The organism is Candidatus Krumholzibacteriia bacterium (assembly GCA_035649275.1).
Classification (GTDB): Bacteria; Krumholzibacteriota; Krumholzibacteriia.
In genome coordinates this window covers 1-53,859 of sequence record DASRJW010000073.1, presented here as the reverse complement: position 1 = coordinate 53,859, position 53,859 = coordinate 1, and the positions used below count along the sequence as shown (strand labels likewise).

Genomic DNA, 53,859 nt, shown 5'->3' with positions numbered 1-53,859 from the left:
TTCCCGCAGCTGCTCCTTGAAGGCGTCCACCTTCACCCGCATGGTCGAATCCTCGGGGACATTGCTGTCGAGACCGTGCATCTCGTGGGTCCAGCGCAGCACCTTGCCCTTGTCGCTCACGATCAGGCTCAAGGCGCCGATGTACTTGCCCCGTTCGCCGGCGGAGCACACCAGCGTGTGGCCGATCTCCTCGTTGCCCACTTCGACGGGCTTCGAGTTCACCATCGGATCGGCACCGGTGACGATGACGTCGATGCCCTTGACCTCGTCCGCCAGCTTCTGGCTGAGCCGCGCCCCCATGTGGCCGAAGACCACGATCACGTCGGCCTTCTTGCGCACCTTGGGCAGGAGGATATTCAGGGTGGATTCCACGTCGGCGATGGCGAAATCGTCGGTTTCCGGGTTCGCCGTGGCCAGGCTGGCGTTCTCCGCCACGAAGCCGAGGAAGCCCACCCGCACCCCCTGGTACTCCCGCACCACCGAGGGCTCGAAGAGCAGCTTGCCCGTGGACTTCTTCAGGATGTTGCTGGAGAGGAGGGCGAAGCCGGCCTTCTTCGCCGTTTCCTGCAGCGTCTGCACGCCGTAGAGCAGATCCGAAGGACCGACGTTGACCACGGCGTAGCCCAGGTCGCCCATCATGCGGGCGACGAAGAGGCTCTGGAACTTCTGCGACTCGCTCTGCCCCTCGGCCCAGCCACCGCCCTCGACGACGCAGACGTTCGCGTGACCCTTACGGTATTTGTCGATGACCATTGCTCGCCGAGCAAGGCCGCCTTTGCGTCCCGACTTTCACCCACACTCCTCGATCTCGCTCTTCGTGTCGCTGTGGTACAGAAGGACGATCTCGGTTTCCGGAGCCCGGGACTTGCCATAGAGCTTCGCCACGAAGCCCAGGGCACACGCCAGGACGAGCAACGCCAGGGAAACCCGTCGAGTCACGACTTCACCCCTTTCGGTAGCAGAGGACACTGGACGAGGCGCCGAGGAAGTGTCGGCCGCTCCCGCCGGGCCGCCCACTCACGCCGCGGTGCGGAACCGATGCGACCTCATCACCCCACACGGCGTGAAGCAGGGAACGTACCGGCGCCGCAAAGCATAGCGGAGCCCCGCAAGCCCGCTCAACCGGGCTCGTAGGGATTGCCAACACCGCGGCGCCGAGCCGGTTCCCGACTCCGCCCTCTGAGCCGGGGGCCGCTCGACTCCGGGCACCGTGTCGCTCGGCCGCTCAGCGCCCCCGGAGCGTCGCTGGGACCGGGAACTCGGCGGCACCTCGGGATCGTGCCAGCGCCCCTGGAGCCTTGAGCTGGAGCTCCGGCTCCGAGGCCGGCGTCACCGCCGGCTGGTCCTGCGCACCGTAGAGAAGCGGCCGCACCTGGGTGTTGGCACCGCGAGGAAAGCGCCAGTAGCGCCAGGGAAGGGCGAGGAGCCGGCGCAACGCCAGGCCGCGCAGGTACTCCGGGATGTCCTGGAGGAAATCGCGGCGGTCGAGACGCAGGCGGTGGACGATCTCGCGGTAGTCCCGCGGCCGATCGCTCTCGGTGTCGACCCGGAGCGATTCGGCGAGCTGGCGCCAGCGCGCCTTGCGCCAGCCCTGGCGCAAGGGCAGCAGGAAGACGCCGCGCACCAGCGGCCAGTGACCGACGAAATCCGTGTCCACCTCGACCACCCAGGCGGCGCCCCGGCCGGGGGTGCGGCGCGCCTCCTCCAGGCCGCGGCGATGCTGCGCCGGCACCGCCGGCGCCACCAGGCGCTCGTAGGGGTTCCAGAGCTCGCGGAAGTGGAAATCGTCCACGATCCACTCGATCATGCCGGCCCCGTCGCCCTCGGCGCGCACCCAGACCTCGACGCGCTCCCAGTCGCTCTCCCAGAACTTGTGCACCTCCGCCCGTGTCTGGGTGACGAAGCGCCACACCCAGTAGGTGCGCCCCTGCAACCAGTAGGGTTCCTGCCCGGGGACATAGGGGAAGAGCGGGCTCTTCGCATCGTTGACGTAGAGATAGAGCGTCGGCGCCATGCCGCGGGGGACGAGGAAGGAATCCACCACGAAGTAACCGACCGCGAGTCCGGCGAGAATGCCGGGCAGCGAGTTCCAGTGCAGGCCGGGCGGGCTGAGCAGCGCCGTCACCCAGACCACGATGAACACCGGCAACGGCGCCAAGAGAGCCGTCCACCAGTCGCGGAAGATGGCGTAGAGCAGCACCGCGAGGAGGGGGAAGTTGCCGAAGAGCAGCAGCTTCCCCAGCCACGCTTCCAGCCCGGGACGTTGCGCCAGGAAGCGCGAGAAGAAAGCGACCCCGATGGCGAGGAGTGCGGCGATCAGGATCTTGTACGCCGGGTAGACGACACTGAACACCACCTCGGGCTGCATCGGATCGACCAAGCCGTCCGCCAGACGTTCACCGCGCCAGCCCACCCGCACCGTCCCCTCGGGCTCGTGGGCGAGCTGCAGGCGGTAGGGCCCCAGGAGCTCGGCGGCGGTTTCCTCGCCGGCCAGCGGCACGTGCAGTCGCGAGGCCACGCGTTGGATCATCCGGTAGGGCACCATGACCGGGCCAGCGAGCAACATGAGCAGGTAGTAGGCGAAGCCGGGCAAGCGCGTGGTCGGGCGGTTGAGGCAGCTGCGGAAGACGTCGAGATCCGCCAGGCCGCGCTGTTGCACCTCCTCGCTCACGATGCCGGGCATGCCGAGCACGGAAGCCCAGTAGTCCGTGTACAGGTGGACGTCGATCACGCCGGTTCCTTCCGCCTGCAGCGCTGCCGCCGACGCTAGTACCCGAAGCTCCGCTGCCCGGACTCCAGGAAGAGCTCGTCCTGGTGCCGGAGGACGTAGATGCGGAAATAGTAGCGCCACTCGTCGTCGAAGGCATTGAAGATACGCGAGAAGCTGGCGCGCCAGCAGTGCAGGTCCCGCTCCACGTCCAACGAGGGGTTGATCCAGCGCCGGGCCTCGGTGTCGAAGTTGGCGCGCCAGCGCACCGTCCACTTGGGGGTGGGCTTGAGCGCCGCTCCCACTGCGACGTTGCGGGTGGTGTTCCGACCGGCGACGCGGTTGAACGAGTAGGAGAAGCCCAGCTCCCAGGTGAGGCGCTCCCCCGCCTCCTGCTCCCCGACCCGCGTCAGCGTCTCCAGGCCGTCGGTCGGCTTCGGCGAGAAGCCCCAGTTCTCCGTCGGCTGCACCGAATCCGCCGGCGCCGTGAGCGGCCCTTCCTCCCGGGCGATGCGGTTCAGCCGCTCCTTCTCCTCTGCCGGCGGGCCGCCGAAGCTGCCGGCGAGGCGCAAGCTGAAGGGGACGGAAGTGCTCACGATCTTGCGCTGGTAGGGGTCGATGACCTGGGAGACCGTGAGCCGGAGCGGGCCGTGGCGGTTGAGGGTGAGCAGGCTGTTGACGTTGTTCCAGCGCCGCACGAGGTCGGGGTTGTAGCTCGTGCTGAGCGACCAATCGAGGAGACCGTCGATCCGCTTCTCCTTGTCGCCGTCGGCGACCTTGGCGTCCAGCGCGTTGCGCAGCGAGAGTCCCAGGCCCTGCCGCGCCGCCTGACCGGAAAGCGCCGCCGCGTAGGAGTAGGTCGCCGTCGGCTCGATCGTGTGCCGCAAGGCCCGGATGCCGCCGAAGCCGGGCCGGAAGATGCCGTAGAGCCGCGTCGACGCCCCCAGGTTGGTGCTCAAGCTCTGCTGGAAGCGGTCGGCAAGCGCCCGCGGCGTGCGGTCGTCGTCGGTGTAGGTCACGCCGTAGGTGAGCGAAGGGTTGAGGGTGAGGAACCACAGGCTGCTCTGCCGGGTGAGGCCGAGGCCGCTCGAGGCGGTGGTGCGCGTCAGCGACTGGGTGCTGAAGATCGTGCGCACCGAGTCCACCCCGGTGGTGTCGGTGACCACCTCGCCCGTCGCGGCATCCACGAAGCGCAGCACCCGGATGTCGTCGACCGTGCGCGTCACATTCAGGTTGGGGGCGAACTGCAGGTCGCTCATGAACCGCTGCCAACCCGACCCTTCCCCCCGCGGCCGCGGCGCCAAGCGGATGCTGCGGAAGCGGAGCTGGAGGCTCGGCAGGGTCTGACTGAGGATGGAGGCGCCCGCGAGGGTGTTGTCGGGATCGAGGACTTGACGGCGCTGCAGGCTGACGGTGCTGCTGGCCAAGCCGCCGCGGCGGTTGAAGGTGAGGCTCGAGGTCAGCTGCCGCTGCCGGGCGCGGTCGTAGTCGACGAACTCGTTGGTGGCGCGCACCGCGCGGTCGTTGCTGGCGTAGTCGAGCGTGCCGTTCAGCGACATGCGATCGTTGAGCGTCTGCCGGTGGCTGCCGCGCATGGTGATGAAGCTCAGGTCCGAATCGATGTCGTCGGAGCGGCGGTACTCCAGGTTACCATCCAGGCGGTAGCGGAGCTTGTAGCGCAGGTTGGCGCCGAGCTGGATGTTCCGTGACTGCCGCTCCGTGTCCAGCACGCTCCCCACGGTGCTGCGGTTCACCCGGTCGCGCTCGTTGTAGGCGCTGGTGAAGAGCATGTCCCAGTAGCTGCTGGCGGCCCAGTAGTAATCCAGGCCGCGAATGTAGCGGCTCGAGGTGCCGAGGCCGATCTCGACCCTGGGCATCAGGAACCCGCTCTTGCGTCCAGGATCGATGGAGTTGAAGAAAAACGGCAGGTAGAACACCGGGATTTCCCCCAGGTAGAGAAGCACCGGCCGGCCCACCGCCTTGTCGCGCAGGTAGATCTTCATTTCCTTGCTGCGGAAATCGTAGTGCGGGTGGTCCAGCTCGCAGCTGGTGTAGCGCGCCTTCGCCACCTGCAGGTTGCCGTCGGGCATGCGCACCAACCTCTCGCCCCGGTAGTAGCCCTGGTCGTACTCGGTGGCACCTTCCTCCACGAAAGCGCGGCGCCTCTCCATGTCGTAGCCCATGCGGCTGCCATAGACGCGCTCGCTGCCTTCCAGGAGCAACGGTTCCTGCCGGGCCGTGAGCATCTCCGTGTCGGCATCGAAGGTGATGTCCCCGGCCTGCAGGGTGCGGCCCTGGTACTGCACCTCCGCCATGCCCTCCAGGTGCAGGTCGTTGAACGGCGTCAGGTAGAGGATGCGCTCGCCGCTGTACTGCACCACCTCCGCCGCTTGACGGAAGTCGAAGGCGGTGGTGTCGCCGCGGGCGACGCCGAACACCGTGTCCACCCGGGCGACGCGGCTCTGGCCCAGGGAATCCAGGTCGCCCTCGTAGAAGCGATAGACGCCGGAGGCGTTGCCGATGAACAGCACCTCCTGGATGTCGCCGCCGGAAAAGAGCATGACGATGGAATCGGACTGCGCCTCGTTGAGGGCCAGGCGGTTGCGCTCGGTCTCCACCGGCACGTAGGTGCTGGAGCCGTGCCCGGAGACGACGGCGCGCTGCAGCTGGCCGTTCTCGAAGTCGATGACCGCCGAGTCCCCCGCCACCTGGTTGTTGTCGGGCACGAAACGGGTGTCGGTCCGTACCTGCACCAGGAGCGCCCGCTGCCGGACGCGCACTTGCTCGACCTCCTTGCCACCGTAGTGGATGTCGATCTCCTGCCCCGAGATGCGGCTGTCCCCGCGCCGCACCGACGGGCGGCCGCGCAGCTCGAAGAGGTTGCGATCGGGACGGAGGCGCGCCGAATCGGCGAGAGCCAGGGTGCTGTCCCGCCGGATGCGCACGTTGCCCCACACCCGGCCGGTGCGCGCCGACAGGTTGTAGCGCACCGAATCCGCATCGACGAAGGTTTCCTTGCCGTCGTCGTCTCGCAGCACCAGCACCGGCTCGCGGTCCAGCCAGGCTTCCCCGGAAATCCGGTCGTAGTAACCGTGCGGGCCGCGGGCCTCGGAATTCTGCTGCCGATCGACGAGCACCACGTGCCCGAAAGCTTCGCCGAAACCTCGCCCCTCGAAGTAGCGCACGCTGTCGGCGCGGACCTGGGTTTTCTCGTCCTGGAAATCCACCTTGCCCCACAGCCACAGCAAGCGTGGGTCCCGGTAATAGCGCACGCGCTGGGCGCGGATGATGCCGAGCGAATCCTCGATCGTGACCTTGCCGCGGAGCTCGGCGTAGTTGCCCCGCTGGACGAACTCGCCCTCGTCGCCCTGCATGAAGACGCCGCGGTCGCGGATCTTCACGTCCTGGTGGAAAAAGACGTGGAAGTCCGTCGACGTGCCGTGACGCTCGGCGCGCTGGCTCTCCACGCGCACCCCTTTGTAGAGGAGGATCACGCTGTCGATGAAGGTCACCACGTTGCGCTTCGTCTCGTACTGCATGAGCGCGCCGGTCAAGTTGAAGCTGTCGGGCGGCGCGGGCGCCGCCCTCGCGGCGGGAAACGGTGCGGCCAGGAGGGCGAGAATGAGGAGCCGCGCCAGGGACGCGGGCAGGGCGGCGCGCGCTCCGAGGGAGCAGCCGGCGCGGCGCGGACAGAACGACACGGGAAGCCGCTCCTGGGGCGAGGAGGGTCTGGGAAGCGAACGGGCCAGGGCGGCAACGATGCCTTCGGCAGCAAACATACGCCGGCGCCGCCTCCCCGCCAATCTCCCGCCCCGCTTCGGCTCTACGGCGTGGCGCCCGCCGCCCCTCCGGCCCGCTCGACCGCGAGCAGCGTGGCGCCCACCAGGCCAGCGTCGTCTCCGAGCGCCGCCGGCACGATCTCCGTCCGCGCCGCCAGGCTCATCGCCCGGGCCCGCACCACCCGGCGCGCCGGCTCGAAGAGCCTCTCGCCAGCCTTCGCCACCCCGCCGCCGATCACCACGCGTTCCGGATCGAAGATGTTCACCAGGCTCACCAGACCCTGGCCGAGCAGCGTCCCCACCTCGGTCCAGACTTCCGCTGCCAGCTCGTCTCCCCCTGCCGCTGCCTCGGAGATCGAGCGTGGCGTGATTGCCGCCGCCGGCAACTCACGCAGGCGGCTCGGCCGCTCGCTGGCCGCGAGCTTCTCCCGCGCCCGGGTGGCGATGTACTCGGCGCCGATGTGCCGCTCCAGGCAGCCGACGTTGGGACAGCTGCACTGGGGTCCGTGCAGGTCGAGTGTCGTGTGGCCGAGCTCCGCGGCGGCGCCGTGGGCACCTCTGTACAGCCGGCCGTCGAGGATGAGACCACCGCCGACGCCGGTGCCGAGAGCGAGGCACAGCATGTGCCGTGTCCCCCGTCCGGCGCCCAGGCGCCACTCGCCATAGGCCATGGCGTTGACGTCGTTTTCCAGCTGCACCGGGGCCCCGAACGCCGCGCCGATGCGCTCGGCGAGAGGGAAACGCTCCCAGCCGCGCAGATTCGGCGAGTCCAGCACCAGGTTGTGCTCGTGATCCACCAGGCCTGCCGAATCGACGCCGATGGCGCCGAGGTCCTCTGCACCGTGACCGTGCTCCTGGGCCAGAGCCTGCAGCGTTTCGATGATGCGCCGGCAGCCCTGCTCGGGGCCGGCCTCGGCATGCGTCGGAATCTGCCGGGCAGCGATGACCGTGCCGTCGCTCCACAAGAGCGCCACTTTGAGGTTCGTCCCCCCGACATCCACGCCCGCGGTGCGGAAACGCAGGGGCACGGCTTCCTCCTGGGCTGGAAATCGATCCCGCCGGCACCGACGCTAGGCCGGGGCGGTCGATGCGGACTGTGGCGCGGCGACGAGGTCGCGTGCAGGCACACCCCGCTCCGCTGCCAGGTGTGGCAGCACCTCGCCGGCGAGATAGTGGCTGCCGAGAACGAGGACAGGCGCTCCGGCTTCGCGGGCTCGGTCGAGCGCCGTGACCGCATTCGCCTCGATCTCCACCTCGAGGTCCGGGGCGCTGGCCCGCAGCTCCGCGGCCGCCTCTTGCGGCTCCCAGGCCCGCGCCACCGCCGGTGCCGTGACCCAGACGCGCCGGGCGAAGCCGCGGAGGAACTCGCTGGCACCGCCGAGGTGCTTGTCGCGCAGCATGCCGAGCACGACAGAGGGACGCGCCGACCCCAGCACCGCTCGCGCCACTTCCAGCGTCGAGCGCAGTGCTTCGGGATTGTGGGCCACATCGAGGATGAGAAGCGGCGACCCCTTCCATTGCGGTAGCAGCTGGAAGCGTCCGGGCAGGAAGGCTGAGGCAGTGGCCCGCGGCACGTCGATCCGTCCGGCGCCGCGCCGCTCCACGAGCTCCGTCGCCGCCAGGACGGCGAGCGCCGCGTTGCGCCCATAGTGCGCCCCGAGGAAGTGGGTCCACAGGCGTTCACCGCCCGGGACCGCGAGAGAGAACTGCATGCCGCCGCCGAGCTCGAGTCCGTGCACCTGCACCAGCTGCGGCGGCAGGAGATGGAACGGGGCGCCTTGGCGAGCGCAGTGTTCCCGCGCCAGGAGCACCAGATCGCGGCGCTCGAGCGCGGCGTAGAGCGGCACGCCGGGGCGGGCGATGCCGAGCTTCTCGCTGCAGATGGCGCGCAACCCGCGTCCGAGGATCGCTTCGTGGTCGTGGCCAATGCTGGTGACGATGGAGACTTGCGCCGGGAGCGCGTTCGTCGCATCCAGCCGCCCGCCGAGACCGACCTCGTACACCGCCGCATCCACGCCGGCGTCGGCGAAGATCCAGGCGGCCAGCGCGGTCATGGCCTCGAAGAACGAGGCCCCAGAGCGCTCGATGTGCGGCCGCGCCTCGCGCACCCGCGCTGCGAAGGCGCTGGCCTCGATGGGCACGCCGTCAATGCACACTCGCTCTTCCACCGAGAGCACGTGGGGTGAGGTGAAGCGCCCCACGCGCCACCCCGCCGATTGCAGCATGGCGGCGGCGTAGGCGGTGGTGGAACCCTTGCCGTTCGTCCCCGCCACGTGCACCACCGGCACCTGCCGCTCCGGAGAGCCGAGGGACTGCAGCAGCCGTCGCGTCGTCTCCAGGCCGAGACGGGTCTCGCCACGCTGCAGATCGTAGAGGAAGCGGATCTCGGGAGTGAAAGCCTGGGCTGGGCTAGGCAGGTCCATGCCGGCCGATCTGACGCGGCGTAGTTTCGGGAAGTTCGACCACCGCCGTCGGCGACGGCGCGACCTCGGGCGTCGGCAACGGTGCCGCGCTCGGCGTGCCGGCGTCCACGGTGGCATCCACCGGTTCCTTGCCTGCCGCCGCCTCGCGAGCGGAGGCGCAGAGGAAGCCGAGCACCCGGTCCAGCATCGAGCGCAGATCCTTGCGGTGCACGATGAGATCGACGAAGCCGCATTCCTGGACGAACTCCGCCGTCTGGAACCCCGGCGGTAGCTCCTGGTTGATGGTCTCCCGGATGACCCGCGGCCCGGCGAAGCCGATCTGCGCCTTCGGTTCGGCGAGGATCACGTCCCCCAAGGCGGCGAAGCTGGCCGAGACGCCCCCGGTCGTCGGGTTGCTCATGATCGAGACGTAGGGGACCCGGGCCTCGTGCAGCTTGGCGAGCACCGCGCTCGTCTTGGCCATCTGCATCAGGGACAGCACCGACTCGTGCATCCGCGCCCCGCCGGAGCGCGACAAGATAATGTAGGGCGAGCGGCGCGACAGGGCTTCCAGTCCGGCGCGAGCGATCTTTTCCCCCACCACCGAGCCCATGCTGCCGCCGAGGAAGGCGAAGTCGAACACCCCGAGCACGACGTCGCGGCCGTGCAAGCGCGCCCGCCCGGTGAGCACCGCCTCGGTGAGGTTGGTGCGCAGCATGGTCTTCTTGAGCTTGAGCCGGTACTTCTCTTTGGCGTCGCGGAAATCGAGCGGATCGAGGGACGTGATCGACCGGTACGTCTCGACGAAGGATTCGGGATCGGTGAGGACCTCGACGTACTGGCGCGCGCTGAGCGGGAAATGGTAGCTGCAGCTGTTGCAGACCCAGAGGTTCTTCTCCAGCTCGACGCGGTAAATGATCTCGGAGCACCCGGGGCACTTCATCCACATGCCCTCGGGCAGGTCTCGCTTCTCCGCCGTACGCTGGATCTTCACGCCCTGCTTGGCGCGATGCAGCCAAGACATCCTGGCTCCCTCCTGGTGGCCCGCCGCCGGGATTATAGGCGCGGGCCCGCGCCCCTCAATGATTTCCGCCGGGCGAGCTCCATGCCGGCCCGTGTATGGACCCACTGGAAACTATGCAACATCTTGGGATCATGGATATTGAGCTGTTTCTAATGCCCTGTCTGGAAAACCCTTCAGGGCTTCCCCGAGGCGGGTTTTTTTCGGCTCTGGCGGCCCACGGCCGACGCCGAGCGCCTCCGCCACGCGTGCGAAGACGTCAGCCCCCGGGCAGCGGCTCGAGTTCCTTCAACATCACCAGCGCGTCTTCGCCGTTGTCGGCGTAGTAGGCCCTGCGGATCGCTACCTGGCGGAAACCGAGTCCTTCGTAGAGTCGGATGGCGGCTTCGTTGCGGAAGCGCACCTCGAGAGTGGCCGTGCTCGCCCCCCGACGGCTCGCCCGGGCGCACACCTCTTCCATCATGCGCCGGCCGATGCCGCGCCGGCGCCAGCGCCCATGCACCGCCAGGTTGACGACGTGCACCTCATCGGCCACGTACCAGCAGAGGACGTAGCCGACGACCTCGCCGTCCCGCACCGCGACCAGGGATTCCGACACGTCCCATTGCAAGCGCAGTTCCTGCAGGAACATTTCCCGGGTCCACGGCGCAGCGAAGGTGCGCTCGATGGCGAGCACCTGCTCCAGGTGCTCGGCTCCCATCGCCTGCAGGCTGACTTCCATGCGGCCTCGACGGTTCTTTGGACGCGTACGACTTCTTTCGGACTCAACGCACCCGCGGCCCGAGGTCCGGATGGCGCAGGTAGAAAGGCGCGAGCCGTGCGAGCTCCACCGCGGTGCAGCCGCCGCGCGCGGCGAGGTCGAAGGCGGCCTGCGCCCGCGACTCCGGTGCCAAGTCGGCGCGTACGACCCAGGCCCCATCGTTCGCCGCCAGGAGCGCCGCCCCGGAGCCGGCGCAGGCCTGCACCGCCGTTCCCCCGCTCGGGCGCAGGAGCTCCCGCGCCAGCACGGGCGGGGCGCAAAAAGGCGGGACGAGGGCTCGCGGCATCTTCCCGCTCACATCATAAAGTCCGGCGTACACCTCGCCGCGGCGGGCATCGTGGCAAACAGCGAGGCTCCCGGCCTCGCCGCAGTACGCCGCCGCCTCCAGCATCAGGCTGTCGCAGACGAGGGGCCGCCAGCCCCGCGCGGCGGCGAGCCCCTGCGCGGTGGCGATGCCCACCCGCACGCCGGTGAAGCTGCCGGGCCCGGTGCACACCAGCACGCCCTGCAGGGCGGCCGGCGACAACTGCAGCTGACCGAGCACCTCCGCCACCGCGGCGAGCAGCGTCCGGCCCCGACCGCGCCGCGGTCCCGCCAAGGCTACCGCCAGGCGTTCGCCGCTCTGCAGCGCCACCAGCCCGGGCACTTCGCTCGCGTCGAGGTACAGTAGGTTGTCCGGCTGCTTCACCCTGTCGCCTCCGGCAGGTCCACGACGAGCCGCCGGCTGCCATCGGGCTGGAGCGAGATCTCCACCCGGATCGCCGCCGGGACCGGCACGCGATCGCCCCACTCCACCAGGCTCACCGTGCGCGGATCGTCGGCGGCGAGGAAACCGATGCCGTCCAGCTCCGCCGGGTGCACCACCCGGTAGAGGTCGTAGTGCACCAGCGGCAGGCGGCCCTCGTAGTGCACCGCCAAGGTGAAGGTGGGCGACAGCACGGTCGCCTGCACGCCGAGGGCCCGGGCCACGCCTTGGGCGAACTGCGTCTTCCCCACTCCGAGGTCGCCGCAGAGCAGCACCACCTCGCCGCCTTGCAGCGAGGCACCGAGACGCTCCCCCAGGGCGCGGGTCTCCTCGACGGAGTGACTCGTCCAGGCCTGTTGCACGGGTCCTACCGGCGGGGCAGCAAGTGGGCCACGGGCAGGATGACCTCTTCCAGCGAGATGCCACCGTGTTGGAAGCTGCCCTGGAATTGCTTCTCGTACTTGCGGAACTTGGTCGGGTAGACGAAGTAGAAGTTTTCCTTGGCGATGATGTAGTTCTCCGTGCTCCGCAGCTTGGGCAGCATGTAGTGCTCGGGCTCCTCCATGCGGAAGGCGCCCTTGTCGTCGCTACCCAGGTTCTCGCCGTACTTGTAACGCACGTTGGTGGAGGTGTCCCGGTTGCCCGTGGCGAGGGTGGGACGCATGCCTTGCACCGCGCCGTGGTCGGTGCTGACGAAAACCTCGATGCCCGCGGCGCTCATCTGCTTCAGCAGGTCGAAGAGCGACGAATGCTCGAACCAGCTCTGCGCCAGGCTGCGGAAAGCGGCCTCGTCCGGCGCGATCTCCTGCAGGATGGTGGATTCGCTGCGCCCGTGCGCCAGCACATCGATGAAGTTGAAGACCAGGGCGAAGAGACCGACGTCGGCCTTGCGCTGGACGGCGCGCTGGATCTCCCCGGCTTCCTCGGCGTTGTACACCTTGGCATAACGCACTTTGACCCCGGCAGGAGCGCCGAGACGCTGCAGCTGCAGTTCCAGCAGCTCGCGTTCGAAGCGGTTCAGGCTGTGCTCGCCGCGCTGGCTGTCCCAGTACTGCGGATGGCGGCGGTAGATCTCCAGGGGGAAGAGACCGGAGAAGAGGGCGTTGCGCGAGTAAGGCGTCGCCGAAGGCAGGATGCTGTAGTAGTGCTTGCGGTCGATGCGGAAGTACGGCGCCAGCAACGGTTCCATGGTGATCCACTGATCCAGGCGCATGCAGTCGACGACGATGAACGCCGCCCGCCTCCCTGCCTTCACCGTGGGGAAGACGTGGTTGCGGAAGACGTCGGGGGAGAGCTCGGGGCCCTGGCGTTGCTGCACCCAGCTCTTGTAGTGGCGGGTGACGAAGCGACAGAACTCGTAGTTCGCCGCCCGCTTCTGGTCTTCGTGGGTCTGGGAGAGACCGGTCTCGCGGTAGCGGTCGAGCTGCATGTCCCAATCGATCATGCGCAGGTAGGTGTCGATCCACTCCTGGTGGTCGAGCCGGTCGAAGCGGGACGGATCGAGCTCGCGGTACTGCGAGACGTAGTCCTTCGCCACCTGGGTGCCAGCGATCTTGTGGTGTTCCAGCAAGCGGCGGATGGCGGCCAGGATCTGATTCGGGTTCACCGGCTTGAGGAGGTAGTCGTCGGCGCGGCGGCCGATGGCTTGGTCCATGATCTCTTGCTCGTCGTTGCGGGTGATCATCACCACCGGGAGCTTGCCGTCGATCTGCCGGATCTCCTGCAGCGTCTGCAGCCCGTCCTTCCCGGGCATCATGGCGTCGAGCAGCACCAGGTCGAAGGTCCGTCCCCGCACCAGGTCGACGGCGTCGCCGCCGTTCGCCACCGGCGTGACCTCGTACCCCCGCTGCTCCAAGAAGGTGAGATGGGGTTTCAGCATCTCGATCTCGTCGTCCACCCAGAGGATGTGTCGCTTCTCCGTCATCCAAGCTCCTTGGTGCGGCTTGGCCCCCAGTGTATCCGACCCGGCGCCTCGGCTCACTCGCCGATCCAGTAGCGGCCGACGCCGAGGAAGCGCAGCTCGTGATCCAGGAAGACGAACTGCCCTTGATGGGACGTGCGCGCCGCCCGGCACACCCAGAGTCCCGAGGCGGCTTGCACCGCCGCCGCATCGGCCGGCGGCAGCTCCAGCATGTCGTGCAGGAAGGGCCCGCGCTTCAGGCTCTCGAGGTCGCGGCTCCACAAGCAGTCCAGGTCGTGTTCGCTCCACCGGCTGCCGCTCCGCCGCGCCAGCTCCGCCGCCGCCTGGCGCCGCGCCCTCCGCGCCGCCTCCACGCGGCGGCCGAAGTTCGTTCCTCCACTGTCCACCGCGCCGTGGCAGTGGAGGCGGAGCAGGGCGAACGCCGCGGCGCCGGGCTCGGCCTTCGCCGGCAACCGCCAACGCGAGGCCGCGGCCCGCTCGCGGAGCCGGAAGAGCACCTCGTGCTCGCTGTCTGTTCCTTCCCAGAGGATGAGGCGGATGTCGTCACGGCGGACGCTGCCGTCGGCTTGCAGAGGGAGCTCGAAGGCGGCACGGGCGCAGGGGGCGCCGGGGCTCGCGAGGTCTGCCGGCGCCACGGACAAGAGCCGCGGCGATTCCGGCGCGGCGCAGCCGCCGAGCGCCGCGGACCCGAGCGCTTCGACGAGCAGCAGGGCGCCGAGGGCCCGGAAAACGCCCGGGTTCAAGGCCGCGCCAGCTCGGGCCGCGCCGGCACCGCTGGCAGCCGCACCGCGAAGCAGATACCTCGGCGATCCGGGTTGTCTTCCACCCAGATGCGGCCCCCGTGGTACTCGACGACGATGCGGCGCACGAGAGTGAGCCCGAGCCCCCAGCCGCGCTGCTTCGTCGTGAAGCCCGGCTGCCAGATGCGCTGGCGCATGGCGGTGGGGATGCCGCGGCCGCTGTCGGCGATGCGCACCTCGACGCGCTCCGACCCGGCGGTGCGGGCACCCACTTGGATACGGCCCCTCCCTTCCAGAGAGTCCAGCGCGTTCTTCAGCAGGTTTTCGAACACCCATTCCACCAGCTCGCGGTTGCCGAGCACCGGCGGCAGGGGCTCGAGGGCGGTCTCGATCTGCACCGCCCCGCCCAGGTGGGGGGCACGGCGCTTGATGTACTGCACCGAATCCTGCAGCACCGCCGCCAGATCCAGAGGCACCAGGTCGGGCGCCGCACCGATCTTGCTGAAGCGCGCGCTCACCTTCGCCAGCCGTCCCAGGTCGCGTTCCATTTCGGCGTAGGTCGCTTGCTGTCGCTCGAGCGCCGCGGCCGCCGGTGTGCCGTCCCCCGCCTCCGCTTCGCCGCGCAGGAGTTGCACCCAGCCGAGGAGAGAGGTGAGCGGGGTCCCTAGCTGATGCGCGGTCTCCTTGGCCATGCCCACCCAGATGGAGCGCTGCTCGCCGAGCTTCATGGCGCGGAAGCCCAGGAGGCCGAGGACGACGAACACCGACACCGCCACGACCAGAATGACGGGCATCCAGCGCAGCTGCCGCGACACCTGGGAAACACCGAAGTGCACGTAGCCTTGGACGCTTCCCGCCACCACGATGGGTGTGGGCGGATTGCGGCGGTCGAACTCCCGCACCAGCGCTTCGAGCTGAGCGCGCTTCTGCTGCTGCTCCGGGGTGAGCGAGGGCCGGCCCAGCTCGCCGGGCTCGTCCTCTTCGGGAGGCGGCACGGAGACGCCATGCCAGACCAGTGGCGTGCCGTCCTGCATGGTGATGACGATGGGGAAATCGATCTCCCGCAGCAGGCTGTGCACGAGGTCGAAAGAGCCGGGACGATCCACTTGGAAAGCGGTTTCGCTGATGAAGCCGGAAAACACCCGGGTGAGCAACGCCGTTTGCTGCTCCATGCGTCGCGCCGTGTGCCCGGCGAAGACGATGGCCCCGAAGCCCACCAGCACCAAGCCCACGAGAAAATAGGCGGTGAGCAGCAGGCGTGGGCCCGAGCCGTAGACCTCGGGCAAGCGCAGGAAGTTGACGAATCGCCGCGACACGACCATCCCAGAAGAGCGCCGCGCCGACGGCGCGTCGGGCGGGTGCGCGCGAGTATATCCCGCTACGGCCTCGGGCCCCCCGCGGCCACGCCGCGCTGCCGCGCCTGGAGCGGCCCCGGGGCGGCGCGTTGACCCTCCTCCGGGGGGGGTCTACCATGCCGTGTCGGCCGTCGCGCCCCCCAAGGACCTGCGCCTTGGTTCTTCACCACCGGAGGCAAGCATCCATGTTCGCCGAGATCCTCGGCTTGGTGGAAAAACCAGTGCGCTACATCGGTGGCGAATGGAACCAGGTGGTGAAGCCAGCGCGGCCGGGACTGGCGCGCGTCGGCCTCGCTTTCCCGGACACCTACGAGATCGGCATGTCCCATCTCGGACTGCGCTTGCTCTACGAGTTGCTGAATCGAGCGGAGGATGTGGCGGCGGAGCGGGTCTTCTGCCCGTGGGTGGACATGGAAGCGGCGCTGCGCCGCTTCCGCCAACCCCTGGTAACGCTGGAGACGCGGACGCCACTCCACGCCCTCGACGTCCTCGGTTTCTCCCTGCAATTCGAGATGGAGTACACCAACGTCCTCACCATGCTCGATCTGGGCGGCGTGACGCTGCGCAGCAGCGCGCGCGGCGAGAGCGAGCCGCTGGTCATCGCCGGCGGGCCCTGCGTCTTCTCGCCGGAACCCATGGCGGACTTCATCGACGCCTTCGTCATCGGCGACGGCGAGGAAGCCTTCCCGGCCGTGGTGCAGCGCTGGGTGGAGCTGCGCCGCGCCAACGTGCCTCGCGCCGCAGCGCTGCAGGAGATCGCCGCTCTCCGCGGTGTCTACGTGCCCTGCCTCTATCGCACCGCCCTCGATCCCGAGACCGGGCTCGAGAACGTCGTCGGCCCGCGACCGGGCGTCACCGCACCCTTCCCGGTGCGCCGCGCTCTGGTGGAGAACCTCGAATCCTATCCCTTCCCGGCGGCGACGCTCGTCCCCTACGGCGAGATCGTCCACGACCGCGTGGCGGTCGAGATCGCCCGCGGCTGCACCGAGGGCTGCCGCTTCTGTCAGGCCGGCATCATCTATCGCCCGGTGCGGGAGCGCAGTCCCGCCGACGTCATCCGCTCGGTGAGCCAGGGCCTGCGCGAGACCGGTTACGACGAGGTCTCCCTCACCTCGCTGTCGACGGCGGACTACTCCTGCGTCACCTCCTTGGTGCGCACCCTGATGGACCGTTTCGAACGGGACCGCACCGCGCTCTCCGTCTCCTCCATGCGCGTCTACGGCCTGACGCGCTCCATCGCCGAGCAGCTCGCCCGGGTGCGGCGCACCGGCTTCACCGTCGCCCCCGAGGCGGGTACGCAGCGCTTGCGTGACCTGATCAACAAGGGGGTCACGGACGCCGATATCGAGATGGCGGCGCGCATCGCCTGGGAGGAGGGCTGGAGCCAGCTCAAGATGTACTTCATGATCGGCCTGCCTACGGAAAACGACGACGATGTGCGCGGCATCGCCAGCACCGGAATCCGCGTCTGGGAGCAGGCCCGCGCCATGGGGCATCGGCGCGCTCAGGTCACCGTCAGCGTCTCGGCGCTGGTGCCGAAGCCGCACTCCACCTTCCAGTGGGAGGCCATGGACCCTCCCGAGGAGATCCGCCGCAAGCAGCGCCTGGTGCTGGAGACGCTGCGACCGTTCCGCAACGTCCGCTTCAAGTACCACGGCGTCGAGGAAGGCGTGGTGGAATGCATCCTCTCCCGCGGCGACCGCCGGCTCGGCGCGGTCATCGAAAGCGCTTGGCGCCGCGGCGCTCGCTTCGACAGCTGGTCGGATCACTTCGACTACGGCCTCTGGCTCGATTGCCTGCGCCAGGCCGGCCTGGAACCGCAATGGTTCCTGCGCCGCCTGCCGCTGCATGCGCCTCTGCCTTGGGACCACGTCGACTCGCTGGTGGACAAGAAGTTCCTGGTGCGGGACCGGCACGCCGGGATGAAGGGCAAGTTCCTCCCGGCCTGCGAGAAGCCGTTCATCCCGCGGGATCCGGCGAAGACGGTGAAGCCCCTGGAGAGCGCTGTCCTCGTCTGCTACCAGTGCGGACTCGACTGCGATCTGGAGGCGATCAAGCGCGAGCGTCTCGAGCAACGCGACAGCCTGGCGTTACAGGGGCCGGAGATCGAAGCGGCTTTCCGGGGCGAGCGCGCTCCTGCCGCCGGGAGCGGGCCCGTCCAGCTGCGCTTGGCGCCGCGCGGCGCTACCCAGGCGCCGACGCGGAGCGACGGTCTGGCGACGAACGCCTTCGAGGCGGCGAGCGGCAGCTTGCACGGCGAGCACGGCGGCGCACCGCCGGAGGCTACGGCAGCCCCGGCGATGCCGGGCCGCCGCGAGAGCCCGCGCCCGCCCTCGGTCCCGGCGAGCCGCGATCTCGCCCCGCACTTCGAGCTCGCCGGCAGCGCCACTGCCGCGCCCGAGCCGCGGCGGCGCTACCGCGTCTGGTACGCCAAGAGCGGCGATCTGCGCTGGCTGTCGCACTTGGATCTGGTGCGGGCGCTGCAACGGGGCTTTCGCCGCGCCGACATCCCGATGACCTACAGCCAGGGTTTCCATCCGGCGCCGCTCATGTCCTTCGGCCCGGCGCTCGCGGTCGGCACGGAGGGCGGCGCCGAGGTCTTCGATTTCGAGTCCGGTCAGGAGCTAGTGCCTGAGGACCTGGTCGCCCGGCTCGCCACGGCACTGCCCGGCGAACTACGCGTGCGCGCCGTGCAGCGCCTCGAAGCCGGGGCAGCGCCGCTGTCGCGCTGCATCGACCTGGGCGAGTACCGCGCTTGGATCAACCCAGCGCGGCGGCAGCTGACGCCGGAGCTCTTCCTGGCCCTGGACGCGCTGCCGTTCCACGATGCGGCCTGGCAGGAGGAGCGCCTGCAGGCGTTGCTCGGGCGCGCCAGCTTGGTGGTGACGCGGGCCGACAAGGAAGGCAAGAGCCTCGACATCCGTCCCTTCATCCGTGACCTGCGCTACGCTGCCGACAGGGGCACCGTGGAGATGTGGCTGCGCCTCGGCTCGCAAGGACAAGCGCGCCCCCAGGAAGTGTTGGAAGCCCTGTACGGCGTGCCCGGTGCCTGCTTCCGCCTCCGCCGCGAGCGGATCGGGGCGGAACAGGACATCGCCCCCGGGCTACCGGCGCTGGTGCCGGCCTGAGCGGCGCTCGCGCCCGGACCCACGACCCAAGTCACTGCAGCGCGGAGGAAGCGTGCAGGTCTATCTCGAAACCTACGGCTGCCAGATGAACGAGTACGACTCGGAGCTCGTGCGCACCATCTTGCAGAACGGCAGCTTTCGCATGACGCCGGAGCTGGACGATGCCGACGTCGTCCTGCTCAACACTTGCGCCATCCGCGAGTCGGCGCACCAGCGCATCCATGGACGCCTCGGCCACCTTTACCAGCTGAAGAAGCGCAACCCTCGTCTGATCGTCGGCGTCCTGGGCTGCATGGCCCAGAGCCTGAAGCAGGAACTCCTCGACGCCCATCCGGTGGTGGACCTGATCGCCGGTCCCGATGCCTACAAGAAGCTGCCGCGCCTCATCCACGCGGTCTGCGACAGCGGGCAGAAGGGCCTCGAGATCGACCTCTCGGAGTACGAAACCTACAGCGACATCGTCCCCGAACGAGTGCCGGGGGTGAACGCCTGGATCGCCTGCATGCGCGGCTGCGACAACTTCTGCACCTTCTGCGTCGTTCCCTACACCCGCGGGCGGGAGCGCAGCCGGGACCCGGAGAACATCGTCGCCGAAGCACGCCAGCTCGCCGCCGCCGGTCACAAGCAGGTGACGCTCCTGGGGCAGAACGTCAACTCCTACCGCTTCGAGTCCACCGACTTCGCCGCGCTGCTGCTGCGCGTCGCTGCCCTCCCCGGCATCGAACGGGTGCGCTTCACCTCGCCCCATCCCAAGGATTTCCCCCGCCGGCTGCTGCAGGCCATCGCTTCCCATCCGAAGCTGTGCAAGCACATCCACCTGCCCCTGCAGGCGGGCAACGACGCGGTGCTGGAGCGCATGCGCCGGACCTATACCCGCCAGGAGTTTCTCGCTCTGGTGGACGAAATCCGCGCCACCCTGCCGGAGGTGTGCCTGTCCACCGACGTCATCTGCGGCTTCCCCGGCGAGGATGATGCCGCCTTTGCCGACACCGTCGCGGTCTTGGAGCAAGTCCGCTTCGATTCGGCTTTCATCTTCAAGTACTCCGAGCGGCGCAACACCATCGCGCAGCGGAAGTTCGCCGACGATGTCCTGGAGGCGGTGAAGAGCGAGCGGGTGGTGCAGCTCGTCGCCCTGCAGAAGAGCATCTCCCTGGAGCGGCACCGGCGCGCCATCGGCAGCACCTTGCCGGTGCTCCTGGAGGGCACGAGCCGCAAGTCGAGCGCCGACCTCCTCGGCCGTGACGATGGGAACCGTTGCGTCGTCGTGCCCGGCGCCGGCCTGGCTCCAGGAATGCTCGTCCCCGTCCGTATCCTCGCCGCCTCGGCCCACACCCTCCTCGGACAAGCCCTCACTCCGGCGGGAAGCCGCGTCGGAAGCAGACCCTGACTGGGGTAATTCCACCACGGCGGGGGAAAGGGATCGCGGCAGCGCCGTGGCTTCCGGCGCACTCACTGGCGGCACGCCTGCCTTTCTGCGTCAGGCCTGCGTCATGGCGGCTGGATCCGTCGCCAAACGCTCCCGCCCCGGCAGGATGGTCGGCACCCGCTGGCCGGTACAGCCGATGCCAGGGCCCTGCCGCCCGAAGCGCTCGAACCGTTCAGAAACTGGGAACCACCGCACCCACGTCGGGTGCGGCGGGCGCTCCCTTCGGAGCGCAAGTGTCGCCGCGACCGCGAAATAACGCCGCCGGGCAGAGAGCGCACTTGACGGCCGACCCTCCGGAAGAACAGAATAAGGCGCCCCCTTAGAGATCCGAGACGGGCGCCGCTCAGGTACGCAGGAGTGCCTCTGCAGCGAGCAGGTGGGCCCAGACGACGATGCCGCCACGGAATGGAGGACCTCTCATGAAAAGACAGCTTGCTTTGGTTCTCGTGCCAGCGCTCCTCGCGCTGGTTTCCTTCAACGCCTGGGCCTCGGATGGTGACATCCTGATGGTGTCCCAGGTGGTCGGCACCGGGGGTGGCCATACGGGGGACGAGTGCACGTTCTGGAAGATCGTGTTCAACAACTCCAGCCCCAACGGCAAATCGCCCTGGGGTGTGTGTCAGCCTCCCGTGATCAAGGTCTACGCCGAATTGAAGGGCGCGAGCGCCAGTGGCATCTCGGGTGTCGAGTACGCCGGCACCTACGGACCGACCAACGCTCCGGATCCGGGTTACTTCTTCATCGAAGTCCCCGCTCCGGCGACGACGGTCCTGGGCAACGCCTTCTTCCCGCCGGATCCGGCCCCGCGCGGCCAGAACATGGTGTGGGATACGTGCCAGACCGGTGGCAGCGCGGGTCGCGTGCTGCTCGCCACTCTCATCGTGATTCCCACCACTCCGTGCGGCGCTGAAGCCCTGCCGGGAGAGATCCACTTGGCGGGGGGGCGGCACAACGATCCCTCGAACCCGTTGTTCCGCTGCCCGCTGTTCACGGTGTGCGACGCTCCGGTGTTCACCAAGGTGTGCTTGGGTGACAACCTCACCCTCTGCCCGGCGCCGATCATCCCGGGCTGCGGTACGCCTGGCCGTCCGCCGTGCCCGAACGTCGCCACCTGCTCGACGAGCGGCTCGTTCGCCATCAACGATCCCACCAGCCCTGGCGTCGGCGCTTGCAGCCCAGCGCCCGGGAAGACCGCTCCCAGCGCGGCCGTCGCCAGCGAAGCCACGTGGAGCCAGATGAAGGCCCTGTATCGGTAGTCCGTCTGTCTGGGCCGAACGAGAGAGGGCTCCTGCGGGAGCCCTCTCTTTTTTCCCCCTCCCTCTGCTCCCTCCCTCAATGCCGCAGGAAGAACAGGTAGAGGAGCACCACACCGAGATCGGCACCCAGATGGCTTGCCGCCGACCACCAGGCGTGACCATGGCGTTCGTGCAGCGCCGCCCAGAGACTCGCCGCGACGAGAACACCGCCAGCGAAGAGCAGGCCCCGTGTCACACCGAAGCTGGGGAGGAGAAAAACGAGGTGGAGCGGTATGAAGCCAACGACGGAAAGTGACACCGCCCCCGCACGCCCCAGCGGACGTTTCACCGCGGCACCCAGAAGCGTGCCGCGCCAGAACCATTCCTCCAGCCAGGGATTGAGGAGCACGTAGAGGCCGAGCAAACAAACGTCCGTGGGCGGCGCGAGACCCCAGGACTTCCAGAGCGGTGGGACGGGCGGTGCGACACCGAGCCAGCGCGCCCCGGCCCCGAGAGCGAAGACGGCGATCGTGGTGAGCGCCGCCACCGCGAGGAGTGCTGGTGCCGGTGGCCGCGTTCCCAGCCTGCCTCCCGCTGCCGCGGCCGCGAGCGCGCACGCTGCTTGATAGCCCAGCATCGTCACCCAGGCAGCCGCCTGCCCGTGCAGCAGGAGCGCCACCACGGGCCCCGATGCGAGGGCCCAGAGAACCGCGATGCCCGTACGCATGGTCCTAGTGTGTCGCTTCGATACAGGAGGGCGCCACCGGGAAGCGTGTCGGAGTTTACCTGGTAGCGACGCGCAGAGCTCTCGACGTCTCTGAGCGCGAGCGCACCTCGGCTTCCCGCAGCCCCTTGGCAGGGCAACGTCGAAGCGTTATTCTCTCCGCCTCCGCCGCCCGCGCTCCGCGACCCAGAATGCAAACCGGTTCAGCCTCGAGGCATCGATGTCGTCGCCGAGGAGGGCAGTCGGGTTGCTCCGGTTCCGGAGGATCGCCGATAATCGAATGGGGTGGATCGCCGCATCGATGTCGAGGCTGACCGACCGCATCACAGCTTTGCAGGAGGTTGCCGTGCTCAGCCGCCGCCAGGTCGTTTTCTTCGCCCTTCTCCCCCTGCTCTCCGTGGTCGCTGCCCGGCCGACCGCCGCCGCCACCTGGGGCGTCCAGTCCGTCCAGGCCTCGGGATTCGAGCAGGGACACAACGCCACCGCGATCGCGCTCAACGCCCAGAACCAGGCGCGGATCGCCTACTACGAGGGCACGGGGCGGGATCTCCTCTACTCCGAGAAGTCCGGCGGAGCCTGGATCACTACCATCGTCGACACCACCGGCGACACCGGGCGCTGGGTTTCCTTGAGCGTAGACAGCCAAGGGAATCCGCACATCAGCTACAACTACTTCCTCGACCCCAACGGCGCTCCGGTGGGCGACCTCAAGTACGCCACCCGGAGCGGCGGAGTCTGGACCCGGCAGAGTATCGACACCGCGGGAAACGTCGGCGAGTACACCTCGATCGCCCTCGATTCCCAGGGGAACCCGCACATCAGCTACTACGACAACACCAACGGCAATTTGAAGTACGCCCGCCGCTCCGGCGGCAACTGGACGGTCGAGACGGTGGAGACCACGGGCAACGTGGGTGCCTACAGCTCCCTCGCCCTCGACGCCCAGGACAACCCGCGCATCGCCTACCAGGACCTGACCACTTTCCGGGTGCGCTATGCCTCCAAATCCGGCGGCACTTGGAGCTTCGAGACCCCGAGCGGTGTCGGCCCCGTGTTCCCCGTGCAGATCAGCTTGGATCTCGACAGCCAAGGGAATCCGCACCTCGCCTACTACGACCAGAACGTCAACAAAACCAAATACGCCAACAAGTCGTTGTCGACCTGGAACAACGGCATCGCCACCGCCCTCGGCGCCGAGCTGCACGGCTCTTTCCTCTCACTCCGGGTCGATGCCCAGGACATCCCGCACCTCGGCTACTACGATTCCTTCACCGCCAAGGTGATGTACGCGGTGAAGAATGGCGAGGGCGGGACCTACTGGGTGCCGGTGCCGGTGGACGAGTTCGGCCCCCAAGGCCCCTGGACCAGTCTGGCCCTGGACAGCTCTGGGTTCCCGCACTTGAGCTTTCACAGCCCGAGCGTGGGGACTGGACAGGTGCGGTACGCCGTCTTCACCGATGACACCTCCGACGTCGTCGGCGCCGGCGGCGCGCCCTTCGTCTCCCTCGACGCATTCCCCAACCCCGTCCGCACCGGAACGCAGCTGGTGCTGCAGTCGCCCCGTACGATCCCGGTGGCGTTGCTCGTTCTCGACGCCCGCGGCCGCATGGTGCGCGACCTCGGTCAGCGCGAGCTCACCGCGGGCATGAACCGCACCTCCTGGGATGGGCGTGATGCCACCGGCAGCCTCGTCCCGGCGGGCGTCTACTTCGCCGTCACCCGGCCCGAGGGGATCGCCACCCCACGCAAGCTGGTCGTGGTTCACTAGAGTCCTGGGCAGGCTTGGGTCCCCGCCACACTCCGGAGCCCCGCGCGTCCACCGATGCGCGGGGCACGTCGGCCCGGGTTTTTCCTGCTATCTTCCCCGCCGGAATCCTCTCGCAGTTGGCAACTCCGCTCTGGACGGGCACGAGCGCCATGGTCTGGCAGAAACCCGAGCGTCTCCTCCCGCCCCGGATCGTGGACGCTTTGCTGGCGGTGCACGCCGGGGATGCGGCGCGAGCCCTGCAACTGCTGGGGTCGAGCGAGCGCGACGATGCGCTCACCGCGGATGTCGTGCGCCTGGTGCGGGGTCTGGCGGCGGCGGAGTCCGGCGAGCGGCCCCGGGCGCGGTCGCTCCTGCGGCCGCTGCTCGCTCACGCCGATGTCTCCATCGCCCTGGCGGCGACGCTCGCCAGCGTCGAGATGCGCATGCAGCAACGCAGCTTCGCCGGCGCCATCCCGTGGCTGTCGCGCTTGCGCCGGCACGTGAGCGACGAGCCCACGAAGCTGGTCCTCGATGCCTCGCTGCTGCGCTTGCGCCTGCGGCGCGGGGTCCTCGTGACGCCCGCCGAGGTGGAGCGCCTGCAGCAGCGCCTGCTGCGCCGCCATCCCGCCGCGGTGCACGCCACCCTCCACCTGCTGGCCTGCGAGCGCGCCCTCTATGCTGGAGAGCTCGCTGCCGCCGCCGGCGCGGCGCGTGCCGCGCACCCCTACGTTTCCTCCTCCCAGCTCGCGGCGCTGCGGCGTTGGCATCAAGCCATGGCCGGCCTGCTGCACGGCGCACCGGTGGCGCTGGTGGAGGATTGGCGCCGGCCCTGGCGCGCCATGTCGCGCGCCGAGCTCGGCGACTTGGAGCGCGAGCCGTGGCAGCTCTGGGTCGATCTACGCCGCATGCAGCTCCTGGAACGCCGCAGCATGCGCGCAGAGGAGCGGGCGGTGCACTTCGCCGCGGTCCCGGAAGTCTGGGAAGTGTGGAAGCTCCTGGTCACCGCGCCCTCGCGGCGGCTCGAATGGGCGGCGCTGCAGCGAGCTCTGGCGCTCCCCGAACCGGCAGCAGCGCGGCAACGCGCTGCCGCTCTGCAAGCCCATCTGGCGGCGCACGACGCCGGCAGGCTGCTCCGTCTTGGGAGCCGCGGTTGCAGCTTGACGGCGCGCCGTTTCGTGCACCTGCATGCCCCGGAACCGCTGCACCCGACGCAGGCGCGCCTCCTGGGAGAGCTCTCCGAACATCCCGGCTCGCGCAGCCAAGAGCTGGCGCGGGCGCTCCGCCTGCCACGGCGCACGGCGCTGCGACACTTGCACGCGCTCCGCACTCGCGCCCTCGTGCTCATGGCAGGCGGCGGTGCGGAAGCGCGCTATTGGGCGATCTGAGTGCTGGAGATCTGAGGCGTTTCTAACGGGTCCGACGCGGCGGCAGGGTCGCCAGGATGTCTTCGCCGACGGGAGCCGGCTCGACGCGTGGTGGCGTCTCCCGCACGAGCCCGCGGCTTTCGGCCCTCGCCGGCTCCGGCCGGATTCCCAACGGCTCCGGCCCCGGAGCCGCTTCCGGTGCCGCCGCGCGCTGGCGCCGCGACCAGCGCGCCGCGCTCGTCGTCCCGAGGGAGAAGCCCACCGCCAAGGCGACGGCGACGGGGAAGAGCCGCGTCTGCCCTAGCAGGATCCCGCCGCCAAGAATGGCAAAGACGGCACCGAGGCCGTAGAGCAAGAGCACGGCGCCGCGGTGCGACAAGCCGAGCCGGAGCAGCTTGTGATGGGTGTGCTCGCCGTCGGCGCTGAAGATGTGTTGTTTGGCCACGAGGCGGCGGCAGATCGCGGTCACTGTATCCAGGATCGGCACGCCGAGCACGGTGGCGCCGCCGAGGAGCGCGGTCCAGAACCCCAAGCGCGGCGCCAGCAGACAGGCCAGGAACGCCAGCACGAACCCTAAGAACATGCTCCCCGTGTCGCCCATGAAGATCTTGGCCGGATGGAAATTGAAACGCAGGAAAGCGAGCAATGCCCCGATGAGACTGAGGGCGACGAGCACCACCGCCGCGTCGCCGAGACGGACGCCGACGGCGAGGAACGCCGTCGCCGCGAGCACCGCGAGACCTGCAGCCAGACCATCGAGCCCGTCGATCAGGTTGACGGAGTTGCAGACGCCGACGTACCAGAACACGCTGAGGGCCACCGCGAAGAGCGCGAACGGCTCGAGCACCGGTCCGCGCCACAAGCCCGCGCCCATGGCGACGATGCACACCGCCCCCAGCACCTGGTAGGTCAGCTTCACCGACGCCCGGAGTCCGCGCATGTCGTCCACCAGCCCGAGGCCGAAGACGACGAGCAAACCCGGCAGCAGCGCCAGGATGCGCGACGCTTGCGGGATGCCGAACGGCGTGGCCAGGAGCGCCAGCAAGGCCAGGAAGAAACCCGCGAAGATCGCCACGCCGCCCAAGTGCGGAATCGCTCGGGCGTGCAGTTTTCGGCCGTTCGGTTTGTCGCCCAACTTCCACTGCACGGCGAAGCGCCGCACCTGAGGTACGAGGAGGTGTGTGGTCGAGAAGGCAACAGCCAGTGGCAGGAGAGCAACCAGGACTGGAAACGGCAAAAAGCACCCTACCCGGACGATGGGACCAGCTTTCCGACGCTTGCGGGAAGAGCCTCGGGCAGGCGTTCCGCCGCGGAGCGTGGGCCCCGCCAGAACGATGGAAGTCTAGGTTCGGACTCCCCCTCCGTCAAGTGCCCCACCCTGCGCACACCTTTGCAACTGGCGTACCCCCGGTGTCGGGAGCCTGCCTGGACTCGGTCGAGCCGCGCATCGATCGGAGAGCCGCTCAGGCCCTGGCCGCGAAAAAGGCGTCGAAAACCTCGACGATGCGTTCCGCCGTCTGCCCATCCCATTTCTCCGGTGCTTCCCCGCGCGGTTTCGGCTGCTTCAAGATCGCTTCCGCCGCGGCCCCGATGCGCTCAGGATCGCGCCCGACGATGTGGTTCGTCCCCTGGCTCACCGTGATCGGCCGTTCGGTGTTCGGCCGCAAGGTCAGACAGGGAACGCGCAACACCGTGGTTTCTTCCTGGATGCCCCCCGAGTCGGTGAGCACCAGACGGGCCGCCGCCTCCAGGGCGAGGAAATCGAGATAGCCCACCGGCTCGACGAGCTGCACCTGCTCGGGTTCCAGACGGAACTCCTCGATCATCTTGCGTGTCCGCGGGTGCACCGGGAACAGCACCGGCAGCCGCGCCGCCAGGCGCTCCAGCACTTGCAGGAGATCTTGCAGCATCCTCTTGTCGTCCACGTTGGCGGGACGATGCATGGTCACCAGGGCATAACCCTCGGGCGCCAGTCCGTAGCGCTCCCAAGCGCGCGTCGCCTGCGCCCGAGGTAAAGCATGCAGCAGGCTGTCGATCATGATATTGCCCACCCAGTGGATGCGCTCCGGCGCGACGCCCTCGCGCCGCAGGTTGGCGTCGGCGTCGGGTGACGGCGTCAACAGCAGGGTGGCCATCTGATCGGTGAGGAGTCGATTGATCTCTTCCGGCATGCTGCGGTCGAAGCTGCGCAGGCCGGCCTCGACGTGCGCCACCGGGATGTCGAGCTTGCACGCCACCAGCGTGGCAGCCAGCGTCGAGTTCACGTCGCCGACCACCACCACCAGGTCGGGCGGCTGGCGCTGCAGCACTTCTTCCAGGGCCAACATCACCCGCGCCGTTTGCTGCGCGTGGCTGCCGGAGCCGACGCCGAGATGCACCTCCGGAGCGGGGATCTCCAGTTCCTCGAAGAACACTCGCGACATGTTCTCGTCGTAGTGTTGCCCTGTGTGCACGATGCGATGCTGCCAGTCGCGGCGTTGCCGGAGCGCGCGGGCCAGCGGTGCCAGCTTCATGAAGTTGGGACGTGCCCCCACGACGGAGAGCAGTGCCGGACGGCGCCCGGCCCCGGCGTCTTCGGCCCGCTCCGCCGCGCCGGCCGCCCTCATGGGTTCTTCTCCGGCTCGGGAGGCGCGCCGGCGGCATACTGGCTGCGATAGTAGGCGGCGAACTCACCGCTCTTGATGCGTCCCCACCAGTCGCGGTGCTCCGCATACCAGCGCACCGTTTGCGCCAGACCTTCCTCCAGGCTCCAGCGCGGCTGCCAGCCCAGGACTCGCACCTTGGCGTCGTCGACGGCGTAGCGGAAATCGTGGCCCGGCCGATCGCGGACGAACTGCTTGAGCGCCGGGTCGCAACCGGTGTGTTGGACGATGCGATCCACCAGCCAGAGGTTCGGTCGCTCGTTGCCGCCGCCGATGTTGTAGATCTCGCCGTTCCGCCCTTGCCTTCCGACCAGTTCGATGGCGCGGCAATGGTCTTCCACGTACAGCCAGTCGCGCACGTTCTTCCCATCACCATAGATCGGGAGCGGCTTGCCCTCGAGAGCGTTCGTGATGTGCAGAGGCACCAGCTTCTCCGGGTGCTGGTACGGCCCGTAGTTGTTGCTGCTGCGGGTCACCAGCGCCGGCAGCTTCCAGGTGGTGACGGCGGCGAGCACCAGGAGATCGCCGGCGGCCTTGCAGGCGGCGTAGGGGTTGGAGGGGCGCAGCGCCGTGGCCTCGTCGCTCTTGCCCTCGGCGCGGCTACCGTAGACCTCGTCGGTGGACACCTGCACGTACCGCTGCACCTGCAGCTCCCGGGCGGCGTCGAGCAGCACCTGCGTGCCCCGCACATTGGTCCACACCACCGCCTCGGCATCCTGGAGTGAACGGTCCACATGGCTTTCGGCGGCGAAGTTGTAGACGAGAGCGCAGCCTTGCATGACCTCGCGCACCGTGGCACGGTCGGCGATGTCACCGCGCACGAAGCGCAGGCGCGGGTCTTGGCGCCACGGCGCCAGGTTTTCCACGTTCCCTGCGTAGGTGAGCTTGTCCAGGACGACGACTTCGGCGTCCGCCTGCTGGCGCAGCATGAAGTCCACGAAGTTGCTGCCGATGAATCCGGCCCCGCCGGTCACCAGGATGCGCGCCACGCTCGGCCTCCCCTCGCCGCGGGCCCGCCGGCCCGGACCGCCGGATCATACCTGCCGGCGCGGGCGGCCGCCCGCCGGAGCCTCGACAGGCCGCAGGAGAAGGGGAGCGGCGCGGCATGGGGCCGTGCCGCGGCGGGAACGACGGTTCAGCGGCCGAAACACTCGTAGCGGAAGCCCAGGGCCTCCATCCGGTCGCGGTCGTAGATGTTGCGGCAATCCACGAGCACGGGCCGGCGCAGCAGTTCCTTGAGGCGTGGCAGGTTGAGGTCCCGAAACTCGTTCCACTCGGTGCAGAGCATGACCCCATCGGCCCCGGCGGCGACCTCGTAGGGGTCCTTGCACAGGACGATCTCGGGTTCCGCAGCGCGCACCTTCTCCATGGCGATCGGGTCGTAGCCGCGCACGCTGGCGCCCTTCTCGCGCAGCGCCCGGGCGAGCTTGATCGCCGGCGCTTCGCGGATGTCGTCGGTGTTGGGCTTGAAGGCCAGACCGAGGAGTCCGATGGTGCCGCCGTTCACATCCCCGAGCAGGCGCTCCAGCTTCTGCAACGCCAGCTGCGGCCGCTCCTCGTTGACCTCGATGGCGGCTTTGACGATGCGCATGTCGTACCCGACCTGCTCGCCGATCTTCACCAGTGCTTCCGTGTCCTTGGGGAAGCAGGAGCCGCCATAACCGATGCCGGCGTGGAGGAACTTTTCGCCGATGCGCCGGTCGAGGCCCATGGCCTTGGCGAGCACGCGGACATCGGCACCGTAGCGCTCGCAGAGAGTGGAGATCTCGTTGACGAAGGAGATCTTGGTGGCCAGGAAGGCGTTCGAGGCGTACTTGATCAGCTCCGCCGTCTCCAGATTCGTCACCACGATGGGCGTCTCGCTCAAATAGAGGGGGCGGTAGATCTCCTGCATGATGGCGCGGGATTGCTCGCTCTCGGCGCCGATCACCACGCGGTTCGGGCGCATGAAGTCCTCGATGGCGGAGCCTTCGCGCAGGAACTCCGGGTTCGAGGCGATGTCCACCACGCTGCCCGGACGGGCGAACTCGTGCACCCTCTCCAGCAGCTTGCGGCCCGTGCCGACGGGAACGGTGCTCTTGGTCACCAGGAGCTTGTAGCCGTCGATGTGGGGCGCGATGTCCTCGACCACGCGGAAGAGGGCGCTCAGATCCGCATGTCCATCGCCCCGGTCCGGCGTCCCGACGGCGATGAAGAGGACGTCGCTCTGTCGCATCGCCGGCAGCAGCTCGGTGCTGAATTCCAAGCGTCCGGCCTTGGCGTTGCGCCGGACCAGCTCGTCGAGCAAGGGCTCGAAGAAGGGGATCTCGCCGCGCTCGAGCATCTGGATACGCCGGGCATCCACGTCCACGCAGACCACCCGGTTGCCGAAATCGGCGAGGCAAGCACCGGTGACGAGTCCCACGTAGCCGGTGCCGATCATGGACACCTTGTACATCGCCCGCTCCTCTGACGCCGCCGGACCGCAGGACTCCCGAGCGGTGGCATGCTAGCACGCCGCCGGAAGCAACGAGATTCCACGCGAGCACCAAAGCAAGGATCGTTCACGAAGCGCCGGAAACCACGCCCGGGCGGCCGTTCACAAGACCAGCGTCGCGCAGTCGACCCTCTGGGCCTGGAGCCGCGCCGCCAGCGCCTCGGCCTGGACGCTCTCGCAGGTGTAGAAGAACACCTGGTGCTCGCGGGCCAACTCAGCCACCAACTCCAGCGCCGCCTGGAGGCGATCCGGATCGTACTGCACGAAGGGATCGTCGAGCAGAAGGGGGAGGCGTTCGCCGTCCCGTGCCAGGATTTCTCCCGCCGTCACCCGGAGTGCGAAGTACAGCTGATCCGCCGCGCCGCCGCTCAAGGCTTCGACGCCGAACATGCCGTCGCCGTCCATGCGCACTCGCGGGGTCAGATCCTCGTCCAGACGCACTTGGCTGTGGGTTCCGAGCGACAAGCGCGCGAACAACTGTCCGACGCGATCGTTCATCCTGGGCGCGGCCTCGCGGTGCAGCGAGGTGGCCACCTGCTGCAGTGTTTCCGTGGCGAGATGCAGCGCGGCGGCGCGGCGGCGCTCGATCTCGCTCTGTGCCTCCACTTCCTGCAAGCGTAGTTCGATCTCCGCCGGCAAGCGGCCTTCCTTCTCCCGCGCCGCCAGGCGCTCTTCCAGCTGCGCCTGCTCCGCCGCGAGCCGGTCCTTGTCGCGGGCCACCTCCTCCAGCGATGCCGGCGAGAACGCGCCCACCGTCTCCGGCGCCGCCGCGCCGGAGCCGAGGGCGAGCGCCGCTTCCAGCTCCGCCGCCCGCGCTTGCAGGGTCTCCACGCTCTCGCCACCCAGCACGCCGCGCTGCTCCCGCTGCCACGACTCCAGCGCAGCGAGCAACGCCTGCCGCTCCCCCGCCCGCGCCACGCGGGCGGCGAAGTCTTCCAGGTCCGCGGCGCCGTGCTGCTGCAAGCTGGCGGCGAGCGCCGCCTTCTCGCCTTCGAGGCGCGCCGCCTGCGCTTCCAGCTCCGCCGCGGACGCCTCGTTCTGCTGTTCCAGCTGGCCCCGTTCCTCGCGCAAGCGCTCCAGCCAGGCGCACGAACGGCGCAGCTGCGGCAAGCTCCGCAGGGCCTCTACCAGGCGGTGCAGCTCGGCGGAATCCTCCGGTTCCGCCGCTGCCGTGCTCTCCTCCTCGGCGAACGGCAAGAGCTGGAGCGCCGCCGGATCGGCCTCCTCCTGCAGGGTCCGCAACGCCTGCGCCTTGCTGCGCTGGACTTCGCGATGCAACGCCGCCGCCCGCCCGGACAGCTCGGTCTCCAGCTGCACCAGCTCGCGGCCGCCCGGAGCCGAGATTCGTTCCGCTTCGGCACGGAGAGTTTCGTAGTCCCGGCGCGCCTGCTCGATCTCCGCCAGGTTCTGCACGCCGTTGCGCTCCAGCACACCCTCGAGCCACTCCGCGGCGGCGTGCTGGTCCTGCTCCCCGAGCGCTGCGCGCACCGCCAGGCTCCGCGCCAGGTCGCGTCCGACCACCACCTGACGCAATGCGGTCAGGCAGACACCCGCCGCCGCCGCCATCACCGCGGCGAGGGCAGCGGCTCGCACCCACAGCGGCGCGATGCTCGGCGCCAGCACCGCTCCGAGCGTGAGCGCCGACACCGCGGCCAGCGCCACCAGCCCGAACCACGCCGCGCTCCCCCGGCGGGCGCGATAGGCTGCCGCGGCGGCCTCCGCTTCGGCGCGGCGCACTTCCGCGTCCCCGCCGCGCGCCCGCTGTCGTTGCGCCGCCAGCTCGCCGAGAAACTCGTCCCGCGTCCAGTCGCGCCCGTGATGCCGGCGCAAACGGTCCACGATGCCCCGATTCCGCCGTTGTTCCTCCGCGTATCGCGCCCGCGCGCCGCGCAATCTTCCCAGGTTCTCGCGCAGGTGCTCCGCCTGTCGCAGCAGCTCCTGAACGCGGGCGCGGTCGAGGCCGCCGAGCGCGGCGGCGAGCCGCGATTCGCTCGCCCCCAGCACCTGGGCCCGTTCCCTGCCCCGCTCCCAGCGGGCCCGGCGCTCTGCCAGCGACGCCGCCAGCGTGGCGATCCCGGCGGCACGCTCCCGGGCCGGCGCGTAGGCCGCCACGTCCACGGTGGCCACATCGGCGAACTGCTCGAGGCGGCGGCGCAAGGTGGCGCACTCGTCCTCCAGCGTCTGCAAGCGGTGCAAGCGCCCGAGCAGCTGGGCCCGTTCGCGCTCGTGTTCGGCGCGCCGATTCTCCGCCCAGGCTTGGCTTTGCGCGGCGTAGTCCCGCGCCACCGCCTCGCGGCGCGCATGCAGGTCGAGGATCTCCATCTGCCGCGCCCGCGCCGCGTCCAGTTCCTCTTGCAAGCTCCGCCGTTCGCGCAGGAGCAGGCCGAGGCCGCGGCTCGGCGTGCGCTCGCTGCCCATGCGTTCCTCCATCTGCGCCAAGAGGGTGAGCGCCGTCGGCGCCGACATCTGTTCGTCCCCGCTGTCCAGGAGACCCTGGATGCGGGCGCGGAGCGCCCCGACGCCGCCGAGCGCCGGCGGCCCCGCCAGCTGCCCCATGGCCGTGGTCGCTTCGAAGAGCCGCCGCGACAGCTGGATCTGGCGCTGCATGAACGGCCGTTCCTTGCGCTCGTCCAAGGGAAACTCCGCCGTCCGCTCGCGCCCGGTGATCGCATCCAGGAGGCGCAACGACTCCTCGCGGCGTTCGAACACCCGGAGCACCTCGAAACGCTCGCCGCTTTCCAGGTCGTAGACGAGCCTGCCGCTGTAAGCCGCGCCGCTCCAGGGCCGGCAGCGCTCGTACTCCGGCAGGTACTCGCGCCGGCGGCGGTCCTCCCGCTTCAAGCCGAAGAGCATGGCGAGGAGGAACTTCTGCAGCGTCGACTTCCCCGATTCGTTGTCACCGACCACGATCTGCACGCCCGGGGCGAAGCGGAACTCGCGCTCCACGAGCTTGCCGAAACCGCGGATCGATGCTTCCAGGAGGCGCATGGAGTTTAAGACCTCAGCGCAGTTGCGGGCGCCCGGCGAAGGCGTCCAGGCCGAAGTGGAGCGCCCGTCGCACCACGTCCTTGTCGGGCTCCGCCGCCGCCTCCAGGCGAGCGCAGAGCAGGCGCACGAACTGACCGCGCACGGTGTTCTCCCGCGCCATGGCGGTGAAATCGTATTCCGGCACCGTCTCGTCCCGTAGCTCCACCTCGTGCACCAGCGGCGCCAGCGTCTCGCGCAACGCCGCCAGGTCGACTTCCATGTCCGGAGGCAAGCTCCCGGTGAGCCGGAGGCGGAGGAAATCCTCCTGCAGTCCTCGTCCGCCGATCTCCGCCTGCAAGCGCTCGGCGAGCCCTGCTTGCGTGTCGGCGCCACTCACATCGAGGCACAAGGTCACGAACTGCCGCGCCGGCAGCGGCAGCAGCTCCACCTGGACACCGCCGTCGTGCAGCCGCGCCAGCACCGCGCCGTGCGCTTCCGTGTCGGCGAAGTTCTGCGGGATCGGGCAGCCGCTGTACACCGCGCGCACCCGCTGCGTCTCCAGAATGGAGAAGCGGTGGTAGTGCCCGAGGGCGGCGTAGGTGAGCGGCAAGGCATCGAGGTCTGCCGGCAGGAAAGGCCGGTAGGGATCGTGACGCTCGGGTCGACACGAGGTGTCGCTGCCGTGCGCCACCAGCACGTGCCGGCCTGCGCCCTCGATGGCGAGACCTTCCACCAAACGGGCGCGCTCTTCGCTCTCCACGAAGCCGCGACCGTGCACGACCAGATCGAGCTCCGGCAGCCGCACCGCGCGCCAGGCGCCGCCGAAGAGCGTGACGTTCTCCGGCCAGGTGGCGAGGCCATAGGCCGAGCGCTCGCCGAGAGGATCGTGGTTGCCCGGGGCGATGAACACCGGGCGGCCGCAGGCACCGAGCAGCCGCGCTACGTGACGCACCGTCTCGGCGCGGGCATGGGCGCCCTCGAAGAGGTCGCCAGCGATGCAGAGCACATCCGCACCCAGGCGCTCCACCGCGGCGACGATCGCCTCGAAGGCTTCCCGATGCGCCTGACAGCGCTCGCGGGCCCGCTGGCTCGGCAGCCCCGTGGCCCGGAAGCTGGCATCGAGATGCACGTCCGAGGTGTGGAGAAGGCGGATTTCCCGTGCCACTTGGGGCTCCTCCCTGCCGCCACCGGCCCCCACCGGCGCCCGCTCTCGCCTATACTCGCCCTGAGCGCCGCCCCCGAGGGGCGGCCCCGATGGAGGCGACGTTGTCCCACTGCCCCGAATGCCGCCGCACCTACTCCCGGAGCTACGATCTCTGCCCCGATTGCTGGGAGCGCCTGGCGCCGGGCGCGCCGCGGCGTCAGGGCAGGCTGCGTCTCGTCTACGCTGCGAGCGCGCTCTACGAGGCAGAGATGATCGAGGCGATGCTCGCCAACGAAGGCATCCCCTGTCTCAAGGTTCCGGGCTCCGGAGCCGGGCTCTGGCCCGTCGCCGTGCCGGTGTCACTCTGCACTACCCGCCTCTATGTGCACCGCGAACTGGCGCCAACGGCTCTCGAACTCATCGCCGAGATCACGGGCAATGCGGTCACCGACGCTTGAGGTTGCACCCTACGGGGGGTTCCGAGGCCTGTCAACGCGCCGTCCACCTTCCTTGCTTGCACCGCAAGCCCTTGGCTCGGCAGAAAATGCGCCATCCGAGAGGGCCCGCCGCGGCCACCTGTGAGGGACTCCGAGGACGCTGCCGTCGCAACCTGGACCGCTCCCCTGGCGTAGGGGATGGAGGAGCGCGAAGAGTGCAACCCCCCACGGGCGCGGCGGTTCTGCACGCAGGCGACCCGGATGGACGACCCCCCATGAAGGCTGGAGCGAGACCGCCGTGGCGGCTCGGACCGGCGCTCGCCGCCGCTCTTGTGCTTCTCGCGGCGGTGGGTGTCGGCGCGGTGGAGTTCGCGCGCATCGATAACGTCGAGCCCGATGTGCTGCGCTCCGTCCCCTTCCGCGTCCGCCAGCCGCTCACAGTGCACGTGGAGTGCGAAGGCACCGGCGACCCCGACGGCGGCGATCTCAATGCCTACGGCTGGATCCTGAACCTGCGCAGCCGCGAGGTCGTCTGGGGAGCCCAGGACGAGGAGGCGCGACGCGGGCCGGGTCCGAACCTGACCTGGCGCGGTGACGTAGACCTCCCCGCCGGTGACTACGTCGCCTATTACTCCCCCTTCCTGCAGGAATACAAATCCTTCCATTTCCGCGGCAAAGAATGGGCCCGCATCCGCATCAAGCGTGATGGGAAGAAACCGCGCGGCATGCAGCGCTGGGGTCTGCGTCTCTCGGTGCCCGAGACGGAAGGCGGGAAGGTGGAGGTCCTGGAGCGTGTGCCCCGCGGCGACGACTCGAGCCGCTTCGTCGATCTGACGCCGATGGGCGACTCCGCGTTTCGCGCTCAGGGCTTCCGTCTCCCCGAACGCATGCAGATCACCGTCTACTGTCAAGGGGAGTACACCGACGACGAGCGCGGCGCCGCCGACAGCGGCTGGATCACCAACGCGGAGACGCGGGCCTTGGTGTGGGAGTTCGGCCCGGACAACTTCGAGGACGGCGGTGGGGACAGCAAGAACAAGAGGAGCCGGGAGACCATCGTCCTGCCGGCGGGGAAGTACGTGGCTTCCTATTCCACCGACGATTCCCACAGCTACGAGGGCTGGAATGCGCCGCCGCCCTACGATCCCGACGGCTGGGGCCTGATGTTGTCGGCCGCGTCGCCGGCGCAAGCGCAGCGCATCGGCGCCTTCGACGAAAGCGAGGCGGGAGAGCGCACCCTCATTTCCATGGTGAAGCTCGGGGACAATGTGGAGGAACGCCAGGGCTTCACCCTCCGCCGCGAAACCAAGATCCGTGTCTATTGCCTCGGCGAGTACAGCGAGGACAACGGCCTTTTCGTCGACCAAGGGCGGATCGAGAAATTCGGCAGCGATGAGATCCTGTGGGAAATGACGCCGCAGAACACGCATCCCGCCGGCGGGGCCCGCAAGAACCGTTACGCCGACGAATGGGTCCGGCTCCCAGCCGGCGATTACGTCGTCTACTACTACACCGATGATTCCCACTCCTACCCGGACTTCAACCAGCCTGGCCCCCGGGACAAACGGCACTGGGGCATCACCTTGTACGGGGCGGGAGGGCAGGATGCGAGCAGTCTCCAGCTCTTCGACCCGGACACCAGGGCGGAGAATTCGAAGGATTACCTCGTGCGTCTCGTACGGGTGCGCAGCAACGAGCACGTGCACCAGCGCTTCAAGCTGGACAAAACGACGCGGGTGCACATCCTCGGCGTCGGCGAGGGCACCTACAACACCATGTACGACTATGGCTGGATCGAAACCGTTCCCGGCGGCGACTGGGTGTGGGAGATGACCATGCGCAACACCCGTCACGCCGGCGGCGACGAGAGCAACCGCCGCTTCGACGGGACTTTGGAGCTCAAAGCGGGGGAATACGAGGCCCACTTCGTCACCGACGAGGCGCATGCTTGGAACGATTGGCGGCGACCCGCGCCCCCGAAGCCCGACCAATGGGGTCTCACCATCGTGACTGCGCCGCGCTGAGCCTCATGGGGCCTCTGGACCACATCCGTTTCGTCCTCGTCCGCCCCGAGCAAGGCGGCAACGTCGGTGCCGCGGCGCGGGCGTTGAAGAACATGGGGTTCGCGGAGCTCGTCCTGGTCGCGCCGTGCTACGACGATCCGACCGAAGCGGTGCGCCTGGCGCACAACGCCGAGGAGATCCTGGCTGCGGCTCGGCACGTCGATGCCCTGCACACGGCGCTCGCCGATTGCCGCTGGAGCGTCGCCACCACGCGCCGGCTCGGGGCGCGGCGCACCGCCGCGCACACGCCGCGCACGTTGGCAGCGGCGGTGCGCAGCGACCCGGCGCGCCGTCCCCTGGCCATCGTCTATGGCCCGGAGCGCGATGGCCTCGCCGCGGCGGAGCTCGACCTCTGCCACGAGGTGCTGCACATCCCGGCCTTCCCCGAGCAGCCGTCCTTGAACCTGGCCCAGGCTGTTCTCGTGGTCGCCTACGAGCTCTCTCTCGCCCACCTCGAAGCGCCGCTCCCCGGCGCCCTCGGCCCGGAGGCCACGGCGGCCGAGCTGGAGGCACAGTTCACTCAGCTGCGCCAGGTGCTGCTCGCCATCGGTTTCGCGCGCCCCGAAACGGTGGAGCACCAGATGCGCCACCTGCGCCAGCTGCTCGCCCGCGCCCGCCCGCGCCCGGACGAGGTCACCTTGCTGCGCGGCCTCTGGCGCCAGATGCTCTGGGCAGCCGCTCGTGGCGACGATGACGTCGCCGACTCCAGGCATCCCTGACCCACTTGTTTGACCCCACCCAGGGCGGTCGGTATTTTCGAACACGAGCCCGGCGGTCCCCTTCGTGCCGGGCCGAGCGACGAAGGAACTCCTTGCGGCGTCTGCGCTTCCTCCTCCCCCTCGGGTTCGCGCTCTGGTTTGCCGCCGCCGGTGCCGGCACGCAGAGCGACAAGCTGCAGGACCTCACCGACCGCTGGCGCTCGGCCCGCGCTGGGGTGCGGCCGCCGGAGGCCTTCCTCCGCACCCTGGTGGCGCAGGACTCCCTCTTCTCGCGCGATCCCGGTCTCCAGATCGAGCGCCTGAGCCCGGAGATGCGAGCCCTCTACGACGGCCTCCGTCCCATCCTGTCGCCGTCGCTGCAAGCCCAGTTCCTCGGCTTCTCCAACGATTCGCTGCGGGCCGAGTGGGTGCGCGCCTACTGGCGGCTCCACGATCCGACGCCGACGACGGCGGAGAACGAACGCCTGGAGGAGCACGAGAACCGTGTCGAACGGGCGCGTCACGATTTCGCCCGCAAGGATGGGTCGGGCTGGGACATCCGCGGCGACGTCTTCATCCAATGCGGCGCCCCGGACTCCATCGTCGAGGAAGGTGCCGACGTGACGAGCGGCGTCGGCTACTTGCCGGCCCGGATGGACTGGCTCTACCTGGAGGAGAAGTGGGTGGCAGCCTTCGAGCGCCCGAACCCCAGGGGCCCGTGGGTGCTGGGGTCGCCTACACGCCTGTCGCGCCGGCCCGACGAGGTGCGCGAGGATCTGAAGCGCCTCGGCTACGCCGACGCCGATATGAGAAGTCCCAGCGGGCGTGACCGCGCCAGCGATCTCCTCGGCCAGGACGAGGAGCGCCGCATCCTGGCACAGAAGGGCCTCGAGGACAGCCCGCTCTCGCAGGAGATCATCGAGCACGAGGTGCGCAACGACTTCCGCACCCGCGAGTTGCTCCGCAAGCGCGACGAAGCGGTGTGGGCCTTCACCAAGGAGCACGAGGCCGGACGCCAGCGCTTCTGGATGCAAGGCGAGGCGCCGCCCCGCCTCTGGTATGTCTTCGACGCCGATGTCTTCAAGGGGCCCCCGGGCCGGATGTGGTTGGAAGTGCACTATCAGTTCAACGCCCAGGACCTCACCTTCCGCTGGCAGGACTCTCTGTATGTGGCGCGCTACAGCATCGAAGGCCTGCTCCTCGATGCCGGCGCCCACGAGATCGCCCGCGACCGCTACAGCGAGACGCTGACTGCGGCGGAGTTCCGCAGCACCCTCGAGGGGAGATTGTTCCCCGGCCAGCTGCAATTCGCCGTGCCCGCCGGTACCTACCGCCTGGCGCTCCGCCTCGCCGACGGCTTCGGCAAGGGTGAAGGCACCTACCTCACCGATCTGGAGGTGCCGCCACTGCACGGCCGGCAATTGGCGCTCTCGGACATCGAGATGGCGACGAAGATCATCTACGCCGACCCGAGCTGGCACCCGCGCTTCGTCAAGAAGGATCGCCTCGTCGTCCCCAACCCCATCGGCGTGTACCGGAAGAGCGGCGCCTTGACCGGTTACTTCGAGATCTACGGCCTGCAGCTCGATGCTCGCGACGTCTGCCGCTACGAGGTCACCTACACCCTGGTGCCGCGGAGCCTGCGCCGCGCCGAAGGCTGGTTCCCCGCCTCGACGCCGCAGCAGCGACCCTTCGTCACCGCCAGCTTCACCGGCGAAGGCGGCACGAGCGAGCTGGTCGAAGAGCTGCGCATCGACATCGCCGCCCTGGACGAGGACGTCTACGACCTCGAGCTCACGGTGAAGGATCTCGTCTCGGGACAGCAGGCCACGCAGCGGGGCTCCTTCACCGTGCTGCAGTGAGGAGCGGTCGCCGCCCCACGGACCCGCAACCAAGCAGGGTGGCGCGCAGCGGCGCGCCGTGCTGCGTCGACTCTGGTGTTCTTCTACTTCGGCTCCGGAGCCACCCCGAAGGACACGTGCAGGAGATGGAATCCGGGCACGGTCGGGATCTCCACCGGCGCCGGGTTCGGCGTGGTGTAGACGCGGAACGCCGGCGCCGACAGCCGGACGCCGGTGACCGGACATAGCCCCACCATTTCTGGCGGGAAGGAATAGTAACCCGCAGCGTTCGTGGTCACCGTGGGCGGAAGCATGCGGCACGGAATCTGGAGTTGCACTTCCGCGCCCGCTGCTCCTCTTTCGTCGGCGTCACGGATTCCGTTCTGATTCAGATCCCAGAAGACGAAGCCCTCGATGCTGGTCCTCGCCTCCTGCGTCGAGTCCTCGGGGGCGAGACCGAAGTCGACCGGGAAGGTGTTGCTGCCGTCGGGCGGGCGCGTTTCCAGGATCACCTGCTCGGGCGTCGTGCCGACGAGGCCGAGCACTGGCTCGCGGCGCACGACCCAGGGCAGCAGGCAGTGAATGTCGCTGCCACGGATCCGATAGAAGCCGTGGGCATCGGTGCGCGCGAAGGCGGCGATGGGACTGAGGCAGAGCAGGCCACTCGCCGAGATGCCGACATCCGGGATGCCCGCCTCGTTGCTGTCGCGCACGCCGTTGCGGTCGAGATCCATGTAGACGAAGCCGGTGATGAAGAGCTCCCCCTCCGGCGGCGCCTCCCGGAACAGGCCGAAATCGGCGTGCAGGAATTGGGAGAGGTTGCCGTCGGGCAGGCGGACGATGAGGACGTGCAGCTCCGTCGGTGTCGTCGGGAGCAGGCCGGCGGGCAGGCTCAGCGTCACCTCGTACAGACCTGCTTCCTCCAGCACGAAGGAATAGTTCCCGAAATCGTCGGTGACCGCGATTCGTTCGTGGTCGCCCACCAAGACCCCCACGCCGACGCCGGCGATGCCCGGCTCGTCGATTTCGCGCTGGCCATTCAGATTGCGATCCTCGAAAACGTTGCCCGCGATCGTGCCGCTCTGCGGCGGTTCGGGCTCGAGCATGATCTCGGCATGGAAGGCGAAGCTCTCGCCCCCGGTGCCGCCGAAGAGCCACTCGACCGGGTCCGAGGTCTCACCCCCGGCGAGAACGCCGTCGTCTCCGTAGGTGCCGCGGTGATCGAAGGCGCAGAGTAACGGTGGCACGTCCGCAGGAACCGCGGGGACGGCACTGCCTTGAGGATGCGGGGTCGAATCGTTGGGGGCGGGGCAGTTCGGGGTCACGGGGTAGACCGACCCGGGCAGGAAGCCCCAGACCCCCACACCGGCAGGCCCCGGTACCGTTGTGCTTCCGGTGTTGCGGATGGCCACCTGCGCGTGCAGCAGACCCGCGGTGTCGAGCTCGATGCCGGTGGCGATGAGATGGAGATTCGGCACCGGCGCCCCGCCTGGCGACTCGAGGCGGAAGACGATCTCTCCCGTGGAGGGGTCGTAGTTGCCCTGGAACGCGGTGGCCCCGGACGGCGTTCCTTCCGGGGCGATCTGGTCGGAGCAGCCCAGGGGAAGGAAAAGGAGCCACAACAGGGTGAGCGCGCGCCATGACGGTATCGCCTGGAGCCGCTTCCCCAAGGCGTGGGTCGAGTCCATCGCCCGTCCTCCTCTGCTGGGCCGCGGCAGGTCGCTCGAGGGAGCACCGCCGCGGCGAACCCAAGAGAATCAGGGGCGGATTCGAATGCGGGTGGGCGCCATCAATATACGCCTGCACACCGGGGCCTGCAATCCACCCCACGACCGACCGATGCGGGTCCACCATGCCTCGCGAAATCATGGGGTTCGGGGGCGTCGTCGCTTCGGCTCAGTCGGCGGAGGCAGCGGGCGCTTGATGCAGGCGCGCCTCGAGCGCCGCCACCTCGGCGAGACGCGAGGCGGCCCCCATTGCTTCCAAGAGGCGCCGCGCCTCGAAGAGATTGGAACGGGCGAGCTTCGTTTCCCGCGCTCGTTCCTCGGCGCTCCGCTCCCGGCTGCTGCCGATGAGGAGCTGGGCGAAGCGCAAGCGCGTCACCGCCACGTCGTACTTCGCCCCCAGCGTGCCGAGGTCGGCGGCGGCCTTGGAGAGCAGCGTCGCGGCTTTGTCCTCGGCGCCGCTCCGCACGTAGTGCTCCCCCAGGTAGCTGTCGATGCGATGGCGGTCGTAGAGGTTGCCCGTCTCGCGGGCGAGATTGTGGGCGCGCATGAGGCGCTCGAAGGCGGTGGTCTTTTCGCCGAGGGCATCGTAGGCGCGCCCGAGCCTGGCTTGGATCTGTACCATCATCGGACTCTCCGGGGCGTGCCGGGTATAGAGATTCTCCGCCTCGCGCAGGAATTCTAGCGCCTCTTTCGGCTGCTCCGATTCGAGCGCCACCGTGCCGAGGACGAGCAAGCCCTGCACGTGCAGGCGCACGAACCCCGCCGCCCGCGCGACCTCCATGGCGTCCATCGCCCGATCGCGGGCTTCCTCGCGCTCCCCTCGCAGCGCCATGAGCTCCGCTTCGCCGAGCTGGCTGGAGAGCCGGTTGTCCAAAGTGCGCAGGTCCCGGGCCGACTCGTAGGCTTCGTGCAGCAACTTGCCTGCGTCCTGCCAGCGCCCCATGCGCAGGAAGAGCGTGCCGAGCCGGTAGCGATCGCGGTCGAGACGCACCAGGCTGCCGGCGCCCTCGTCGCTCTTCAACGCCTCCGTCAAGTGCTCGTGGGCGCGCTTGAACTGTCCGACGATGCCGAGGAGGACGCCGAGCTCGCTGCGCGCGTTCGCGGCGCCTGCTTCGTAGCCGTTGCTCTGCGCCAGCTCGAAGGCTTTCTCCAGCAGCTTCTGCGCCGGCCGGTGACGCCCGAGAAGCGTCCGCGCCCGTGCTTCGAGGATCATGATGTCGACGCGCCCGTCGCCGAGCTTCTCCACCGTCTCGTGATCCAGGGTGGCCTCGATGGCGTCCACCACGTCGCGGTAGCGGCCCTCGTGCAGATCGCGCTGCCATTCCAGCTTGCGGATCTCGAGGAGCGTCGCGTCGGAAACGCCGGCAGCGCGCTGGGCCCGCTCCAGCGCCTCTCGAGCCAGGGTCAGATGCCCGCGTACGAGCAGCACCTGGGCCAGACCGGCCTCGGCCTGGGTCTTCTCCTCGCCCCGCGCCAGGCGCTTCACCGGCTCCTCGAGAACGCGCCGGAAGCATTCCTCGGCGCGGTCGTAGAGATCGCCGGAGAGATACAACGCTCCGAGCTCGAGCGACGTGCCCACGATATCGTCGCGGTTGCGCTCCTGCAGCGCCTGATGCAGCAGCCCGAGGAGCCGGGCCTCGAGCCGCTTCTTTTCCGCATCGAGAGGCATCGTGACCTCCAGCCGCTCTAGTAGCGCGGCTTGCGCTCGAAGAAGTGGTTCGCGTGGATGAAACGAATCGTTCCCGACCGGCGCCGCATGACCACGGAATGCGTCGCCGCCCCGCCCTTGCGGAAGTGCACGCCTCGCAGCACGTCGCCCTCGGTGATGCCGGTGGCGGCGAACATGACGCTGCCGTCTCCCACCAGTTCCTGCAAGCCATACTTGCGCCGGGCCGATCCGCCGGCGAGCGCCCGGATGCGTTCCTCGTCCCCGGCGTTCACCGGCACGAGGCGGCATTGCATGTCGCCGCCGACGCAGGCCAGCGCCGCGGCCGCCAGCACCGCCGACAGCGCCGAGCCGATGCCCATGAGCACGTCGACGCCGGAATCCCCGATCGCCGTCGCCACCGAGGCGGCCAGATCGCCGTCGGCGATGAGGTGGATCCGCGACCCCGCCTCCCGCACCTGGCGAATGAGGCCCGCGTGGCGCTCCCGCTCCAGGATCGCCACGGTGAGATCCTCGACGTAGCAACGCTTCGCCGAAGCGATGTTCACCAGGTTCTCCAGCGGCGAGGCGGCGAGATCGATGCGACCCGCCGCATCCGGACCGACGGCGATCTTGTCCATGTAGAGGCCCGAGGCGCCCTGCAGGAAAGTGCGGTCGGTGTTCACCGCGACCACGCTCATGGCGTTGTAGCGCCCGGTGGCGACGCTGTCGATGCACTCGAGCGGATCCACCGCCAGATCGAGGCCCTTGTTGGCTTCGTCGTGGTCACCGATCGTGCGCCCTTCGGTGAAGGCGTCGTCGCCGGAGAGCGACGGCCGGCCGACACAGACGTGGGCCCGCAACGCCACCGCGGCGAGCGCCTTGCGCATCGCCTCGAAGGCCGCCCCGTCGGCTTGCAAACCGTCGCCCTTGCCCATCCAGCGTGCCGCGGAGAGCGCCGCCGCTTCAGTGACCCGCACTAGTTCCAGCGCCAGGTTACGGTCCATGCTGCGGTCCTCTCGGTGCGGTGGCAGCGCCACCGCCGCGCGCCTTCAAGTTCTCCTGGGCGGTCTGGTTCGCCGGCTCGATCGCGAGCACCCGCCGCCACACCTCCAACGCCCCCGGCACGTCCCCCGTCTCTGCCAAGAGTACACCGTAGTTGTTCAGCACGTTCACGTCCCGCGGCGCCTTGCCGGCCGCGGCCGCCAGACAGTCCCGCGCTTCGGTCGAGCGCCCCAGGCCGCGGAGCGCCAGGCCCCGCAGTGCGAGCAGATCGGCGCGCTGCGGTGGCGGGCTGAGTAGCGCTTCGGCCTCGGCGTTCCTTCCGGCTTGCACCAGCAGGTTGGCCAGGTTGAAGCGCACGTCGTCCTCGGGTGCGAGCGACAGCGCCGTGCGGAAAGAGCCCTCCGCCGGGGCCTGCCGGCCGGCTTGCAACTCCGCCACCCCCAAATGGTTCCACCACGCGGCCTGGGTCGAGTCGGCGGCGACCGCTTGGCGGAGCTGGTCCGCCGCCGCATCAGGGCTATCCCCTTGCAAGAGGGCAAGTCCCCAATTGGCATGGAAGATCGCGGAGTGGACACCGAGGCTCTCGGCCTGGGCGAAATGCGCCAGCGCCTGCTGGGTGTGGCCGGCGAGGGCCTCCACCCGGCCGAGCTCCGCGTGCGCCGGACCCAGGCTTGGATCGAGGCGCAGCGCTGCCACCAGATGCTGCCGCGCTTCCTCCGGCTTCCCCACCTGCACCAACGCCGCGCCGTAGTTCCAGTGGATCGAGGCGTTCCCGGGCGCCGCGTCCAAGGCTTCCTGCAGCTCGCTCCGGGCGCGCCCCGTCATCCCGCTTCGCATACAGAGAATGGCCAGATCCAAGTGCGCTTGGTAGCGCTGCGGCGCAGCGACGATGGCAGCTTCGTAGGCCTGCACGGCCCCCGTCGCATCCCCCCGTTTCTCGCGGGCTCGTCCCAGCTCCTCCCAGGCTTCCGCCCCACCGGGCTCGAGCGCCACGGCCTGCTCGAGGAGGGCCACGCAAGCCCCGTCGTCTCCCCGGGCGCTCGCTTCCCGCGCCGCGGCCCGGAGCTCCATGGCGCGCGATGGCGTCGTCCCTGGATCCGGCGCCGGAGCGCAGGCGCCGAGCGCTCCAGCCAGACAGAGTGCCATGAGCACTCCTGGTCGCAGTCGCGGCAAGGTTTCACCCCGCACAGGGAAGGCGTTCACCCCGCAAACGGAGAGGGGGAGCCGGAGCTCCCCCTGGATGGAACCGATGCTTCGTTCCGCTTCTCAGCGATACAACTCCTTCACCGCGGACCAGGAGATGCCCTGGACCGCGTCGGTCTCTAGCAGGCACGGCGGGTTCCCCACCGACTCGCCCGGCCCCACGGTCGGATTCAGAACGAAACAGCCACCCTTCACCGACGTCTTCGTGAAGAACGGGAAGTCGCACTGCGTGAAGAGCAGGTACGGGAAGGTGTCGTCCTGCGGCGGGAACTTGTGCAGGATCCGGATCACCGTGTCGTTGGGGATCGGATCGAACGAGACCATGCTGATCTGCACCACGACCTTGTTGCCGGGCTGGCACTCCTGCCAGACGATGTTCCAACCACCTGTGCCGGTGGTCGTGTCCGCTGGCGCCGCCGGCGTCGGTGGTCCGACCGCGGTACCGCCGTCACGAACCGTCCAGCCCGGCGGCAAGCCTTGTGTCGGCATGCCATAGACGCTGAACTCGATGCCGGTCAAGGCGTCGAACGATGAGCTCGGGTCGTATTTGACGCCGAGGAACAGCGTGTCGGCAAAGACGGCGAAATCCCCGAAGGTCCCGTAGTTCTTCTTCAATGCCTCGTCGTTGTAGATTCCGATCACGCAGCCCGGACAGGAGGCCGTCCCTTGCGCGGCAGCCAGACCGGGCACGCTGACCAACAGGAATGCGAGCAGTAGCAGTTTCGACTTCATCCTCTTGACCCTCCTGGGGTTCTCGCGCGGGACGGCACCCCCGCCCTCGCAGGCAGTCCGCCGTGAGCGCTCATTTCTCGTGACTCGGCAGTCGGGCGCCGGCAGGCCATGGGCCGCAGAGGCATCCCCGTGACCAGGCGCGACACCGATTCCCTCCACTCCCGCATCGCCACTCGTCCGTAGTTTCAGGGGGTACGCAACGAAAACCTCGGCAGGCTCTTCTCTAATTATCATCAGAAGCCGCCGATCCGCAACGGCTTTCCCGCTGTCCCGCGCCCCGGCCGGCCTCGGTTCGATTTCTCAACGAGTTGTCACTCCGTTTGTTAAGACTTCATCGCGGCTCCCGACCGCGGCTGATCGGCAGGAGGCCGCGGCTCGATTTCGACCGCTCGCGGGGGGGCCCTCGGGGTCCCCGGCCTGCGCCTGCACGACTTCAGAGCCGGCGCCGGATGGGCTGCCCGGCGCATTTCGGTCCAGACCCGGCGGGGTCTGCAGCAAGCCCTCACCCCCCAAGGGAGAGGGCGAGCCGGAGCTCCCCCGGATGGAACGGAGGCTTCGTCCCGCTTCTTCAGCGGTAGAGCGCCTTCACACCGGACCAGGTGGCACTATCGACGGCAATGAAGCAGCGGTCCACCAACAGGCACGGCGGGTTCCCCACCGAATCGCCGGGGCGTAGCGCCGGATCCGGATTCAGCACGAAGCACCCGCCACGCACTGACGTCTTGGTGAAGTACGGGACGTCGCATTGCGTGAAGAGCGGGTACGGGAAGGTCCTGTCCAGCGGCGGGAACCTGTGCAGGATCCGGATCACCGTGTTGTTGGGGAAGGGATCGAAGGAGACCATGCTGATCTGCACCACGACTCTGTTGCCGGGCTGGCATTCCGGCCAGACGACGTTCCAACCACCCGTGCCGGTGGTGGTGTCCGCTGGCGCCGCCGGCGTCGGCGGTCCGACCGCGGTGCCACCGTCACGGACCGTCCAGGCCGGCGGCAAGCCGGTTAACGGCATGCCCTGGACGCTGAACTCGATCCCGGTCAAGGCGTCGAACGATGAGCTCGGGTCGTACTTGACGCCGAGGTACAGCGTGTCGGCAAAGATGGCGAAATCCCCGAAGGTCCCGAAGTTCCTGCAAAGTCTCGCGTCGTTGTAGATCCCGATCTCGCAGCCCGGGCAGGACGCCGTCCCTTGGGCGGCCACCAGACTGGGCATGCTGGGCCACAAAGCCATGGCCACCACGAGCAGTTTCGCCTTCATCTTCTCGACCCCTTTTGGTTCAGACTTCAGCGTGGGGTCACGATCGCCTGCAGCAGCCGGCGATAGGCCTCGGACTGCGGCTCCAGTTGGAGCGCTCGCTGCGCCGCCTCCTCGGCCTCCGTCCTTCGCCCCAGGACTTCCAGAGCCCGCGCCCGGATGGCCTGCCCGCGCGCATTCCGGTCCAGACCCGGGACTGTCTGCAGGAGCGCCAGAGCCCGCGTCGCTTCGCCAGCTCGCAACCAGGCCTCGGCCCGCTCCAGAGGCACGAGGGCAGGCTGCCGCAGCATCGTCTCGGCGGCGCGGAAATGCACTTCTGCCGCCTCGGCACGTTGGAGCCGCACGAGGCAGCGTGCCGCCGCCAGGTGACGCGCCGCCACCTCCTGCTTCTCGTCCCCTCGCCTCAGGCTGCGCTCGAAAAGTGCCGCTGCCTCCTCGAACCTGCCCTGACGCTCCCGGACCAGGCCCATGTCGTAGGCCGTCCGCCCTGAAGGATCGCCGCGGCGCTCCGCCTCGGTGAACGCGGTCCAAGCGGCGTCGAGAGAGTCCTCGAGCATGTAGGCCGCTCCGAGGGAGAGGCACGGCTTGTACGAGCCCGGCGCCAGCGCCGCCGCCTGCGCGTAAGCGCGGATCGCCTCGCCGCGCCGGCCCATCAGCTCCAAGTGCTCTCCATAACGGTACACCACGTCCGGATCGTCGGGCTGCTGCTGCACCGCCTTCTGGTAGGCGGAAAGCGCGGCCTCTCGCTCGCCCCGGCGGGCCAGCACCATGGCACGATCGAATTCGGGGCGTCCGAAGGAGTGGCGCTCAAGACCGGTCCAATCGGGCAGGACGATCAGGGCCGCGGCGGCAAACGCGACCCCGAGCAATATAAGTCGGCGCCCCTCGCGGCGCCACAAAGCGCCGGCGCTTTGCACCGCCGCCACTCCCGTCGCGAGGGCGAGCCAGGGAACGAGGCAGAGCCGATAGCGCGAGGTGACGAAAAACGCCACCACACCCAGGACTTGCAACCAGACGAGCAGCGGCAACGGCGGCCAGAGTGGCGGCTGGCGCCCGACCAGCACCAGGCCCACCAGGCCGCCGATGGCGAGCACCGCCCAAGAGACCCCCGGACCGCGCAGCAAGCGCGACGCCTGCCGGAGCGGTGCCGAGTCCTGGTTGCGGTCGATCTCGCGCCCACTCCAAACCAAAGCCACTTTCTTGAGCGCGAGCGCCGCATGCCGCAGTGGCGCAGCGCGCACCGAGCGCCAGGCGGCGGCGTAGTAGTTTTTCTCCCATTGCACCGGATCATCGAGGCTGTCGAAGCGCTGGGTCAGCTCTTCCCAGCGGAGACCCGGCCGGATCGCCACGGTGTCGTCGTAATCCAGGTTGTTGCCGATGTAGAAGTTGATGCCGCCGTTGAGGGAGATCGGCACGACCCGGCCCGTCGCCAGCCGGTTGTGCCGCAGCGTGGGTAGGAGCAGCAACAGCACCGGAGCGAGGAGGAGCGCGCTGCGGCGCCAGCGCTCCACTCTGCGGTCCGCGCCGTGCAGGAGCCAGAGGAGGAGCGCGAGGACGAAGAGACCGTTGAGCGGGCGCAGCTGCAGCGCCACCCCGGAGAGGACCCCGGCCGCCAGAACCGCCCAGGAGCGAGTGGTGCGGGCGAGGAGCGCCACGGCGAGGGTGGAAACGACGAGAGCCGCCGGCTCCACCAGCAGCTGCGTTTCGTAGTAGACGAGCCGGGGGTAGAGGCCGGTAGCGAGGCCCGCAACGACACCGACCGCCGGGCCGCACCACCGCATTCCCAGCTGCGCCACCAGGCCGGCGAGGAGAACGCCGCCCAGCATCTGCAAGACGTAGATCGCTTCGGGATGAGGACCGGTCAGGCGGTAGACCTGTCCGACGAACCAGGAATAAGCCGGGGCCTTGTAATACGCTTGCGGTCCCAGACCTTCGCCGCGCATCACCTGCTGGGCGCGGCCGTGATAATCCGCCGCGTCCACCTGCGGCAGCGAGAAGCTCGGTTCGTCCCGCACCTCGACGAAGTAGACGAGGCGGAACAGCGCCGCAGCCACGGCGACGACGGCGAGCAGGCGCACGCTCCTCCCGGCGCTGGCTCGTAGGGTCAAGCCCGGCCTCTAGACGCCGGCGTTCTGCATGATCTCCGGCAAACGCTGGGCGAAACCCGTCTTCGGCAACACTTCATCGGCCCCCAGCTTGCTCGCTTCCTCCAGCAGCTCCGCTTGCGCGTGCGAGCTGTAGGCGACCACGCGCACCGCCGCCCAATCGGGCTGCGACTTGATGCGCCGGATCAGCTCGAGCGGCCGCAACGACGCCGCCGCCAGGTCGATCAGCGCTGCCGCCGGGGCCGGCGCTGCGAGCCGCTTCTCCAGCCCGGTCAGGTCGCGGACGAAGCGGATGTCCCGGCCTTGCTCCCGGGCCACCTCGCGGATCTTGGCGGTGAAGAAGATGTCCTCGAGGAATGCCACGATCTCCTGCCCCACGGGCTCTCCTTTCTCGCGCACCATCACTCCCGGTCCAGCCCCGCTTCGTGGGGCATGATCTCACGGGGAGAACGAAAATACATGCTCTCGGGGTAGGCGAGGAAGTTGCGAACGGCGCTGGTGTAGACACAGGCGAAGTCCTTCACCTGGTGCCCGAAGCGGCTGTTGATCTCGCCGCACTTGAACAGCTTGCCCCAGTGCCGGTTGAAGCGGCGCTCGATGGCCTCGCGCAGCTGCCGGAGCACCGCCGCCCGCTCTCCGCTCTCGGCTTCGAGCTCCAGGATCTTCCCTTCCAGGCGCTGGGCCGCGTCCACCACCGTGCCCGAGCCGCGGGCCCCCCGCCGACGAGGCCCTTTGCCGCCCCGGCGCAGGTTCTGCAGGCGCCGCCGCAGGCGACCGATCTCCCCCTGGAGCCGGTGCCGCTCCTGCACCAGGGCATCCAGCCTCTGGTAGCGCTGGGACAGCCGGCGCTCCAGCTCGATCTCCGGCTCCAGCTCCTCCACCACCATCGCGGTCCGCCAGCGGGAATGCGCCTTCGCCCGCAGGATGTCGCCGAAGGTGTGGTCGCCGACGTAGAGAATCTCTTCCCCCGCATGCTCGATCAGGGCCTCGAGTCCCCGGGCGCCGCCGCCGGCGAGCATGGGCGGGAGGTGGCCGCCCGGCAGGCCGGCAGCGCGCAGCTCCGCCCGGCGCAGGGGTCGCGGCCGTTTCACGGCGCGAAAGAAGCCGGGCTTCCCCGCGCTCATCACCACGGCGGTGAAGTAGTCGGTCCACGACGGCAGGGTGCGCAGCGCGCCGTCGAGGAGATGGCTCATGACCTGCTGGGTGAAATGCGGTTCGGAGTTCGTGAGCAGGAACAGCTTCTTGCCCTGATCGCGGAAGGCTGCGAGGGTCGGCGCCAGCTCCGGGTGGCGCTCGATGTAGTGGCCCGGCGCGGCGACGATGGCGCGTTTGATGGTGCCATCGGCGTGGGCCCTGTCGATGCACTCCCGCACGTCGTCGTAGATCTGCACGAAATCCAGCCGCCGGCGCGACCGCGCCTCGAGGTGATCCACCAGCAGCGCGAACAAGGTCGCCTCGGGCAGGCCGAAGAGCGTGTCGATGGACATGTACTTGGGGCTGGAGAGCCGGATGGGGCGGTTGCGGTACAGCCGCCGCCGTTCTTCTTTCGGGACCTGGCGCGTGCCGTGGTACAGGCGGACGACGTAGCTGTACTGGTCCGTCTTCAGGACGTTGCCCAGGAGCTTGTCCACCACCAGGCCGCGGATGATCAGATGCGGATCGTACTGCAGGCTCGCGATGCTTTCGGGATAGCCCTTCTCGGCGATCAGCTTGTCCCGGGTGGCCTCGAAGGCCAAGGTCTCTGTGGGCAGCTTCCGGTACACGGCCAGGGTGTGGTCCATGTCGAAGCCGATGGCGCGGATGCTCGCCATCTTCAGATTGCGGTTCACGAAGACGCGCCGGGCGTAGGGGATCTGCTTCTCCCCGGCTTGGAGTTCGAGGAGCGAGGCGTGGTTCGATTGTGAGCGCTGGTACGCCATCGTGTCGTCACTCCGCCCCGCGTCCGTCCCGACGCCGCCGGCAGGCGCGGGTCCGGGCAGCTTCCGCACGCCCCGCCCTCTGCGCTTGCCGCGACCTCTCCGAGGACCGGACGGCCCCCGACCGGAGGCGAGACCGGAGGCAGGCAAGAACTGTTCACGATCCCGAGCGGCGAGCGCCGCAGGCCAGAGCGGAAAAAGACCGAGGCCCACCGACAGGATGCCGGCAGGCCTCGCGCAAGGTGGCAGCCCCACGGGGAATCGAACCCCGGTTTGATGGCTGAGAACCATCCGTCCTAGGCCACTAGACGATGGGGCCGCCTGACGGGGCGGAGACACCACCCCCGTGCCGGTCTCTCTATCACGGCGCGGAAAGAGGCGTCAAGACACGCCAGGATGCTTGCAGCCCGTGTCCATGCGCGGCGGTCTGGTTGGCCGGGGAGGACTCGAACCCCCATAAACAGATCCAGAGTCTGCTGTCCTGCCGTTGGACGACCGGCCAACGAGGCGCACTCTACAACAACTTGCGATGCTTTCGGACTGTACCGCTCCCTCGGATCCGTCCTCACTCCGTCGTGACCACTGGAACCACCAAAGTGGCGGGAACGATAGAGCATGGGCTGGCATGGCGTCCAGGGGCCTGACCGGCGCCAACCTGGATGGCAGAGCCAGTCGGACCAGATCTCGAGGCGCTCAAAGAAGGACACAACAGCCGCATCTTGCAGCTGAAGCCGAGCAGGAACTCGGCGCGGCAGCGCGCGCAGCGTACGCGGGCGAAGTCGTGGTCGAGAATGCTGCATTCCACCACGAAGCCACCGCCTACACAAGCCGGGACGGCGCGCGAGGCGATCCCGATCGCCCTCGCGCCGTTCGTGTTTCATGGGCGGGCGACCGTGGCGCCGACGCGCTTGCGCCGATCCGCGGCGATCGAATAGAGTCTCCCGCCGTTTCGCTCTGGAGAGACCCGGACGGACGAGGTTCCATGGGTCGATCACTTGTTCACGTTCGCTGGTTGCGCCCCCGGTACGCTCTGGCGGCCTTGCTTTGTGCCTTCCTTCCGGGGACTGTCTCGGGCCTGGAAATCATCGTGGCGCCCTCCGGCGGGGCTTTCACCACGGTCGCGGCGGGTATCGTCGCCGCCCGGCCCGGAGACACGGTCACGGTGCGCGCCGGGACCTACAACGAAGCCGTCGTCTTCCCCCTCAGCGGCTCGCCCGTCGCTGGATCCATCACCCTGCAGGGCGAGCCCGGGGCCATCCTGGATGGCACCGGGAGGTCCGGAGCGGGCATCACCATCAGCAACAGGAATTACATCCGAGTCGTCGGGTTGACGGTGCGGAACTTCCGTTCCGGCACCCCCATGGGGATCAGTGTCGAAGGAAGCTCGAGTTTCATCGAGCTCCGAAACAACCTCATCCACAACATCGAGAGGCCCAACGGCAACGCCCATGGCATCGCCTTCTACGGCACTGCGGCCACCCCCATGACGAACATCGTCGTCGAAGGCAACGAGATCCGGAACTGCCAGCTCGGCCAGAGTGAGTCCTTGGTGCTGAACGGCAATATCGACGGGTTCAGCGTGGCCGGGAACACCGTCCACGACAACGACAACATCGGGATCGACTTCATCGGCTTCGAGGGCACGGGCCCGGCCGCCCAGGATCAGGCCCGCAACGGAGTCTGCGTGGACAACCTGGTGTACAACATCACCTCGGCCACGAACCCGACGTACGGTGGGGACAGATCCGCCGGCGGCATCTACGTGGACGGCGGCCGCGATATCGTCATCGAACGCAACACGGTCGACAACTGCGACATCGGCATCGAAGTCGCCAGCGAGCACAGCGGCAAGGCAGCCAGCAACATCACGGTGCGCAACAATTTCATTGCGCGGGGCTACCTGGGCAACATCCTCATGGGAGGCTACGCCGCAGATCGAGGCATGGCGCAGAACGTGGTGGTGGTCAACAACACCACCTACCAGGGCGCCCTGGGCGAGATCGAGCTGCAGTACAACTGCGACCGGATCACCATCAAGAACAACATCCTCAACGCCAGGTCCGGCCAGCCATACATCTCGAATAGCGGTGGCAACAACACCAATGTCCTCGTGGAGTGCGACATCTACTTCGGCGCGAGCAACACCTCGCCGGGAGCCTTCCCGGACGCCCGTGCGCGGTTCGTCAACCCGCTCCTCGTCGGCCCGTTCGCGGATCTGCACCTGCAGGCGGGTTCGCCCGCGATCGACGCGGGAATCGACCTGGGCAACGACTCCCACGGCCAGCCCCTCTCGGGCGCTACGGATATCGATGGAGGGACGCGCCTCCGGGGGGGCACCATCGACATCGGCGCCCACGAGCACCCCAGCGTCACCGCAGTGCTGGCCATGCGTTGGTGGGCGGAATGGGCGACCGACGGGATCCGTGTGGTGTGGGAGGTAGGTGGGGCAAGGGCGTCCGAGTTCCGGGTGGAGCGGTCCGAGGTGGGGAGCGACGGGCTGTGGACTCGGCCGCTGACGGAGCGGTCAGTCGACGGCGGAGCCGTCATGGAACTCGATCGGAGCGCGTCGCCGGAGCGAGAGTACTGGTACCGGTTGGTGGCCGCGGCGGGCCGCGAGACCACAGTGATCGGCACGCCGATCCGGGTAGCGTCCCTCTCGTCGCCGGACTTCCGGCTGCTCGAGGTCGTTCCAAGTCCAGGGCGGGACCCGGTACGGATCGCGTTCACGTTGAGGCGCGCGGCGACGATCGAGATCGACGTCTTCGACGTGCGGGGCCGGAGACTGGTTTCCCTCGGCGGCGGGGAATGGCCGGCGGGCAGGCAGGAGGTGGTGTGGGATGGCCGGACACGCAGTGGGGAGCTTGCACCGGCCGGCCTGTACCTGGTCCGGTGCGTCTACCCCGGCGGGCAGGATCGCCGGACCATCGTTCGGCTCCGTTAGTACGGCGACGC

Annotated in this window: 39 protein-coding genes and 2 tRNA genes; 10 read left to right on the top strand and 31 right to left on the bottom strand. The window is 68.9% G+C overall.

The genetic code is table 11. The features are described from left to right. The 13 genes from VFE28_07185 to VFE28_07125 form a co-directional block, all read right to left on the bottom strand. On the bottom strand, positions 1–753 hold a 753-nt coding region (locus tag VFE28_07185), incomplete at its 3' end, for a hypothetical protein (GenBank protein ID HZM15769.1). A gap of 36 nt (positions 754–789) precedes the next feature. Then, on the bottom strand, positions 790–939 hold the full coding sequence (locus VFE28_07180; GenBank protein ID HZM15768.1) for a hypothetical protein: 150 nt from the start codon (positions 937–939) through the stop codon (positions 790–792). A 286-nt stretch (positions 940–1,225) separates the two neighbouring features. Beyond that, the gene (locus VFE28_07175) at positions 1,226–2,731 is read right to left on the bottom strand and encodes a hypothetical protein (protein ID HZM15767.1); all 1,506 of its coding nucleotides are present in this window, start codon (positions 2,729–2,731) and stop codon (positions 1,226–1,228) included. A 35-nt stretch (positions 2,732–2,766) separates the two neighbouring features. After that, positions 2,767–6,408: a putative LPS assembly protein LptD gene (locus tag VFE28_07170; GenBank protein HZM15766.1), complete on the bottom strand. Its 3,642-nt coding sequence runs from the start codon at positions 6,406–6,408 to the stop codon at positions 2,767–2,769. A gap of 122 nt (positions 6,409–6,530) precedes the next feature. Next, entirely contained in the window at positions 6,531–7,514 is a 984-nt protein-coding gene (locus tag VFE28_07165) for an ROK family protein (protein ID HZM15765.1), read from the bottom strand. Positions 7,515–7,556: 42 nt separating this feature from the next. Continuing rightward, complete coding sequence (locus VFE28_07160) at positions 7,557–8,909, bottom strand: cyanophycin synthetase (protein ID HZM15764.1); 1,353 nt, start codon at positions 8,907–8,909, stop codon at positions 7,557–7,559. After that, a complete protein-coding gene (gene accD, locus VFE28_07155) occupies positions 8,896–9,912 on the bottom strand; it encodes an acetyl-CoA carboxylase, carboxyltransferase subunit beta (GenBank protein HZM15763.1) in 1,017 nt (338 codons plus the stop codon). Before accD ends, VFE28_07160 begins: the two co-directional genes overlap by 14 nt. A 256-nt stretch (positions 9,913–10,168) precedes the next feature. After that, positions 10,169–10,630, bottom strand: a complete 462-nt coding sequence (gene rimI, locus VFE28_07150; GenBank protein HZM15762.1) for a ribosomal protein S18-alanine N-acetyltransferase — start codon at positions 10,628–10,630, stop codon at positions 10,169–10,171. 43 nt (positions 10,631–10,673) lie between these two features. Further along, positions 10,674–11,357: a tRNA (adenosine(37)-N6)-threonylcarbamoyltransferase complex dimerization subunit type 1 TsaB gene (gene tsaB / locus VFE28_07145; GenBank protein HZM15761.1), complete on the bottom strand. Its 684-nt coding sequence runs from the start codon at positions 11,355–11,357 to the stop codon at positions 10,674–10,676. Further along, positions 11,354–11,776 carry a tRNA (adenosine(37)-N6)-threonylcarbamoyltransferase complex ATPase subunit type 1 TsaE gene (gene tsaE / locus VFE28_07140; protein ID HZM15760.1) on the bottom strand — a complete coding sequence of 141 codons (423 nt, stop codon included), beginning with the start codon at positions 11,774–11,776 and terminating at the stop codon, positions 11,354–11,356. Before tsaE ends, tsaB begins: the two co-directional genes overlap by 4 nt. A 5-nt stretch (positions 11,777–11,781) precedes the next feature. Then, positions 11,782–13,338 (bottom strand): response regulator, encoded by a 1,557-nt coding sequence (locus tag VFE28_07135; GenBank protein ID HZM15759.1) that lies wholly within the window; start codon positions 13,336–13,338, stop codon positions 11,782–11,784. A 53-nt stretch (positions 13,339–13,391) separates the two neighbouring features. Continuing rightward, complete coding sequence (locus VFE28_07130) at positions 13,392–14,078, bottom strand: hypothetical protein (protein ID HZM15758.1); 687 nt, start codon at positions 14,076–14,078, stop codon at positions 13,392–13,394. Further along, positions 14,075–15,391, bottom strand: coding sequence for a HAMP domain-containing sensor histidine kinase (locus tag VFE28_07125; protein ID HZM15757.1), 1,317 nt, complete (start codon positions 15,389–15,391; stop codon positions 14,075–14,077). Before VFE28_07125 ends, VFE28_07130 begins: the two co-directional genes overlap by 4 nt. 224 nt (positions 15,392–15,615) lie before the next feature. On the opposite strand from VFE28_07125, the gene VFE28_07120 reads away from it, so the two are divergent. The 3 genes from VFE28_07120 to VFE28_07110 all read left to right on the top strand — a co-directional run bounded on the left by VFE28_07120 (position 15,616) and on the right by VFE28_07110 (position 21,240). Further along, positions 15,616–18,558 (top strand): TIGR03960 family B12-binding radical SAM protein, encoded by a 2,943-nt coding sequence (locus VFE28_07120; GenBank protein HZM15756.1) that lies wholly within the window; start codon positions 15,616–15,618, stop codon positions 18,556–18,558. A 52-nt stretch (positions 18,559–18,610) separates the two neighbouring features. Then, entirely contained in the window at positions 18,611–19,945 is a 1,335-nt protein-coding gene (miaB, locus tag VFE28_07115) for a tRNA (N6-isopentenyl adenosine(37)-C2)-methylthiotransferase MiaB (protein HZM15755.1), read from the top strand. 458 nt (positions 19,946–20,403) lie between these two features. Then, the gene (locus VFE28_07110; protein HZM15754.1) at positions 20,404–21,240 is read left to right on the top strand and encodes a hypothetical protein; all 837 of its coding nucleotides are present in this window, start codon (positions 20,404–20,406) and stop codon (positions 21,238–21,240) included. 76 nt (positions 21,241–21,316) lie between these two features. On the opposite strand, the gene VFE28_07105 is transcribed toward VFE28_07110, so the two are convergent. Then, on the bottom strand, positions 21,317–21,946 hold the full coding sequence (locus tag VFE28_07105; GenBank protein HZM15753.1) for a CPBP family glutamic-type intramembrane protease: 630 nt from the start codon (positions 21,944–21,946) through the stop codon (positions 21,317–21,319). Between the two features lie 343 nt (positions 21,947–22,289). On the opposite strand from VFE28_07105, the gene VFE28_07100 reads away from it, so the two are divergent. Both VFE28_07100 and VFE28_07095 read left to right on the top strand, forming a co-directional pair. Beyond that, the gene (locus VFE28_07100; protein ID HZM15752.1) at positions 22,290–23,711 is read left to right on the top strand and encodes a hypothetical protein; all 1,422 of its coding nucleotides are present in this window, start codon (positions 22,290–22,292) and stop codon (positions 23,709–23,711) included. A gap of 149 nt (positions 23,712–23,860) precedes the next feature. Next, positions 23,861–25,075 (top strand): hypothetical protein, encoded by a 1,215-nt coding sequence (locus tag VFE28_07095; protein ID HZM15751.1) that lies wholly within the window; start codon positions 23,861–23,863, stop codon positions 25,073–25,075. A gap of 22 nt (positions 25,076–25,097) precedes the next feature. Here VFE28_07095 and VFE28_07090 read toward each other — a convergent pair whose 3' ends face one another. The 6 genes from VFE28_07090 to VFE28_07065 form a co-directional block, all read right to left on the bottom strand. Further along, positions 25,098–26,201 (bottom strand): MraY family glycosyltransferase, encoded by a 1,104-nt coding sequence (locus VFE28_07090; GenBank protein HZM15750.1) that lies wholly within the window; start codon positions 26,199–26,201, stop codon positions 25,098–25,100. A gap of 316 nt (positions 26,202–26,517) precedes the next feature. Then, positions 26,518–27,660: a UDP-N-acetylglucosamine 2-epimerase (non-hydrolyzing) gene (gene wecB / locus VFE28_07085; GenBank protein ID HZM15749.1), complete on the bottom strand. Its 1,143-nt coding sequence runs from the start codon at positions 27,658–27,660 to the stop codon at positions 26,518–26,520. After that, positions 27,657–28,685, bottom strand: a complete 1,029-nt coding sequence (gene rfbB / locus VFE28_07080) for a dTDP-glucose 4,6-dehydratase (GenBank protein HZM15748.1) — start codon at positions 28,683–28,685, stop codon at positions 27,657–27,659. Before rfbB ends, wecB begins: the two co-directional genes overlap by 4 nt. Positions 28,686–28,831: 146 nt before the next feature. After that, positions 28,832–30,133: a UDP-glucose/GDP-mannose dehydrogenase family protein gene (locus tag VFE28_07075; protein HZM15747.1), complete on the bottom strand. Its 1,302-nt coding sequence runs from the start codon at positions 30,131–30,133 to the stop codon at positions 28,832–28,834. A 141-nt stretch (positions 30,134–30,274) separates the two neighbouring features. Then, positions 30,275–33,160, bottom strand: a complete 2,886-nt coding sequence (locus tag VFE28_07070) for an AAA family ATPase (GenBank protein HZM15746.1) — start codon at positions 33,158–33,160, stop codon at positions 30,275–30,277. A 13-nt stretch (positions 33,161–33,173) separates the two neighbouring features. Next, the gene (locus VFE28_07065) at positions 33,174–34,304 is read right to left on the bottom strand and encodes a metallophosphoesterase (GenBank protein HZM15745.1); all 1,131 of its coding nucleotides are present in this window, start codon (positions 34,302–34,304) and stop codon (positions 33,174–33,176) included. Positions 34,305–34,405: 101 nt separating this feature from the next. Between VFE28_07065 and VFE28_07060 the strand changes: the two genes are divergently transcribed. The 4 genes from VFE28_07060 to VFE28_07045 all read left to right on the top strand — a co-directional run bounded on the left by VFE28_07060 (position 34,406) and on the right by VFE28_07045 (position 39,343). Beyond that, complete coding sequence (locus VFE28_07060) at positions 34,406–34,741, top strand: hypothetical protein (GenBank protein HZM15744.1); 336 nt, start codon at positions 34,406–34,408, stop codon at positions 34,739–34,741. Positions 34,742–34,995: 254 nt separating this feature from the next. Continuing rightward, a complete protein-coding gene (locus tag VFE28_07055; GenBank protein HZM15743.1) occupies positions 34,996–36,744 on the top strand; it encodes a hypothetical protein in 1,749 nt (582 codons plus the stop codon). After that, positions 36,711–37,502 (top strand): RNA methyltransferase, encoded by a 792-nt coding sequence (locus VFE28_07050; GenBank protein ID HZM15742.1) that lies wholly within the window; start codon positions 36,711–36,713, stop codon positions 37,500–37,502. The genes VFE28_07055 and VFE28_07050 overlap by 34 nt, the downstream gene beginning before the upstream one ends. Positions 37,503–37,594: 92 nt before the next feature. Further along, positions 37,595–39,343 carry a GWxTD domain-containing protein gene (locus tag VFE28_07045; GenBank protein HZM15741.1) on the top strand — a complete coding sequence of 583 codons (1,749 nt, stop codon included), beginning with the start codon at positions 37,595–37,597 and terminating at the stop codon, positions 39,341–39,343. A gap of 83 nt (positions 39,344–39,426) precedes the next feature. Here VFE28_07045 and VFE28_07040 read toward each other — a convergent pair whose 3' ends face one another. The 11 genes from VFE28_07040 to VFE28_06990 form a co-directional block, all read right to left on the bottom strand. After that, a complete protein-coding gene (locus VFE28_07040) occupies positions 39,427–41,010 on the bottom strand; it encodes an SdrD B-like domain-containing protein (GenBank protein HZM15740.1) in 1,584 nt (527 codons plus the stop codon). A 208-nt stretch (positions 41,011–41,218) separates the two neighbouring features. Continuing rightward, positions 41,219–42,718, bottom strand: a complete 1,500-nt coding sequence (locus VFE28_07035; protein HZM15739.1) for a hypothetical protein — start codon at positions 42,716–42,718, stop codon at positions 41,219–41,221. Positions 42,719–42,735: 17 nt separating this feature from the next. Next, complete coding sequence (glpX, locus tag VFE28_07030; protein HZM15738.1) at positions 42,736–43,701, bottom strand: class II fructose-bisphosphatase; 966 nt, start codon at positions 43,699–43,701, stop codon at positions 42,736–42,738. After that, positions 43,691–44,845, bottom strand: a complete 1,155-nt coding sequence (locus VFE28_07025; GenBank protein HZM15737.1) for a tetratricopeptide repeat protein — start codon at positions 44,843–44,845, stop codon at positions 43,691–43,693. Before VFE28_07025 ends, glpX begins: the two co-directional genes overlap by 11 nt. 120 nt (positions 44,846–44,965) lie before the next feature. Further along, on the bottom strand, positions 44,966–45,634 hold the full coding sequence (locus VFE28_07020; protein HZM15736.1) for a hypothetical protein: 669 nt from the start codon (positions 45,632–45,634) through the stop codon (positions 44,966–44,968). A gap of 568 nt (positions 45,635–46,202) precedes the next feature. Then, positions 46,203–46,889 (bottom strand): hypothetical protein, encoded by a 687-nt coding sequence (locus VFE28_07015; GenBank protein HZM15735.1) that lies wholly within the window; start codon positions 46,887–46,889, stop codon positions 46,203–46,205. Positions 46,890–46,915: 26 nt separating this feature from the next. Further along, entirely contained in the window at positions 46,916–48,964 is a 2,049-nt protein-coding gene (locus VFE28_07010) for a tetratricopeptide repeat protein (GenBank protein HZM15734.1), read from the bottom strand. Between the two features lie 39 nt (positions 48,965–49,003). Continuing rightward, complete coding sequence (locus VFE28_07005; protein ID HZM15733.1) at positions 49,004–49,369, bottom strand: hypothetical protein; 366 nt, start codon at positions 49,367–49,369, stop codon at positions 49,004–49,006. 23 nt (positions 49,370–49,392) lie between these two features. After that, entirely contained in the window at positions 49,393–50,910 is a 1,518-nt protein-coding gene (locus tag VFE28_07000; GenBank protein HZM15732.1) for an HAD-IG family 5'-nucleotidase, read from the bottom strand. Positions 50,911–51,150: 240 nt separating this feature from the next. Next, positions 51,151–51,226, bottom strand: a tRNA-Glu gene (locus VFE28_06995). A gap of 109 nt (positions 51,227–51,335) precedes the next feature. Then, positions 51,336–51,409 (bottom strand) — tRNA-Gln (locus VFE28_06990). 480 nt (positions 51,410–51,889) lie between these two features. Between VFE28_06990 and VFE28_06985 the strand changes: the two genes are divergently transcribed. Further along, positions 51,890–53,848 (top strand): right-handed parallel beta-helix repeat-containing protein, encoded by a 1,959-nt coding sequence (locus VFE28_06985; protein HZM15731.1) that lies wholly within the window; start codon positions 51,890–51,892, stop codon positions 53,846–53,848. Positions 53,849–53,859: the final 11 nt, after the last annotated feature.

Excerpts from the sequence above, each read along its gene's own strand:
- VFE28_07160 (HZM15764.1), bottom strand. The coding sequence starts at position 8,909 with ATGGACCTGCCTAGCCCAGCCCAGGCTTTCACTCCCGAGATCCGCTTC.
- accD (HZM15763.1), bottom strand. The coding sequence starts at position 9,912 with ATGTCTTGGCTGCATCGCGCCAAGCAGGGCGTGAAGATCCAGCGTACG.
- rimI (HZM15762.1), bottom strand. The coding sequence starts at position 10,630 with ATGGAAGTCAGCCTGCAGGCGATGGGAGCCGAGCACCTGGAGCAGGTG.
- VFE28_07135 (HZM15759.1), bottom strand. The coding sequence starts at position 13,338 with ATGACGGAGAAGCGACACATCCTCTGGGTGGACGACGAGATCGAGATG.
- VFE28_07120 (HZM15756.1), top strand. The coding sequence starts at position 15,616 with ATGTTCGCCGAGATCCTCGGCTTGGTGGAAAAACCAGTGCGCTACATC.
- VFE28_07110 (HZM15754.1), top strand. The coding sequence starts at position 20,404 with ATGAAAAGACAGCTTGCTTTGGTTCTCGTGCCAGCGCTCCTCGCGCTG.
- VFE28_07105 (HZM15753.1), bottom strand. The coding sequence starts at position 21,946 with ATGCGTACGGGCATCGCGGTTCTCTGGGCCCTCGCATCGGGGCCCGTG.
- VFE28_07095 (HZM15751.1), top strand. The coding sequence starts at position 23,861 with ATGGTCTGGCAGAAACCCGAGCGTCTCCTCCCGCCCCGGATCGTGGAC.
- wecB (HZM15749.1), bottom strand. The coding sequence starts at position 27,660 with ATGAGGGCGGCCGGCGCGGCGGAGCGGGCCGAAGACGCCGGGGCCGGG.
- VFE28_07075 (HZM15747.1), bottom strand. The coding sequence starts at position 30,133 with ATGTACAAGGTGTCCATGATCGGCACCGGCTACGTGGGACTCGTCACC.
- VFE28_07070 (HZM15746.1), bottom strand. The coding sequence starts at position 33,160 with ATGCGCCTCCTGGAAGCATCGATCCGCGGTTTCGGCAAGCTCGTGGAG.
- VFE28_07055 (HZM15743.1), top strand. The coding sequence starts at position 34,996 with ATGAAGGCTGGAGCGAGACCGCCGTGGCGGCTCGGACCGGCGCTCGCC.
- VFE28_07050 (HZM15742.1), top strand. The coding sequence starts at position 36,711 with ATGGGGTCTCACCATCGTGACTGCGCCGCGCTGAGCCTCATGGGGCCT.
- VFE28_07040 (HZM15740.1), bottom strand. The coding sequence starts at position 41,010 with ATGGACTCGACCCACGCCTTGGGGAAGCGGCTCCAGGCGATACCGTCA.
- VFE28_07035 (HZM15739.1), bottom strand. The coding sequence starts at position 42,718 with ATGCCTCTCGATGCGGAAAAGAAGCGGCTCGAGGCCCGGCTCCTCGGG.
- glpX (HZM15738.1), bottom strand. The coding sequence starts at position 43,701 with ATGGACCGTAACCTGGCGCTGGAACTAGTGCGGGTCACTGAAGCGGCG.
- VFE28_07025 (HZM15737.1), bottom strand. The coding sequence starts at position 44,845 with ATGGCACTCTGTCTGGCTGGAGCGCTCGGCGCCTGCGCTCCGGCGCCG.
- VFE28_07020 (HZM15736.1), bottom strand. The coding sequence starts at position 45,634 with ATGAAGTCGAAACTGCTACTGCTCGCATTCCTGTTGGTCAGCGTGCCC.
- VFE28_07015 (HZM15735.1), bottom strand. The coding sequence starts at position 46,889 with ATGAAGGCGAAACTGCTCGTGGTGGCCATGGCTTTGTGGCCCAGCATG.
- VFE28_07000 (HZM15732.1), bottom strand. The coding sequence starts at position 50,910 with ATGGCGTACCAGCGCTCACAATCGAACCACGCCTCGCTCCTCGAACTC.
- VFE28_06985 (HZM15731.1), top strand. The coding sequence starts at position 51,890 with ATGGGTCGATCACTTGTTCACGTTCGCTGGTTGCGCCCCCGGTACGCT.